Below are 56,702 nucleotides of genomic sequence, written 5' to 3'. Positions count from 1 at the left end.
ATGCATCGCCTGTTGAAATATGAGGAATACCGAATTCATTCACGATGTTTTCTGCTTGCGTCCCTTTTCCTGCCCCAGGAGGACCCATGAATAAGATGTTCACCTTACGTCACTCCCTCCCCTTGATTGACTAGCAAGAACAACACAATAGGCGCCGGGAAGCGATACAGACCACTCGCCGGAACCTATCGCCTATTTATTGATAAAACCTTTGTAATGACGTTTGATCAGTTGGCTTTCGATCTGCTTCATCGTATCCAGTGCAACACCGACCACGATCAAGAGGGACGTACCACCAATCTGAACCGTACGCGGAAGACCTGCAAGTGATCCAAAGAACACCGGAAGTACGGAGATCACGGCCAGGAACAGAGCTCCTGTCATGGTCAGACGGGTCATAACCCGGGTCAGATACTTCTCGGTAGCTTTACCAGGACGAATGCCCGGTACATAGCCGCCGTTCTTCTTCATATTATCAGCCATTTGGTTCGGATTCATCTGCACGAAAGTGTAGAAGAACGTGAAACCAATGATCATGAGTACATACAGTACCATTCCAAGCGGGCTGTCATAAGCCAGATTCGCCGTAACCCATTTCGCCCAATTCTGGTGTCCCCAGAAGCTAGCGAGGATAACCGGGAACTGCAGCAGTGACATCGCAAAGATTACCGGAATAACGCCTGCTCCGTTAATCTTGAGTGGAATGTGTGTATTCTGTCCGCCGTACATTTTGTTTCCTACAACACGCTTCGCGTATTGAACCGGAATTTTACGGATACCTTGCTGAATGAATACAACACCGGTAATGATCAAAACCAAAATCAGTAGGATGATGACACCCTTCAGAATGTTCATGAACACTTGACCATCCTGAATGAAGTTCGATTCGATCGTAGTCCGAATGTGCATCGGGATACCAGCAGCGATACCTGCAAAGATAATGATCGAAATACCGTTACCGATTCCGCGTTCCGTAATCTGTTCGCCGAGCCACATCAGGAATGATGTACCTGCGGTAAGCACGATCGCAATAACAACAAAATCGATAAACGTTGCTCCAGGAACCATATCCATGCCATACATACGGTTAAACCCGATGGACATTGCGAATGCCTGGATCAAACCCAATATTACCGTACCATAACGAGTAATTTGAGCCAACTGTTTCTTCCCGTGTTCCCCTTGTTTGTTCCATTCCGCAAACTTTGGAATGACGTCCATCGACAACAACTGTACGATAATGGACGCAGTAATATATGGAAATATCGAAAGGGCGAAGATCGAAAACTGCGATAATGCGCCCCCCGAGAACGTGTTAAGAAGACCGAACAACTCATTGCCTGCCTGATTCGTCTGGGTAAAAACATCTTTGTTAACACCGGGAACCGGAACAAAGGATCCAATACGGAAGATGATCAGAACGAATAAGGTGAACAAAATACGCTTGCGAAGGTCATCCACACGCCATATATTTTTCAGGGTCTTAAACATTAGATCACCTCGGTTTTACCGCCGGCAGCCTCGATCTTCTCTACCGCAGATTGAGAAAACTTATTAGCTTTTACAGTCAAAGAAACGGTAACTTCACCGTTGCCAAGAATTTTGATTCCGCTCTTTGTATTGTTAACAATACCGCTCTCAACCAAAACTTCTGGAGTCACTTCAGTACCTGCTGCAAAGCTGTTAAGTTCTTCGATGTTCACAATCGCGTACTCTTTCCGAGTTGGGTTTACGAAACCGCGCTTCGGAAGACGACGATACAATGGGTTCTGTCCACCTTCGAAGCCTGGACGTACACCACCGCCGGAACGAGAGTTTTGTCCTTTGTGACCGCGACCCGACGTTTTACCCGTACCGCTACTAGTACCGCGTCCAACGCGCTTGCGCTCTTTGCGGGATCCAGGTGCTGGGCTCAGCTCATGTAACTTCATCGTTCGTTGCACCTCCTTAATATGTCCGGGAATAAACTGCCCGGGATTAACCTTCGATTTCTTTAACAGAAACCAGGTGATTTACTTTCTTAATCATTCCGCGAATTGCAGCATTGTCGCTTTGAACCACGGAATGGTTGATTTTGCGAAGTCCGAGTGTTTTCACGGTTGCACGCTGATCCTCTGGACGACCAATCACGCTGCGTACGAGGGTGATTTCAAGTTTAGCCATGAGATTCCCTCCTTAACCCAACAGCTCTTCGACGGATTTGCCGCGAAGCTTGGCAACATCTTCAACACGCTTCAGGCGGGACAACCCTTCCAAAGTCGCATTGACCATGTTCATGGAGTTCGAAGAACCTAGAGATTTTGTCAAAATGTCGCCTACGCCAGCCAGTTCAAGTACTGCACGAACCGGTCCGCCAGCGATAACCCCAGTACCTTCAGATGCCGGCTTCAACAATACTCGGCCTGCTCCGAAGTGACCTGTTACGAGGTGAGGAATAGTTGTTCCAACAAGTGGAATGTGAATCAGGTTTTTCTTAGCATCTTCAATACCTTTGCGGATTGCATCCGGTACTTCGCCTGCTTTACCGATACCTGCTCCTACCCAACCTTTGCCATCACCGACAACTACCAGTGCACTAAAGCTAAAGCGACGTCCGCCTTTTACAACTTTAGCAACGCGGTTAATGTTTACTACTCTTTCAGTCAGTTCTAAAGTGTTAGGATCTACACGCAAGTCGTTTACCTCCTTTTGAAAATATCTTAGAATTCAAGGCCTGCCTCGCGAGCTGCCTCTGCAAGTGCTTGAATACGTCCATGATACAAGTATCCACCACGATCGAATACGATCACTTTGTAACCTTTGTCTGCAGCACGTTTTGCAACGAGTTCGCCGACTTTACGAGCGGATTCAACGCTTCCGCCGTTCTTGATGTCGTTAGCCAGTTCTTTATCCAGCGTAGAAGCTGATGCCAAAGTCACGCCAGCCACGTCGTCGATCAATTGAGCATAGATGTGTTTCGAAGAACGGAACACGTTCAGACGTGGACGTTCTGCTGTGCCTTGGATTTTCTTGCGGACACGCAGGTGTCTTTTCAGACGAGCTTTGTTCTTGTCTTGTTTCGTGATCATGCTTCCATTTCCTCCCTTCAGTTTTGCCTTAAGAGCTTCACTTTTAGACGCATCGGGTAAGTATGGGAGAAGAAGTAAGTTATCCACCAGGTGAATCCCCGGTCAGCTAACTTATTTCTTCTTACCAGCTTTACCTTCCTTACGGATAATGCGTTCACCTTCGTATTTAATACCTTTACCTTTGTATGGCTCAGGCTCACGTACGGAACGAATCTTAGCAGCGTATGCACCTACGCGCTCTTTATCGATACCGCGAACCGTGATTTTTGTGTTTGCCGGTACGTCGAACTCGATACCTGGCTCCGGTGTAATTTCAACTGGGTGGGAGTAACCCACGTTCAGAACGATTTTATCTCCGGATTTGCTTGCACGGTATCCGACACCTACCAACTCAAGGTTTTTCGAGAATCCTTCAGTTACACCGTTGACCATATTCGAGACAACGCTGCGGGTCGTGCCGTGAAGAGAGCGATGTGTTTTGTTGTCGGAAGGACGAACAACATTGATCTCGTTGTTTTCTACTGTAATTTGCATGTCTTTATGCAGTTCACGAGTCAAGGTACCTTTAGGTCCTTTAACAGTGATTACAGTGTTATCCAGTGTGACTTCCACACCGTTTGGAATAGCAATTGGTTTACGACCAATACGGGACATTCATTACACCTCCTATCTTGTGACGTTGATTACCATACGTAGCAGAGAACTTCTCCGCCAGCTTTGGATTGACGAGCTTCTTTGTCGGTCATAACTCCCTTAGACGTGGAGATGATCGCAATACCCAAACCACCAAGTACGCGAGGTACTTCGTTGCTCTTCGTGTAAACGCGAAGACCTGGTTTGCTGATTCTTTTCAGACCTGTGATTACACGTTCGTTGTTGGAACCATATTTCAGGAATACACGAATGATCCCTTGTTTATTGTCTTCCACAAACTCTGCATCACGGATGAAGCCTTCACGCTTCAAAATGTCAGCGATTTGTTTTTTAATCGTCGAAGCAGGCATTTCTACTGTTTCGTGGCGAACCGTGTTCGCGTTACGAATACGAGTTAGCATATCTGCAATTGGATCGGACATAGTCATGTAGGATAAACCTCCTTCCCGTTTATAAACTTCTTACCAGCTTGCTTTTTTCACGCCAGGAATCTGGCCTTTATAAGCTAATTCACGGAAACAAATTCTGCAAATTTTAAACTTCTGCAGTACCGAATGTGGGCGACCACAACGTTCACAACGGGTATATGCCCGTACTTTGTATTTCGGTGTACGTTGTTGTTTAACTTTCATCGAAGTTTTTGCCACTTAGCCTGACACCTCCTAAATAGTTTCGGAGAAAAGGACAACCGTCTTATTTCGCGAAAGGCATGCCCAGTTGAGCAAGCAGTTCACGGGATTCTTCGTCGGTTTTAGCAGTCGTTACGATAACGATGTCCATACCGCGAACTTTATCCACTTTGTCATACTCAATTTCAGGGAAAATGAGTTGCTCTTTCAGACCGAGCGTATAGTTACCGCGTCCGTCAAATGCTTTGGTGGACACGCCTTGAAAGTCACGTACACGTGGAAGTGTAACGTTGAACAGCTTGTCGAGGAAGTAGTACATACGCTCACCGCGCAGTGTTACCTTCACACCGATAGGCATGTTCTCACGCAGTTTGAATCCCGCGATGGATTTCTTCGCACGGGTGATAACCGGTTTTTGACCAGCAATCAGCTGCATGTCGTTCACAGCGGAATCAAGCACCTTCGAGTTAGCTACAGCGTCACCTACACCCATGTTGATGACAACCTTCTCGATTTTTGGTACCTGCATTACTGTCTTATAGCTAAACTTCTGCATCAGAGCAGGAGTTACTTCGTTCAAAAAACGTTCTTTCATTCTTGCTGCCATGATTCAAGGACCTCCTTTCTAAACTGTCTTATTTATCGATAACTTCTCCGGATCTTTTAGCTACGCGAACTTTTTTACCGTTGTCCAGTACTTTGTAACCGATACGGGTTACTTTTCCGCTCTTCGGATCAACGTGCATAACGTTCGATACATGGATCGGAGCTTCCTTCTCGATGATACCGCCTTGTGGGTTCATTTGGTTTGGCTTCTGGTGCTTCTTGATCATGTTCACACCTTCAACCAAAACACGATTTTCACGAGGGTACGCTGCGATGACACGGCCTTTTTTGCCTTTGTCTTTACCGCTGATGACGATAACTGTATCATCTTTTTTCACGTGCAGTTTGTTGCTATGGGATTCCAGAACTTTTTTCACTTTAGGCATTCGTTACACCTCCTATGACTAGCCAGTTCAACTATTTATCGGGTTCCCGAAAAGTTACGTCACTTTTTGGGGTGTTATTAGATTACTTCCGGAGCCAAGGAAACGATTTTCATGTAGTCTCTTTCGCGAAGTTCGCGAGCAACTGGTCCGAAAATACGAGTTCCGCGTGGGCTTCTGTCGTCCTTAACAACAACAGCTGCATTCTCGTCAAATGAGATGTAAGATCCGTCTTTACGACGTACAGAACGTTTCGTACGAACGACTACCGCTCTTACTACATCACCCTTTTTGACAACGCCGCCTGGTGTTGCTTGTTTGACGGAACATACGATCAAATCACCGATTTGAGCTGTACGACGACCAGTACCACCCAATACGCGGATACACATCAGTTCCTTCGCACCGGAGTTGTCAGCAACAGCTAAACGTGTAAATGGTTGAATCATTTAAATTTCCTCCTTCCATCAAAAACTGATCATATCTTAGATGATTACCGCTTTTTCAACCACTTCTACCAATCTCCAGCGCTTGTCTTTGGAGAGAGGGCGAGTTTCCATGATTTTAACGGTATCTCCGATTTGAGCTTGATTGTTCTCATCATGCGCTTTAAATTTTTTCGTGTATTTAATGCGTTTGTGATACAAGTCATGCTTCTTATAAGTTTCAACAGCTACAACAATGGTTTTATCCATTTTATCGCTGACAACTTTACCAATTTGCACTTTACGAGCATTGCGTTCTTCGCTCATTTGTTAGCCTCCTTCCTGAATACAGAACGTCGAGTTTCTGTTTCATTAACTAATCCCAAGTTCTCTTTCACGGATAACGGTTTTAGCACGAGCTATTTCTTTGCGAACGTCACGGATCCGAGTCGGGTTGTCAAGCTGGCCTGTGGCCAATTGAAAACGGAGGTTAAAGAGTTCCTCTTTAAATCCGGCGATTTTTTGCTCGATTTCTGCAGTGGTTAAGTTGCGCAGTTCATTAGCTTTCATTTGCTTCACCACCCACTTCTTCTCGTTTCACAAACTTCGTTTTAACAGGCAGCTTGTGAGCGGCGAGACGCATCGCTTCGCGGGCGATTTCCTCGGACACGCCTCCAAGTTCAAACATGATCTTGCCTGGTTTTACAACGGCAACCCATTTCTCAACGTTACCTTTACCGCTACCCATCCGCACTTCGAGAGGCTTTTGAGTAATCGGCTTATCTGGGAAAATCTTAATCCATACTTTACCGCCACGACGAATGTAACGAGTCATCGCGATACGAGCAGCCTCGATCTGACGGTTCGTGATCCAGCCTGGTTCTGTTGCTTGCAGACCGAATTCGCCGAAGTTCAGTTCAGTACCGCCTTTAGCTTGACCTCTCATATGGCCGCGCTGTTGTTTGCGGTGTTTTACACGTTTTGGTACCAACATGATTAGTTGCCTCCTTCCTGAGCAGCTTGTTTCTTAGCCGTAGGAAGAACCTCTCCACGATAGATCCATACTTTCACGCCGATACGGCCGTAAGTCGTATGCGCTTCTGCTGTACCATAGTCGATGTCTGCACGAAGCGTATGAAGTGGAACAGTTCCTTCACTGTAGCCTTCCGTACGAGCAATCTCGGCTCCGCCAAGACGTCCGCTGACCGATGTTTTAATCCCTTTTGCTCCAGAGCGCATAGTTCTTTGAATCGCTTGTTTCAGTGCACGACGGAAAGATACACGACGTTCCAGCTGTTGTGCAATGCTTTCAGCAACAAGAATAGCGTCCAGTTCAGGGTTTTTGATTTCAGAAATGTTGATGTGAACTTTTTTACCGCCGGCAATTTTAGTCACTTGTCCGCGCAGTACTTCTACTTCGGAACCACCTTTACCGATAACCATACCTGGCTTCGCAGTGTGGATCGTCACGTTCACACGATTAGCCGCTCTCTCGATTTCGATACGGGATACAGCGGAGTCTTTCAATTTATTTTTCAGGTATTCACGGATTTTCACGTCTTCCAGCAAAAGATCACCGAAGTCTTTGCCTGCATACCATTTGGATTCCCAATCACGGATAATACCGATACGGAGTCCTACTGGATTTACCTTTTGGCCCACACGTTTTCCCTCCTTATTTTTCAGCTACCACCAAAGTAATGTGGCTGGTGCGTTTATTGATCCGGCTTGCACGTCCCATCGCACGCGGGCGGAAACGTTTCATAGTCGGTCCCTGGTTGACATAAGCTTGCGTCACAACCAATTTAGTTACATCCAAAGAGTAGTTATGCTCAGCGTTAGCGATAGCCGAGTTCAAAAGCTTCTCAACAACCGGAGATGCAGCTTTCGGAGTGTGACGAAGAATTGCGATCGCTTCGCCGACTTGCTTACCGCGGATCAAGTCAACAACGAGTTGAGCTTTACGAGGAGCAATACGAATCGATCTAGCATGTGCTTTTGCTTCCATATGTTTAACCTCCTCTCAAACAAAGAGCTTCATTAATTATCTTCTTGTTTTCTTATCATCTTCATGACCTTTGTAAGTACGAGTTGGAGCGAACTCACCCAACTTGTGTCCTACCATGTCCTCTGTTACATATACAGGTACATGTTTACGGCCATCGTATACTCCGAACGTGTGACCGATAAATTGCGGGAAAATAGTGGAGCGGCGGGACCAGGTTTTGATCACAGCCTTTTTACTTGCGGCGTTCATGTCCTCCACTTTTTTGAGCAGATATCCGTCAATAAAAGGTCCTTTTTTCAAACTACGGCTCATATTGAAATCCTCCCTTCACCAAATTGTCTCGTTACCTTCGAGCCTGTCACGAAGTTATGCACAATCGGCATTACTTCGTGCGGCGGCGAACGATATATTTGTCAGAAGCTTTACCTTTTTTACGTGTTTTGTAACCAAGGGTTGGTTTACCCCATGGAGACATAGGCGATTTACGTCCGATTGGAGCGCGGCCTTCACCACCACCGTGAGGGTGATCGTTAGGGTTCATGACGACACCACGTACTTCAGGACGTTGTCCAAGCCAGCGGCTACGACCAGCTTTACCGATTTTGATCAACTCATGGTCTTGGTTACCCACAGAACCGATAGTTGCACGGCAAACTTTCAGGATGCGACGAACTTCACCGGAAGAAAGACGAACAGTTACGTACTTATCTTCTTTACCGAGAAGTTGAGCTTCTGTACCAGCAGCACGAACCAATTGTCCGCCTTTACCTGGTTTCAACTCGATGTTGTGGATAACGGTACCTACCGGAATGTTTTCCAGTGGAAGTGAGTTACCGATCTTGATGTCAGCACCTACTCCAGATACTACTTGGTCTCCAACTTTCAGACCTTTAGGAGCGATGATATAACGTTTTTCACCATCTACATAGTGAATCAGAGCGATGTTGGAAGTACGGTTCGGGTCGTATTCGATTGTAGCAACGCGACCTGGAATGCCGTCTTTATTCCGTTTGAAGTCGATGATACGGTATTTACGCTTGTGTCCGCCGCCATGGTGACGAACCGTAATTTTACCTTGGTTGTTACGGCCAGCTGTTTTGCTCAGCGGAGCCAAGAGCGATTTCTCCGGCTGATTCGTGGTGATTTCTTCGAAAGTCGACACGGACATGTTGCGTCGAGCCGGGGATGTCGGTTTATACTTTTTAATAGGCACTGAATTTTCCCTCCTTACTTAAGAAATTCTTATTCAACCGATTCAAAGAACTCGAGCGGTTTGCTATCTGGAGCCAAAGTCACGATTGCCTTTTTCCATTCGGTTGTGTAACCGGAATAACGGCCATAACGCTTTGGTTTAGCAGGAACACGCATCGTATTCACGTTCGATACTTTAACTTTAAAAATAGATTCGACAGCTTGCTTGATCTCGGTCTTGTTAGCACGGATATCCACTTCAAAAGCATATTTCAGCTCTGCCATGTAGTCAGCCGTACGTTCCGTGATCACCGGGCGCTTGATTATATCGCGTGGGTCTTTCATTACGCGAGCACCTCCTCTACCTTCTGAACTGCTTCCTTCGTAATGATCAGTTGATCGTACGACAGTACGTCAAGAACATTAATGCCGTCAGCCGCTACGAATTTCACACCAGGAATATTACGAGCGGAAAGGGCTACATTATCATCATAGCTTGGAGCAACGATCAGAGCTTTACGGCCTACTTTCAGGTTGCTAAGAATTTTAGCAAACTCTTTCGTTTTCGGCGCATTCAGCGTCAATTGATCCAATACGATAATCGCGTTGTCAATCACTTTGGAAGACAATGCGGATTTGATAGCCAAACGACGAACTTTCTTAGGAAGTTTAAATGTGTAGCTGCGCGGAGTTGGTCCAAATACCACACCGCCGCCTTTCCATTGTGGAGAACGGATCGAACCTTGACGAGCACGGCCAGTACCTTTTTGTTTCCAAGGCTTACGTCCGCCGCCGCGTACTTCAGAACGTCCTTTTACTTTGTGGGTACCACGACGAAGCGAAGCGCGCTGCAACAATACTGCACTGTGCAATACGTGTGCGTTCGGCTCGATGCCGAATACAGCTTCATTCAATTCTACTTCGCCAACTTGGCTACCGCTGACATTATAAAGTGCTACTTTAGGCATTGTTTGTTCCTCCTTTCTTTAGGCGATTATTTCTTCACCGTTTCTTTGATTTGAACGAAACCTTTTTTAGGTCCAGGAATAGAACCTTTTACAAGGATTACGTTACGCTCTGCATCGACTTTAACAACTTCGAGCTTTTGAATCGTAACTGTCTCATTGCCCATGTGACCTGGCAGGCGTTTTCCTTTAGGAACACGGTTTGCCTGGATCGAACCCATGGAACCTGGTCTACGGTGATAACGGGAACCGTGAGACATTGGTCCGCGGCTTTGGCCCCAACGCTTGATTACACCTTGGAAACCTTTACCTTTGGAAATACCCGTTACGTCAACAAATTCGCCTTCTGCGAAGACATCAGCCTTCAGCTCTTGTCCAACCTCGACACTCGCGAGGTCAACACCGCGAATTTCGCGAACGTAGCGCTTAGGCGCAGTGTTTGCTTTTTTCGCATGGCCTGCTTCTGGTTTGTTAGATCTGTTCTCTTTCTTATCAGAGAAACCGACTTGAATCGCTTCGTATCCGTCGTTTTCCAGATCTTTCTTTTGAAGAACAACACAAGGACCTGCTTCGATAACCGTTACAGGAATTACAACACCCTCAGGGGTAAACACTTGAGTCATTCCGAGCTTTCTACCTAAGATACCTTTCATGTTGACACCTCTTTTCTCTTCTCTAATTCATTATGCAATGCTTACAGTTTGATTTCGATATCTACACCGGACGGCAGGTCCAAGCGCATCAAGGCATCCACAGTTTGTGGAGTCGGGTTCACGATGTCGATCAAGCGTTTATGTGTACGCATTTCGAACTGTTCCCGAGAATCCTTATACTTGTGCACCGCACGGAGAATGGTAATTACTTGTTTCTCAGTTGGCAGCGGGATCGGACCGGATACACCAGCACCCGAACGTTTTGCTGTCTCAACAATTTTCTCAGCGGATTGATCAAGAACTCTGTGGTCGTATGCTTTCAAGCGAATACGAATTTTTTGCTTTGCCATTTTATTCCCTCCTTCTATCGCCCAATTTGGTATCGGACATACTCCGCGAAAATTTTCCAACCACCCACCTCATGGCAAAGGGGCCGGGTGTGTCGGTAACCTCTCACATCATCGCAACGTCGCAGAACAACATTCACTATTATATATAAAAGATAGGCGTATTGCAAGCACTAATTCATAATTAATATGTATTTGCATCATTAACCGAAAGTTGCAGGACTTGGTTAATAGACTTCATCGCTCACGCATATCATATTGTATGTGATCTCTTCTATATAATAGATAGTTTCGAATCTAAACCGCTAATATCCTTCGGAGCTTGTAATCAGGTTACTCGAACCGATCTCAAATAGGAAAAGAGCCTGATCCAAAGGATCAGACTCTTTTATCAGGACATCACATTGTTACTCGTTACAATACACTGTTGCTATATTCAAGGCTGTTCGTAAGCCTTAATTATTTAATGATGCTTGCAACGGAACCAGCACCTACGGTACGGCCGCCTTCACGAATGGAGAACTTAGTTCCTTCTTCAATCGCGATTGGGTTGATCAGGCTAACCGTTACAGTGATGTTATCACCAGGCATAACCATTTCAGAACCCTCTGGCAAGTTGATCACGCCAGTTACGTCCGTAGTACGGAAGTAGAACTGTGGACGGTAGCCAGTGAAGAAAGGCTTATGACGTCCGCCTTCTTCTTTGCTCAGTACGTATACTTGAGCTGTGAACTCTGTGTGTGGTTTAACGGAAGCAGGCTTAGCAAGTACTTGACCGCGCTCGATTTGAGTACGCTCAACACCACGAAGCAATGCACCGATGTTGTCACCAGCTTGTGCGGAATCCAGCAATTTACGGAACATCTCAACGCCCGTAACAACGGATTTCTTAGTTTCTTCAGCGATACCAACGATTTCGATCTCGTCACCAACTTTGATCGTACCACGCTCTACACGACCTGTAGCAACGGTACCACGACCAGTGATGGAGAATACGTCCTCGACAGGCATCAAGAAAGGCTTGTCAGTGTCGCGCTCAGGCAATGGGATGTACTCGTCGATTGTTTTGAACATTTCAACGATTTTTTGTGCCCATTCGCCTTCTGGGTTTTGCAGAGCTTCACGAGCGGAACCACGAGTGATCGGAGTGTCGTCGCCTGGGAAGTCATACTCGCTCAGCAGGTCGCGAACTTCCATCTCAACCAATTCCAAGAGCTCTTCGTCTTCAACCATGTCGCATTTGTTCAAGAATACAACGATGTAAGGAACGCCTACTTGGCGGGACAACAGGATGTGCTCACGAGTTTGCGGCATTGGGCCGTCAGCTGCGGATACAACCAGGATTGCTCCGTCCATTTGAGCAGCACCAGTGATCATGTTTTTAACATAGTCAGCGTGACCTGGGCAGTCAACGTGTGCATAGTGACGAGTATCAGTTTCGTATTCAACGTGGGAAGTTGAAATTGTGATACCGCGCTCGCGCTCTTCTGGAGCCTTGTCGATTTGGTCGAAAGACATTGCAGCACCACCGTAAGTTTTGGACAATACAGATGTGATTGCAGCTGTCAAAGTTGTTTTACCATGGTCAACGTGACCGATAGTACCGATGTTAACATGGGGTTTCGTACGTTCGTATTTAGCCTTTGCCATTTGAACAATTCCTCCTTAAGGGGATATATATGTTAGGCCGGAAGCGGAGTTAACGGGATGTTGGTCCCGCCTCCTATCCAGCAGGTAAAACGTTATTACTCTCCGCCTTTGATCTTGGACACAATTTCATCGGAGATATTCTTAGGAACTTCTTCGTAGTGGGAGAGTTCCATGGAGAACACACCGCGTCCTTGTGTACCGGAGCGAAGGGTAGTGGAGTAACCGAACATTTCGGAAAGAGGTACTTTCGCACGGATAATTTGAGTACCACCACGGGAGTCCATACCTTCGATACGTCCACGGCGGGAGTTCAGCATACCCATTACGTCGCCCATGTATTCCTCAGGCACGGTAACTTCAACTTTCATGATTGGCTCAAGCAGGACAGGCTTACACTTGTCTTTAGCTGCTTTCAGAGCCATGGAACCGGCGATTTTAAACGCCATTTCATTGGAGTCAACATCATGGTAAGAACCGTCAACGATTGTTGCTTTAACGTCAACAAGCGGGAAGCCGGCGAGTACACCGTTCTTCATTTGCTCTTCAATACCTTGTTGTGCTGGACCAATGTATTCTCTTGGTACCGAACCACCGACAACTTTGCTGTCGAATTGGTTACCGCTACCTGGTTCCAGAGGTTCGAACTCAACCCATACGTGACCGTATTGTCCACGACCACCGGACTGACGAACGAATTTACCTTCAACGCGAGCTGGTGCACGGAATGTTTCGCGGTAAGCTACTTGTGGTTTACCCACGTTAGTTTCTACCTTGAACTCACGACGCATACGGTCGATGATGATGTCCAAGTGAAGCTCACCCATACCTGCCAGGATCGTTTGGCCTGTTTCTTCATCAGTATGTGCACGAAGAGTTGGATCCTCTTCCGTCAACTTACCGAGAGCCACACCCATTTTATCTTGGTCAGCTTTTGTCTTAGGTTCTACTGCGATTTCGATAACCGGATCAGGGAAGTTCATGGACTCCAGGATAACCGGGTTTTTCTCATCACATAGTGTATCACCTGTACCCGTATCTTTCAAACCTACGGCAGCTGCGATATCTCCGGCGAATACTTCGGAAATTTCTTGACGGCTGTTCGCATGCATTTGAAGGATACGACCGATGCGCTCACGCTTACCTTTAGTTGCATTCAGTACGTAAGAGCCGGATTGCAGTACACCGGAGTATACGCGGAAGAATGTCAGCTTACCAACATAAGGGTCCGTAGCGATTTTGAATGCCAAAGCCGAGAACGGCTCTTCATCGGAAGAATGACGGATAGCTTCAGTTCCGTCTTCAAGGGTACCCTTGATGTCTGGAACGTCAGTTGGAGCCGGCAAATAATCGATTACAGCATCAAGCATCAGCTGAACACCTTTGTTACGGTAAGAAGATCCACAGATAACCGGGAAGATCTTAACTTCGACAACACCTTTACGCAGAGCAGCTTTCAACTCAGCGATGGTGATTTCTTCACCTTCAAGATATTTCATTGTCAAGTCTTCGTCAAGTTCTGCTACCTTCTCAACAAGCTCGTTGCGAAGCTCTTCCACTTGATCCTTGAATTCTGCTGGAATTTCGGTTTCTTCGATATTTTGACCGAGGTCATCCTTATACATATAAGCTTTTTCCTCGATAATATCGATGATGCCAATGAAATCATTCTCTGCACCGATCGGAAGCTGAATCGCTACCGCATTCGCTTGCAGACGCTCTCTCATATCTTTAACTACGTTCAAGTAGTCGGCACCGATAATATCCATTTTGTTTACGTATGCGATCCGCGGAACTCCATAACGGTCTGCTTGTCTCCAAACAGTCTCCGACTGAGGTTCAACGCCCTCTTTCGCACTGAATACACCTACTGCCCCATCCAATACACGAAGGGAACGTTCAACTTCTACTGTGAAGTCAACGTGCCCCGGGGTGTCGATAATATTAACGCGATGACCCTTCCAAGAAGCGGTAGTCGCAGCGGATGTAATCGTGATACCGCGCTCCTGCTCCTGCTCCATCCAGTCCATTGTAGCTGCACCCTCGTGAACTTCCCCGATTTTGTGCGTACGGCCTGTATAGAACAAAATCCGCTCTGTAGTGGTCGTTTTACCAGCGTCAATATGCGCCATGATCCCGATATTACGTGTATTTTTCAAGGAGAACTCTCTTGTCGCCATGCGAATAGTCTCCCTTCAAAATTAGAAGTATTAATTAGTTGCTGAATCCTACCAACGGTAGTGAGCAAACGCTTTGTTCGCTTCAGCCATTTTGTGTGTATCTTCGCGTTTCTTAACGGAAGCGCCTGTGTTGTTGGAAGCATCGATGATCTCAGCCGCCAAACGCTCTTCCATGGTTTTCTCGCCGCGGTTGCGGGAGTAGTTTACGAGCCAACGTAATCCAAGGGATGTACGTCTCTCTGGTTTAACTTCGATCGGAACCTGGTAGTTAGCACCGCCGACACGACGAGCTTTAACTTCCAATACTGGCATGATGTTCTTGATAGCTGCTTCAAACACTTCCATCGGATCATTACCAGTACGTTCCTTGATGATGTTGAACGAATTGTAAAGGATGCTTTGAGCAACACCTCTTTTACCATCCAACATGATGCGGTTGATCAGACGAGTTACCAGCTTGCTGTTATACACTGGATCTGGCAGCACGTCTCTTTTAGTTACTGGACCTTTGCGTGGCATGGATATCCCCCTTTCTTCAGTCATGAGTCATGTTACGAAAACATGAGCATCAATTAGCTTTTTGCTTTAGGACGCTTCGTGCCGTATTTGGAACGAGCTTGCATCCGGTTGTTTACACCAGCGGTATCAAGTGCGCCGCGAACGATATGGTAACGTACACCCGGAAGGTCTTTTACCCGTCCACCGCGAACCAATACAACACTGTGCTCTTGCAAGTTATGTCCGATACCCGGAATGTAAGCCGTCACCTCAATGCGGTTCGTCAAGCGAACACGAGCATATTTACGAAGTGCGGAGTTCGGTTTTTTCGGCGTCATTGTGCCTACACGAGTGCATACACCGCGTTTTTGCGGAGCGCTCAAGTCGGTCTCCTCACGTTTCAAAGCGTTAAAACCTTTTTGAAGAGCTGGAGATTTCGATTTGTAAACTTTAGCTTGACGGCCCTTGCGAACCAGTTGGTTAATTGTTGGCATGCTAGCCACCCCCTTCCCGTATTTATCATTCGATTACAAACCCCGTTTAAGTCCACAGACCCAGGCGGTTCATAAAAGAACAAATGAAAAGTTTTTGCCGAGAGAAGTAACGCCTTCTCCAACAAAAACGATTTCTCAAATCATGATTTCAAGACAGCTACCATAGCTGCACCAACTTCAATACCGCATGCTTCTCCAAGCTCTATCATCGTGGGTACATAGTTGATATGCACGCCATTCTTATCACACTCGGATACGACTTTTGAAATCAAACGTTGGTCGCAATCTTCAGCCACATATACCTCTGTAGCCAAACCGGATTCAACGGCCTTCATCGTTTGTTTGGTGCCAATCTTGATGTGTGCATCCTGTAATCCTTTATCATTAGACATAAGTCATTCCTCCAAAAGAACAGGGAACAAAGAAACTATTCACGCACCTTTGCTATATTAGCATCTGCCCTAATCGATGTCAAGCTATTAAATCAGGAAAAAAGAAACTTTGGGACGAGGAGGCTTCCGCATCTTAAGATACGGAAATCTCCTCATCGCCTGACTGTTTCTTAATCTATAGAAGCTGTTTCGAGTTCCTGACTTTCGTCATTCACATCGTTTTGCCCCTCGAACTTCACGCTGCGATAACGGTTCATACCGGTACCTGCAGGGATCAGTTTACCAATGATAACATTCTCTTTCAGACCAAGCAGCTGATCGACTTTACCTTTGATGGCAGCGTCAGTCAACACGCGAGTCGTCTCTTGGAAGGAGGCTGCTGACAAGAACGAATCCGTTTCGAGAGATGCTTTTGTAATCCCGAGGAGAACCGGTTTAGCAACCGCTGGTTCTTTCCCGGAGAGAATAGCGTCTTTATTAGCTGTCTCGTATTCATGCATATCCACGAAGGAGCCTGGCAGCAGGGTCGTATCTCCCGCATCAACGATACGGAATTTACGCAGCATCTGTCTGATCATAACCTCAACGTGTTTATCATTAATTTCTACGCCTTGGTTACGGTATACGCGTTGAACTTCCTGAAGGATGTAGTTCTGCACGCCACGGATACCTTTGATACGAAGCATTTCCTTCGGATCAATGGAACCATCGGTCAGTTCATCCCCGGCTTCAATTTGCTTGCCTTCGCTTACGCGCAGACGGGAGCCATAGGTAACAGCGTAAACCTTAGTCTCAGCTTCACCTTGTACTTCGATTTCACGACGGTCCTTCGTTTCGCGAATCTCTTTAACCACACCGTCGATCTCACTAATGGTCGCTTGACCTTTAGGATTACGGGCTTCAAAGAGCTCCTGGATACGCGGAAGACCTTGTGTAATATCATCGCCGGCAACGCCGCCTGTGTGGAACGTACGCATCGTGAGCTGTGTTCCCGGCTCGCCGATGGATTGAGCTGCGATAATACCAACCGCTTCACCAATCTCAACATGCTTACCAGTAGCCAGGTTACGGCCGTAACATTTTTTGCAGACGCCATAACGCGCACGGCAGCTCAAGATGGAACGAATTTGAAGCTTCTCAACGCCAGCTGCTACGATTTCCTCAGCTTTGTCGGAGTCAATCAATTCGTTACGGTTCACGATGATCTCTTTCGTTTCCGGATGACGGACAGTTTCAAATGCATAACGTCCCTCAATACGGTCGTAGAGATCCTCGATAACTTCTTTACCGTCCTGAATACGGCTAACGGTAAAGCCTTTATCCGTGCTGCACTCATCTTCGCGAACGATAACATCCTGGGCTACGTCAACAAGTCGACGAGTCAAGTAACCGGAGTCAGCGGTACGAAGCGCCGTATCGGCAAGACCTTTACGCGCACCGTGCGTGGACAGGAAGTACTCGAGTACCGTCAGTCCTTCACGGAAGTTCGATTTGATTGGGAGTTCGATGATACGACCCGACGGGTTCGCCATCAGACCCCGCATACCGCCGAGCTGAGTGATCTGCGATTTGTTACCCCGTGCTTTGGAATCTACCATGAGCATGATGGAGTTAAAGCGGTCCATCGATTTCATGAGTACATCCGTGATATCGTCCTTGGTCTTGGACCAGATATCGATAACACGATCATAACGTTCTTCATTCGTAATCAAGCCGCGGCGATATTGGTTCGTTACCACTTTAACCTTCTCGTCGGACTCTTTCAGAATTTCATTTTTCTCGTCAGGGACGATAACGTCGGATACCGCAACCGTTACGCCTGCTCGAGTGGAATAGGTGAAACCGAGCTGCTTGATTTTATCCAAAATCACAGAGGTTTCCGTTGTATGGTACGTTTCGAAGCAGCGTGCAATGATGGAACCCAGATATTCCTTACCAACAGCACCGCTGATTGGCAGTTCCTGAATCACTTTTTGAATATCTGCACCCTTCTCGTATACGAAATACTTCTCAGGCGTGCCTTGCAGCAGGTTCGTACGAGTCGCTTCATTGATGTACGGGAAGCTGGCAGGGAAAATCTCGTTAAAGATAATCCGGCCGATCGTCGTAATCAAAATCGCATCCTGCTGTTTTTCCGTGAAGCTGGTTTTGCCAAGAGCTTTCACCGGAATCGCTACGCGTGCATGCAGACCAGCTGCTTCACGCTGATAAGCGGAAACCGCTTCGTTCACGCTGCCCAGAATCATGCCGGTACCTTTTTCTTCCTTGTTATCCATAGTCAGATAGAAGGAACCCAGTACCATATCCTGAGAAGGCGTAACAACCGGCTTACCGTCTTTCGGGTTCAAAATGTTACCCGATGCCAGCATCAAAAGACGTGCTTCAGCTTGAGCTTCAGCTGACAAAGGAACGTGAACCGCCATTTGGTCACCGTCAAAGTCAGCGTTATACGCTGTACATACGAGCGGGTGAAGACGGATCGCATGGCCCTCAACCAGAATCGGTTCAAATGCTTGAATACCGAGTCTGTGAAGCGTCGGTGCACGGTTCAGAAGAACCGGATGCTCTTTAATAACCTCTTCGAGCACATCCCATACTTCTGGACTTACACGTTCTACTTTGCGCTTCGCACTCTTGATATTATGTGCAAGGCCTTTGTTGACCAGTTCTTTCATAACAAACGGCTTGAAGAGCTCAAGCGCCATTTTCTTAGGCAGACCGCATTGATACATTTTCAGGTAAGGACCTACAACGATAACGGAACGACCGGAATAGTCAACCCGTTTACCGAGCAAGTTCTGACGGAAACGTCCTTGTTTACCTTTCAGCATGTGGCTGAGGGATTTAAGCGGACGGTTACCAGGACCTGTGACCGGACGACCGCGGCGGCCGTTATCGATCAGTGCATCGACAGCTTCCTGCAGCATGCGCTTCTCGTTCTGAACGATAATATCCGGCGCGCCGAGATCCAGCAGTCTTTTCAGACGGTTGTTCCGGTTAATAACACGACGGTACAGATCGTTCAAGTCGGAGGTCGCAAAGCGTCCACCATCAAGTTGAACCATCGGGCGAAGCTCCGGCGGAATGACCGGCAGCACATCCATGATCATCCACTCCGGATTGTTGCCGGAGTTACGGAACGCCTCAATTACTTCCAGGCGTTTGATGGCCCGGTTGCGGCGCTGACCCTGTGCAGTGCGCAATTCTTCCTTAAGGAACTCAAGCTCTTTGTCAATGTCGATGTCTTGAAGAAGTTTCTTAACCGCTTCAGCACCCATGCCTGCCTGGAATCCGTAACCGTACTTCTCACGGTAGCTGCGATATTCCTTCTCGGACAACAGTTGCTTCTTCTCCAGCGGTGTATCTCCCGGATCGGTTACAACATAAGATGCGAAGTAAATGATCTCCTCCAGAGATCGTGGGGACATATCCAGAGCCAGACCCATACGGCTTGGAATGCCTTTGAAATACCAAATATGCGATACAGGAGCCGCAAGTTCGATATGACCCATCCGTTCACGACGGACTTTAGCGCGTGTTACTTCAACGCCACAGCGATCGCAGACTACTCCTTTATAACGGACACGCTTATACTTACCGCAATGACATTCCCAGTCCTTCTGCGGACCAAAAATCCGCTCACAGAACAAGCCTTCTTTCTCCGGCTTCAATGTACGGTAGTTAATCGTTTCCGGCTTCTTCACCTCTCCGCGAGACCAAGAGCGAATTTTTTCCGGTGAAGCAAGACCGATTTTCATGTACTCAAAATTGTTAACGTCCAACAAGGAGCAACCCTCCTCAACCTAGTCCTATTTATGTGCTATACGACCATAACACCACCGCCGACTTATAAGCCGACGGGGGTGAATGATTGACCGTTATTCCACTCCGACTTCAGTGCCTTCCAAGTTAAGGCTCAGTTTATCACCTTGAGCATCGTCTTCGTCATCGAGTTCTTTCATCTCGATTTCCTCTTCATTCTCGCTCAGGATTTTGACATCCATACCGAGAGACTGAAGCTCTTTGATCAATACCTTGAACGATTCAGGAACACCCGGTTCCGGAACGTTCTCGCCTTTGACGATGGATTCGTAGGTTTTCACCCGGCCGACCACGTCATCCGACTTGACGGTAAGAATTTCTTGCAGCGTATAAGCAGCACCGTAAGCTTCAAGTGCCCACACTTCCATCTCACCGAAGCGCTGTCCACCGAACTGAGCTTTACCACCCAGCGGCTGCTGCGTAACGAGAGAGTATGGTCCCGTAGAACGGGCGTGAATTTTATCATCAACCATGTGCGCGAGCTTGATCATGTGCATGACGCCGACGGTAACTTCACGTTCAAAACGTTCACCCGTCCGTCCGTCGTACAATACGGTCTTACCATTGCGCTGCATGCCTGCTTCTTCCATCGTATCAAACACGTCATACTCGCTTGCACCGTCAAATACCGGTGAAGCCACGTGAATGCCGAGCTGGAGCGCAGCCATACCCAAGTGAACCTCGAGCACCTGACCGATGTTCATCCGTGATGGAACCCCTAGAGGGTTCAACACAACTTGAACCGGCGTGCCATCTGGCAGGAACGGCATATCTTCTTCAGGCAAAATACGGGCAACGACACCTTTGTTACCGTGACGTCCGGCCATTTTGTCACCTTCGGAGATTTTACGTTTCTGTGCGATGTAAACACGAACCAGTTGGTTAACGCCCGGCGGCAATTCGTCACCGTTCTCACGTGTAAACACCTTCACGTCTACGATGATTCCGTCACTACCGTGAGGAACGCGCAGCGAGGTATCGCGCACTTCGCGAGCCTTCTCACCGAAGATCGCATGCAGGAGACGCTCTTCAGCCGTCAGCTCGGTTACACCCTTAGGCGTTACCTTACCTACGAGAATATCTCCGGCGCTGATTTCGGCACCGATGCGGATAATTCCGCGCTCGTCAAGGTTCTTCAGCGCTTCTTCACCTACGTTAGGAATATCACGCGTAATTTCTTCCGGTCCGAGCTTCGTGTCACGAGCTTCGGATTCGTACTCCTCGATATGAATCGAAGTGTACACATCCTCTTTGACCAGTTTCTCGGAGAGAAGAATCGCATCCTCGTAGTTGTAACCTTCCCAAGTCATGAACGCAACAACGACGTTGCGGCCCAGTGCCAATTCGCCCATCTCCGTGGATGGACCGTCTGCGAGAATGTCACCTTTTTTGATGACATCGCCGCGTTTAACGATTGGACGCTGATTGATGCATGTTCCTTGGTTCGAACGCATAAATTTGTGTAATTTATGTTTAATAAGATCGCCTTTGACTTCTTGTCCGTCGACATTTTCCACACGGCGGACCCAGATTTCATTAGCGGATGAACGTTCAATAATCCCGTCATGTTTGGATACAATACATACACCGGAGTCTTTCGCAGACTTGTGTTCCATTCCGGTTCCGACGAGCGGAGCTTTAGGAATAAGAAGCGGAACAGCCTGCCGCTGCATGTTGGATCCCATCAGCGCGCGGTTGGAGTCATCGTTCTCAAGGAACGGAATGAGCGCCGTCGCTACCGACACGACCTGCTTAGGCGATACGTCCATGTAGTCTACACGGTCGCTCGGCATAGGAAGGATGTTATCGGACTGCTTGTTATAACGGACGATAACCATTTCGTCAGCGAAGGTACCATCTTCGTTGAGCTCGGCGTTCGCCTGGGCAACGATGTAGTTATCCTCTTCGTCTGCAGTCAGGTAATCGATTTGGTCCGTTACTTTACCGGTCTTCGGATCCACCCAACGATACGGAGCTTCAATGAAGCCATATTCGTTGATGCGAGCAAACGTCGACAAGGAGTTGATCAGACCGATGTTCGGTCCCTCCGGGGTCTCAATCGGACACATACGGCCATAGTGACTGTGGTGAACGTCCCGCACTTCAAAGCCCGCACGCTCACGAGTCAAACCGCCGGGTCCGAGAGCAGACAGACGACGTTTATGCGTCAGTTCAGCAAGCGGGTTGGTCTGATCCATGAACTGGGACAGCTGGGAGCTACCGAAGAACTCTTTAATCGATGCGATAACCGGACGTATGTTGATAAGCGCCTGCGGCGTAATCACGTTTGCATCCTGAATCGACATTCTTTCACGAACGACACGTTCCATCCGGGACAAACCGATACGGAACTGATTTTGAAGCAATTCGCCTACGGAACGCAGACGACGGTTACCCAGGTGGTCAATATCATCCGTATTGCCAATCCCATGCAGCAGGTTGATGAAATAGCTGATGGAAGAAATGATATCTGCCTGTGTAATATGCTTCACCGATTTATCAATGTTTGCGTTCGCGATGACCTTCACGACTTTGGCATCCTCAATCGGAGAGAATACATCGATCGTTTGCAGCGGGATATCCTCGCTGTCCATCACACCGCCGGTAACATGATAATTCTTGAAGCCTACGCTCTTCTCAAGGTAAGGCATGATCTCGTCCAAAAGACGGCGGTCTACGGTTTGACCAGCTTCTGCAATGATCTCACCCGTATCGATGTCTATCAAACTCTCTGCCAAACGCTGATTAAAGAGACGGTTCTTAATATGAAGCTTCTTGTTGATCTTGTAGCGACCAACATTAGCCAAATCATAACGCTTCGGATCGAAGAAACGGGCAACGAGAAGGCTCTTCGCATTCTCCAGTGTTGGCGGCTCGCCCGGACGAAGACGTTCATAGATTTCGATGAGCGCTTTTTCCGTGGAGTCGGTGTTGTCTTTATCCAGCGTATTTTGAATATATTCATCATTGCCCAGAAGATCCAGAATCTCGGCATCTGTACCAAAACCAAGTGCACGTAAAAGTACCGTTACAGGGATTTTACGGGTACGGTCGATCCGGACATAGATAATGTCCTTCGCGTCCATCTCCAGTTCAAGCCAAGCGCCGCGGTTAGGGATAACTGTTGCAGTGTACGTCGTCTTACCGTTTTTATCCACTTTTGTGCTGAAATAGACGCTGGGAGAGCGAACCAACTGGCTGACAATAACCCGTTCGGCACCATTGATAATGAATGTTCCGGTTTCCGTCATTAACGGGAAGTCTCCCATGAACACTTCCTGCTCCTTGACCTCTCCGGTCTCCTTGTTAATGAGCCGGACTTTCACGCGGAGCGGCGCCGCATAAGTAACGTCGCGTTCTTTCGCGTCATCGACGGTGTATTTCGGTTCTCCAAGGCTGTAGTCAATGAACTCTAGCACCAAATTACCTGTGAAATCCTGAATCGGCGAGATGTCCTGGAACATTTCGCGGAGTCCTTCCTCCAAAAACCATTCATAAGATTTTTGTTGGATTTCAATCAGGTTCGGAACTTCGAGTACCTCGTTAATACGAGCATAACTTCGCCGAGTGCGTCGACCATATTGAACAAGATGTCCTGCCAACTTAAACTCACCCCTCATGTCTACTCACTTTAAAAATTTCATTGCGAACCTCTGTTTGTAACACTATAATGGAACATACAGAGGACACTCCCATAAATAGAGAAAAGCCCTTATCGAATACCTTTTCGAAAAAAGAGCAGCTTATCCATGGTTATGATAATCATCTCATATCCTGTAGATTTGCCCAAAATGTACATATTATACGTCAATATGATCGACTTTATGCATCTTTCCACACATTAAGTCTTGACATTTCAGCCAACTAAAGACAAAGAGACCATCCTAATACTGACATTTTATAATAATACCATACCAGCATACCCAAGTCAACAGCCTAGTCGAACTATTTTAAGAAGATTTCGTCGCTTTGAATATCCGGTATCCTTTATCCTTCGTTACTTCCTCGACCTGATGAAATAGACTCTCCAGCTTCGCTTTCGCTGAAGGCGCGCCTTGCTTCTTCTGAATCACAACCCACAGCTGCCCATCCTCACGCAGATGCTTCCACGCTTCTTCGAATATGGCATGAACCGTCTCTTTCCCGGCACGAATCGGCGGATTGGTGAGAACCACGTCGAATTGCTGACCCTGCACCGCAGCAAACAAATCGCTCTCCAAGATGGTCACATTGGATATACCATTACGTTTCGCATTCTCCTTGGCTAATTCGACAGCACGGCTATTAATGTCGATCATCGTCACATGGCCCTGCGCAGCCATTTTTGCCGCTGACAGACCGATCGGACCATATCCGCAGCCTACATCCAATACTTCAGCATGCTGGTTAAAGTTCATAACCTCTATTAAAACCTTGCTGCCATAATCCACGCCGCTCTTAGAGAATACGCCCGCGTCACTGATAAAGTTGAAAGTCTGCCCCCGAAGCTCCGTCTTTAACTCCTTACGGTCATGAGCAATTTCCGGCTGATTCGAGTAATAATGTTGATTCGGCATCATTTCCTCCGTCTTGAATCAAAGTCTGCCCGCCTAAGATATTTCGCTCTTAAGCGCTCTTATCCCAGTATAACCTTTCTTGCGGAGAATCAGTACCTTGTGATCTCCCCGCCACAATAACAAACCCCTTGAACAAATATTCAAGGGGTTTGATTCTTGCTGACGTGAATCTCAAGAAGTTAATTACTTAACTTCTACGGATGCGCCTGCTTCTTCCAATTTAGCTTTAACAGCTTCTGCTTCTTCTTTAGCTACTTTTTCTTTCAATGGTTTTGGAGCGTTGTCAACCAGTTCTTTTGCTTCTTTCAAGCCAAGACCTGTGATTTCGCGAACCACTTTGATTACGTTGATTTTGGACGCGCCTGCGCTAGTCAGGATTACGTCAAATTCGGATTGCTCAGCAGCTTCAGCTGCACCAGCGCCACCTACAACAGCTACTGGAGCTGCAGCAGTTACACCAAATTCTTCTTCGATTGCTTTTACGAGATCGTTCAGTTCCAGAACGGACATACCTTTAATTGCTTCCAAGATTTGCTCTTTGCTCATTGGGTTGAACCTCCATTTATTATTAAGATTTTATAGTTGTTATTACACAGCTTCAGCAAGACAAAGCTTATGCGCCTTGTTCTTCCTTCTCAGCAACAGCCTTAACTGCAAGCGCGAAGTTGCGCACTGGAGCTTGAAGCACGCTGAGGAGCATGGAGAGGAGACCTTCGCGGGACGGAAGTTCTGCCAGAGCTTTGATTTCGCTCTCTCCGATTACACGGCCTTCTACTACGCCGCCTTTCAATTTCAACGCGTCGTTTTTCTTAGCAAAATCGTTAAGGATTTTTGCTGGAGCGACAGCGTCATTGGTACCAAATGCAACAGCTGTTGGACCAGTCAAGACTTCGTCCAGATCAGTCAGCTCTGCTGCCGCAGTTGCACGGCGAAGCAGCGTGTTTTTCAGTACTTGGAACTCGACGCCAGCTTCACGAAGCTGTTTACGAAGTTCAGTTACTTGCGCAACGTTCAGTCCGCGATAGTCAGCAACTACTGTCGATACGCTCTCGCGCAGCTTAGCAGCAACGACATCAACCGCTTCTTGTTTCGCTTGAATCACTTTTGCGTTTGCCAATGATTACACCTCCTGGTTGTATTAGTAGCGTAAGAGCACCAAGCTCTCCGCTCTTCCTACGGGCACTAAAAAAGCCTCCGTAGAATCACGAAGGCCTGATGAATCATCATTTGGCCGGAGTAACCGGACAAATTGTTGACGTTCTATCATAACACCTCGGTAGGAAATTAAGCCTGCTTAGGGCACCTACTGTCTACGGTAAGCATATTCAACTTTAAGGGTCAGTCTCGAAGACTCACAACTGTTACATAATATCAAACCTCATTGACCAAAGTCAATGGTAATATTATCTGTAGACGGTTGTGTTCACGCGAGCGCTTGGTCCCATTGTCGAGGAAACAGCGATGCCTTTCAGGTATACACCTTTAGCAGCAGCTGGTTTCGCACGATTCAATGCATCGATGAGAGCTTTGAGGTTCTCATTCAATTGAGCTGCATCGAAAGACACTTTACCGATCGGCGCGTGAATTTGACCTGCTTTGTCCAGACGGTACTCGATTTTACCGGCTTTGATTTCTTGAACAGCCTTAGCAACATCGAATGTAACCGTACCAGCTTTAGGGTTAGGCATCAGGCCTTTACCACCGAGCAGACGGCCAAGTTTACCGACTTCACTCATCATATCAGGTGTAGCTACGCAGACATCGAACTCGAACCAGCCTTGTTGGATTTTGTTGATCATGTCTTGATCGCCAACAAAATCAGCGCCAGCAGCTTCTGCCTCTTTCGCTTTTTCACCTTTTGCAAATACCAGAACGCGTTGTGTTTTACCTGTGCCGTGAGGCAAGACAACAACACCACGAACAGCCTGGTCTTGTTTACGTGGGTCTACACCCAAACGTACAGCCGCTTCAACAGTTTCGTCGAATTTGGCAGTTGCAGCCTTCTTCACAAGCTCTACAGCTTCCAAAGGCTCATAAGTTGCTTCGCTGTCAATCAGCTTCGCAGCTTCAACGTATTTCTTACCGTGTTTAGCCATGTTTGTTTTCCTCCTTTGTGGTGTTAGCGGAAATTCCTCCCACATAATCCGAACCTAGTTCGGTTTCAATCAAAAGACAATTAGTCTTCGATTGTGATACCCATACTACGGGCAGTACCTTCTACCATCTTCATTGCAGCTTCAACAGATGCAGCGTTCAGGTCAGGCATTTTTGTTTCAGCGATTTGACGAACAGCGTCACGCTTAACAGTAGCAACTTTCTTCTTGTTAGGCTCGCCGGATCCTTTTTCGATCTTAGCAGCCACACGAAGCAGAACAGCAGCCGGTGGAGTTTTAGTGATGAACGTAAAGGAACGATCTTCAAACACCGAAATTTCAACCGGAATGATCAGACCAGCTTGATCAGCAGTACGTGCGTTGAACTCTTTACAGAATGCCATGATGTTGACACCCGCTTGACCCAATGCAGGACCTACTGGAGGAGCCGGATTCGCTTTACCTGCAGGAATTTGCAGTTTCACAATCTTGATAACTTTCTTAGCCATGGTTGACACCTCCTTGCATCAATAGTGGTAGCGGACGCTTTGACACGCCCTCCCACAAGAAACCTGAAGAATTAAATCTTCTCCACTTGAGTATAATCCAACTCCAGCGGGGTTTCCCGTCCAAACATGTTGACGTGAACTTTCAACTTGCTCTTTTCAGCCAAAATCTCTTCCACGGAGCCCACAAAATTCGCAAAAGGACCAACCTTGATACGAACGGATTCCTTGATGTCGAATTCGATCTTCGGTTTCGGCTCTTCCATGCCCATATGCTTCAGAATCTGTTCTACTTCTTCTGGAAGCAAAGGCGTCGGTTTAGAACCGGACCCTGTCGAACCAACAAAACCGGTCACTCCTGGTGTATTGCGGACAACATACCAAGAATCATCGGTCTGAATCATTTCGACCAAGACATATCCCGGGTAAACTTTACGCATGACGGTTTTTTTCTTGCCGTCTTTGTTTACGATTTCTTCTTCCATCGGAACAAGAACGCGGAATATTTTGTCCTCCATGCCCATGGACTCGACACGTTTTTCCAAATTGGCTTTGACTTTATTCTCATACCCAGAGTAGGTATGAACTACGTACCATCTTTTTTCCATATCAAGCCACCTGGGACCCTTCTAAATTATCGCTTCGATCACAGCGGAAATACCGATGTCTACAACCCAAAAATAAATCGTGACAAACACAATGGTGCCGAGAACAATTAAAGTATAGTTCGTCAGTTCTTTACGATTGGGCCAGCGAACTTTTTTAAGTTCCGCCCAGCTTTCAGAGAAAAAGGAAAACAGAGACTTGAAACCACGTTTCACGCCGACTACACCTCCAAAAGAAAACTATCTGGTTTCGCGATGAGGAGTTTGCTCGTTACAGAACTTGCAAAATTTCTTCATCTCCATGCGGTCGGGGTGATTTCGCTTGTTTTTGGTGGTTGTGTAGTTTCTTTGTTTGCAGCTTGTACAAGCCAAAGTGATAATTACCCGCATGATGTGCACCTCCCGAAGACGTCCTTCTTTGTCAGAAGAATCGATATTGATCCTAGTAGAAACAACCTTGTTCTCATCGAAACCCGGTTATTTCTGCGAGATGAATAAAACCGTTGTTCCAAAAGCTGTAACAACGATCCATTCATAAAACACGCGAATTTAGGCCTACCTAAAACACTTTATCACAAGGATAGCGCCATTTCAAGCCTTTTTCTCTCTGATTGCGGGCTGCAATAAATGCCATTGCCAGCTAAACCAGGGAATGAGTCCCCGGAATATTGTAAACATCTCGCTGTAAAAAACTGTGGCGTTTCACAGTCTTTGTCCATCCTGCATAGCATTTAGTCTATATCCAGTATGTTCAATCTTCCAAGAGATGAAACACCAAATATTACACATTTTGCGTTTTGCGAAAATGGACATCTTGGAATTTCGTCCTATCATATCTGCCAGCTAAAAATAAATGGCGACAAAGTATAAAAAAGATCCTTCGCCGGCCATCCTGATTCAATAACGATCAGGCAATTAAAAAAAGGCTCTGATTGAGCCTTCTGCTTCTTATCCGACACTTGCTATTAATTATCCCTGACTTCCAGATAACGTTCAAGCTTTCGCTTTACTCGCTGGAGTGCATTGTCAATCGATTTTACATGACGCCTTAAATCTACCGCAATCTCTTGATAGGATCGACCGTCCAAATAGAGCATCAGGACTTTCCGTTCCAGCTCGCTTAAGATCTCTGACATCTTGTCTTCCAGGCCGACAAATTCCTCTTGATTGATGATCAGTTCCTCCGGATCGCTTACCGCAGTACCGCAAATGACATCCAGCAGCGTACGGTCCGAATCCTCATCATAAATCGGCTTGTCCAATGAGACATACGAATTGAGCGGAATATGCTTCTGTCTCGTAGCGGTCTTAATTGCCGTAATGATCTGCCTGGTAATGCAGAGCTCGGCAAAGGCCTTGAACGAGGACAGCTTATCCCCTTTAAAATCACGAATTGCCTTGTACAGCCCGATCATGCCTTCCTGGACAATATCTTCCCGGTCAGCGCCAATCAGAAAATAGGAGCGGGCTTTAGCACGTACAAAATTCCGGTATTTATTGATCAAATACTCCAGCGCCCCGCTATCACCCTCGCGGACCGCCTCGACAATGTCTTCATCGCTTATCACATCATACCCTGACAACATGACTTCCTTGAGGTCCACACTCAATAGAATCCCTCCGGCCCGGAACGCACGGTAGCCCGTCACTCGCTTGAAATATATGACAAGTATATATGATGTCTACTAGACCGTCAACTACGTTCTACCTAAAATAGACCGATAATAACATTTAATGTAAACTTTTTCATAGATTCATATACCGTTTTCATTCTCCAAATGAGCCGACCTCTCGTCCCTATTGTGTAAAACAGTTCTATTCTCTTCGCCAGCGCTCGAACGCCTGTCTCACATCCGGCGGCAGCTTCCCGTCAAGTGTATTCCTGCTCTTAGTCTGCTCTTTCGTTATTTTTTGCTTCACTTCGCGCTCACTTTGCTCCACCTCGTTAAGCAATTCCCGGGCGGACAGCCGGAGTGCTCCCCGAGCAAAAATCACGTGCTGCTCAATTAAATCGCTGGTCGCCACATAAATTTTACGCCGACGGTGGCTAAACTCCCCGACTAGCCGTTCAATGCACTCATCGGCGGTTTCTTTCTCCTTCGTAAAAAACACCTGAACCTTGCCTTGCGTGTAGGATTTCCCCAGTCCAGGAACACGGTATGCGTCAAAAATCACCACGACTCTGAGGCCTGAGAACGCCTGGTAATCCGCTAATTTCTCCAGCAGCATGTCTCGCGCTTCATGCATGCTGCTATTGGCGAGCTTCGCAAGATATGGCCAGCCGCCGATCATATTATAACCGTCGACCAGCAGCACATCCCGCCAATCGGCCATCATTGCTAACCTTGAAGGCGGCGACGGCGAAGCACTTCGTACATAACGACACCTGCGGCTACCGAGGCATTAAGCGAGTTGATCTTTCCGGCCATCGGCAGTTTCACAAGCACATCGCATTTCTCACGGATCAGACGCCCCATCCCTTTATTCTCATTACCGATAACGATAGCAACCGGCCCGTCAAAAACCTCGGTGTCATACAATTCCTGAACGGCATCAACAACGGTCCCGACAACCCACACACCCATTTCCTTCAGCTGATCGATGGTTTGGCCCAGATTGGTCACCCTAGCTACGGGCACATACTCCACTGCGCCGGCGGATGTTTTGGATACCGTTGCCGTTACTTGGGCGGATCTGCGCTTAGGCAGTACGACGCCATGAGCACCCGTGCAGTCTGCCGTCCGGAGAATCGAGCCCAGATTGTGCGGATCCTCGATCTCGTCGAGAAGCAGCAAGAAAGGCGGTTCGCCTTTTTCCTCTGCAACTTTCAGCAAATCCTCCACTTCCACATAAGCATAGGGTGCCGCTTGGGCAACCACGCCTTGATGCTGAACTCCCGGAACCATCTGATCCAGCTTGCGTTTGTCCACATGCTGAATGACAATACCCAGTTTCTTCGCTTCCGCGATGATCGGCAGGGTCAGGTGCTTTTGCGCATTTTCGGCAATCCATATTTTGTTGATCGTACGTCCTGATTTGAGCGCTTCCGTTACGGAGTGCTTACCAGCTACTACTTCCTCTTCTTGCAACATGTAGTTCTCCTCCTGCATATCAGCCGGCGTCCCCTCGCGGAAACACCGGCTGTATCGTTTCAATGTGATGCGATATTGTCTAACGGTCTATTTAATAGACCCCTCAATATACTCGATGCTCTTCCCTATGAGCTCACGGAGCCGGTCCTGCTCACCCGTATAATATAAATACCCAACCAGCGTCTCAAATGCCGTTGCATGCCGGTATTCGAGGACGTCGGCATTTTTGGGGATGCTGCCAGATTTGGCGTTGCGTCCCTGACGCACAATATCGCGCTCTTCTTCCGTCAACTCCGGATCCAGATAAGCCAATATTCGGCTCTGTGCCTTCGCCGACACAAATCCTGTTGCCGAACGGTGCAAGTGATGGGGGCGGAGATTCGCTCTCGATATCAAAAACTGCCGCACCGCCACCTCATAAATGGCATCTCCGATATAGGCAAGCACGATGGGCGGGATTAACCGGGCCGGCTTCGACGGCGGAAAATCGAACCAGCCTACTGCGGGATCATGAAACTCAGGCCCGCTCATTTACGCCGCCAGCGCATACCCTGCGCCGTATCCTCAAGCACGATGCCTTCATCCGCCAGCTTGTCGCGGATTTCATCCGCTCGGGCCCAGTTTTTATTCTTCCGGGCTTCGACACGTTCGGTAATCAGAGCTTCAATCTCTTCGTCCAGCAATTCATCCGTGCCTGTATTTACGATGCGCAGCACGCCGTTCATTTCGTTGAAAGCGCGCAGCACTTCATGCAGGTCCGCCGCAGGTATCGAGGCTTCCTTCAGCAGCTGATTCGCCTCGCTGGCCCATTGGAACATGGCGGTGATGGCGTCCGGCGTGTTGAAATCATCCTGCATCTTCTGATGAAATTCGACAAGGACGGCCGATATTTTATCCGAAACTTCCTGGCTTACGTTATCGTCCTTCGAACCGATCGCGGTACTCAATCGATGCTCGATATTAGCCGCCGCATTCGCCAGACGTTCCACGCTGTTCTGCGCCTGCTCCATCACCTCATCGCTATAATTCAGCGGGTTGCGGTAATGGGTGGACAACATGAAATAGCGGATAGCTTCTTTTGTATATTGTTCACGAAGTTCCTTAACCAATACACCATTGCCTAACGATTTCGACATTTTCTCGTTATTGATGCGGATATATCCATTGTGCATCCAATAGTTCGCCAGCGGTTTACCTGTCAGTGCCTCCGACTGCGCAACTTCGCATTCATGGTGCGGGAACTGCAGGTCCTGGCCGCCGCCATGGATATCCAGCGTATCCCCTAGATAACGACGGGCCATGGCGGAACACTCAATATGCCAGCCTGGACGGCCGTCGCCCCAAGGACTGCTCCAGTAGATCTCTCCAGGCTTCGCGGCTTTCCATAGAACAAAGTCTTCCGGATTTTCTTTCCGCTTATCCACCTCAATCCGGATACCGAATTGCAGCTCGTCGAGATTTTGCTGGGACAGCTTCCCGTAATCGTCAAACTTGCGGGTCCGGTAGAATACATCTCCCCCGTTCTCATAAGCAAAGTCGCGGTCAATGAGTTCCTGGATGAATTCGATAATGCTCTCCATATTGTCCGTTACCCGTGGATTCAATGTCGCTCTTGGTATGCCAAGACCGTCCAGATCCTCGTAATAGGCGTTAATAAACTTATCCGCGACCTCCGGAACGGTCGTCCCGGTTTGCTCCGCTTTCCGGATCATTTTGTCATCCACATCCGTAAAATTCACCACGTAATTCACATCATTACCCTGGTTCTCAAAGTAAGCTCGAACCACGTCGAAAAAGATCATCGGCCGAGCATTCCCGATATGGATATAATCGTACACGGTAGGACCGCACACGTAGATCTTTACCTTCCCGGGTTCCTGAGCAACAAACGTTTCTTTCATGCGGGTTAGCGTGTTATAGATTTGCAGTGCCATAGGGTATCATCTCAATCCTTTCATTCCATCGCTTATTGTTCCTTCACGGCTTACGGGCTTACTCTTCTTTGGCCGAAGACACAACGACCTCGGATACCATGCCTTTAGACTGGTTTCGTTTGCTCTCATGAAGCTCCGCCCGGAGCTGATCGATCTCCTTCTGCATCGAACGGAGCATATCAACAATCGGATCGGGCAGATTCGTGTGATCCAGCCGGTCGCGCACCCGCTCTCCGTTCTGTTTCACGATTTTTCCCGGATTGCCAACAACGGTGCTGTTTTGGGGAACAGGTCTTAATACGACTGCATTGGAACCAATGTTACAGTTATCCCCAATCGTAAAGGAACCTAGCACTTTCGCACCCGATCCGATGACCACGTTGTTGCCGATGGTCGGGTGCCGCTTGCCTTTTTCCTTGCCGGTTCCTCCAAGCGTTACCCCCTGGTAGATCACCACGTCATCCCCAATCTCACAGGTCTCTCCAATGACAACCCCCATCCCGTGGTCAATGAACAGCCGCTGCCCGATACGGGCTCCCGGATGAATCTCGATCCCTGTCATAAACCGGCTGAACTGGGATATCAACCTGGCCAGCGTATACCATCGCCGCTTAAATAATGCATGAGCTACCCGGTGCGCCCACAGTGCGTGAAGCCCCGAGTAGGTGAATACCACTTCAAAAAGTCCCCGGGCAGCCGGGTCATTCTCGAACACTGTCCGAATATCCGATTTCATCTGTTTAAACATGAACGCTCCCTCTTTCCCCTCTTCCAATCGCGCATGCAACTTGCTATCCATCGTTATTCCTGTAAATAAAAAACGCCCCTGCAGCTTATCGCTGCAGAGGCGCTAGACCGCGGTTCCACTCTGCTTAGAACCGGCACAAGTCTCCTCCCTTCGTCAGGGACGGATTCTACCGATTCTCTTCATGTCATTAACGGCAGACGACCGGCATGATCTAACGATTATGTTCGCTTCAACCATGCAGCTCACAGGTGCATTTCCGCTGCAGGCGACGGGACAACTCTCAGCCGGCAAATTCAAGTGGTCCTTGTCTTCTGCCGATTGTCCTCTCTGGAACGTGCCTGTTTTACGCGTACTTCTCCTGATCGTAGCTTTTATACGTTTATATTTGTTGATCTAGGTCAGTAGTGATTAATGACCGCGTTGCTCACTAGAGACGCTACGCTGACGGATCGTGCTTTCGATCGCTGTTGTTTTCAGATTTCTTGAACGTAAATCAACATAGTTGAAATCCGAAAACAAAGGCGAACGCTTCGCTTCTACAACACGATTCCGTCCTCTCCGCTACTTCCCTGTATGAGTAAATGCTCCATTTAATAAAACCCTAGATCAAAGAATACTTCACTTATAGTTTGGTGTAATTATAACTGATGATATACGGGCTGACAAGGAACGTTTATCGAGGAAGCCGCCCGAATTATGCGCCTTTGATCTGAGAACGCAAACGGTCAAGCACGCGATCCCTGCCAAGCAGCCAGATCGTCTGGTTCAGGTCGCGGCCATGGGTTTGTCCCGTCAAGGCTACGCGGATCGGCATAAAGAGCTGTTTGCCCTTAAATCCGGTCTCCTTCTGAACTTCCTTGATCAACGCCGCAATCTTCGGAGCGTTAAACTCATCCGTCTGCTCGATCTTCGCAAGGAATGCCGACAATACGGCAGGCACCTGCTCGCCGCCCATCACTTCAATCCCTTCGGCATCCAGCTCCAGATGCGTACGGAAGAACACTTCCGACAGATCCACGATGTCCGAAGCAGCGGTCATCTGCTCCTGATAGAGCGCCACAAGCGCGCGTGCCCACTCCTCTTGCTCGGCCGTAAGCTCGGACGGCAAGCGGCTGGCTTTTTGCAGATGCGGAATGGCTAAATCGGCAATTCGGTCCGGATCCGCGTTCTTAATGTACGTGTTATTCATATGAGCCAGCTTGTTCGTATCGAATACCGCCGGGCTCTTGGACAGACGATGCTCGTCAAAGATCGAGATCAGCTGCTCTTGGGAGAACACTTCCTCTTCCCCTTCCGGAGACCAGCCAAGCAGCGAGATGAAGTTGAACAGCGCTTCAGGCAAATAGCCAAGCTGGTCATACTGCTCGATGAACTGGATGATCGATTCATTACGCTTGCTCAGCTTCTTATGATCCTCGCCCACGATCAGGGTCATATGTCCGAACTGAGGCGGCTCCCACCCGAAGGCTTCATAGATCATCAGCTGGCGCGGCGTATTGGAGATATGATCCTCCCCGCGGAGCACATGGCTGATCTTCATCAGATGATCGTCTAAGGCTACCGCGAAATTGTAGGTAGGAATGCCGTCTTTTTTGACGATAACAAAGTCGCCCGTCTCTTTGCTGTTAAACGAAATCGTACCCTTCACCATATCATCGAATGTGTAGATACGATCTTCCGGAACGCGGAAGCGGATGCTGGCCACACGGCCTTCAGCCTCAAGCGCCTGCCGCTGCTCTTCCGTCAAATCCCGGTGCTTCCCGGAATAGCGCGGCGTTTCGCCGCGAGCCATCTGCTCTTCCCGCTCCTGCTCCAGCTCTTCTTCCGTGCAGTAGCAGCGGTAAGCAAGCCCGCGATCCAGAAGGTCCTGCCAATATTGTTTATAAATATCAAGACGCTCGGTCTGGCGGTAAGGCCCGTACTCGCCCCCGACATCCACGCTTTCATCCCAGTCCATGCCCAGCCACTTCAAGTATTTCAGCTGGCTTTGCTCTCCGCCTTCTACGTTGCGTTTTACATCCGTATCCTCGATACGAATAATGAATTTCCCGTTGTTTTTGCGGGCGAATAAATAATTGAATAATGCCGTTCTGGCATTGCCGATATGTAAATGTCCCGTTGGACTCGGTGCATAGCGCACGCGGACTTCTCCGGTCATTGTAAACCCCTCCGCTTCCCTTATTCTTTCAAGATTCCTAGCTCAAAATATTCCCTTATTGAACACATACTTCAAGATGATAGCACACCTTTTACGAGGCAGACAACCGATTGCGCGGCGATTCCTTCGCCCCTGCCGGTAAACCCGAGCTGCTCGGTAGTGGTCGCCTTCACGTTCACCTGATCCACCTCAGCATCCAGCGCTTTGGCGATCACTTCCGCCATCTGCGGAATATAGGGTGCCATCTTTGGCTTCTGCGCAATAATCGTGGAATCGATATTACCTAGTGTATACCCGCGTTCCTTGGCCATGACCCATACCTGCTCCAAAAGCTTCAGGCTGTCGGCGTCTTTAAAGGCAGGATCGTTATCGGGAAAGTGGCGCCCGATGTCGCCGAGCCCAAGCGCCCCCAGGATCGCGTCCGTTACGGCGTGCAGCAGCACGTCGGCGTCGGAGTGCCCGAGAAGCCCTTTCTCATAAGGAATCGTGACGCCTCCGATGATGCACTGCCTTCCTTCTACAAGCTGATGTACGTCAAACCCCTGTCCTACTCGAATCATTCCATGTCCTCTCCCTTACGTTTCTGTAAAAAAGCCGCATATTCCAGATCCTCCGGCGTGGTGATTTTGATATTGCTGTATTTCCCCTCCACCACGGTTACCGGATGTCCTGCCCGCTCCATCAGCATGGCATCGTCGGTGCCTGTAAACCCATCCTTCGCCGCTGCCTCATGGGCGGACAGCAGGTCGGAAAGACGAAAAGCCTGTGGGGTCTGAACGGCCCACAGACTTTGACGGTCCGGGGTGCCTGTAATCTGCCCCTTACCGTTCACCTGTTTAATCGTATCCTTCACGGGAACCCCAAGTACCGAGGCGCCCTCGCGGATTGCCGCATCGCGGCAGGCTTCAATCTCCTCTTGCGTTACAAACGGCCTTACGCCGTCATGTATCATTACCCATTCTGAAGAAATTTGCTTGATGCCTTGGTATACGGACTGCTGCCTCTCGCTTCCCCCCGGGATTACAGCGGACACCTTGTCCAAACCGTATTCCTGTATCCAGGATTCGCAGCGAGGGACATCCTCCATCCCCGTCACAAGCACAATTTCCTGCAGCCATGGTATCCGGCTGAATGCTTCAAGCGTATGAACGATAATGGGCTTTCCGTTCAGAGCCAGGTACTGCTTGCTCTCCCGGGTGCCCATCCTCGTTCCTTTTCCCGCCGCTACAATGACAGCGCCAAAGTTACTCATCAAGCACCAAACTCCTGTCTCACCCAACACGCCCCATACGGACGAATGCGGATATATATATCCCCATCATACCCCTTTACTGGGCTTTTTCCAACAGTTTTGGTTTTGCGAAGATCATTCGGCCCGCCGAGGTTTGCAGTACGCTGGTAACGAGCACTTCCATCATCGTGCCGATGTACTCGCGGCCGCCCTCCACGACGATCATCGTGCCGTCATCCAGATACGCAACGCCTTGACCATGCTCCTTGCCGTCCTTGATAATCTGTACCAGAATTTCTTCCCCTGGCAGGACCACCGGTTTGACCGCGTTAGCGAGATCATTAATGTTCAGGACCGACACGCCCTGCAGCTCGCAAACCTTATTCAAGTTAAAATCATTGGTGACCACTTTGCCTTGAAGCACTTTGGCCAGTTTCACCAGCTTGCTGTCGACCTCGGATATTTCCTCAAAGTCTCCTTCATAAATGAGTACCTTGACGTCCAGCTCTTTCTGGATTTTGTTCAAAATATCAAGGCCGCGCCGGCCGCGATTTCGCTTAAGAAGGTCTGAGGAATCCGCAATATGCTGAAGTTCCTCCAGAACAAACTCAGGAATGACTATCGTTCCTTCGATAAATCCGGTCTTGCATATATCCGCAATTCTCCCGTCAATAATGACACTCGTATCCAAAATCTTATGTTCCTCTATGCGCCGGCCCTCAGGCTCAGCGGCTTGGCTCCACTTGCCCGACATCCACAAGGACGCCAATTCATCCTTCTTCTCCAGTCCAATGCGAAACCCGATGTAACCGCCGAGCAGCGTAATGCCAACCTGCAGCAGCTGCCCTGCTTGTCCAAGCAAGGACAACCCCGGTGACAGCAATAGCGACAGCAGCAGGCCGCTCAACAGTCCCGCTGTACCCGCAGCCAGCTCATTCATCGGAATCCGGGAGAACGAAGTGATCAGGCTGTGCAGCCATCTCGTGACCCGATCCGCTGACAGCACGCCGATCATGCCAAACAATAATCCTCCAAGCACCGCGAAGGCTCCGCTTCCCGCTGCAAATAAACCTTGTCCAAAAATAGGCGAGAGCCCTGAGAAAGACCGTTCCATTGTATGATATAACGTATACCCGCCCCATGCTCCGCATAATACTGTAAATGCTAAAATAGCTTTTTTTAACATGAGCTTCCGCACACCTCCTTTTTATACCTGAATATCTTTGCTTCTATTTTCCAGTATGGTCCAATTTATAAAGTCGTAATCGTGCCGACCCATCTTTTTTTAAGATTATCGAATGTAAAGTTTTTCGGTGGAACCCAATAAATTGGATCATCGCAGGATAAACATCCCCAAAAACGCGGTGTCTCTTCTGTTGAAGTGCATCGATTGACGTTTTTTTTATAATATTTCCATATCCCCATATTCTACCGGTTTCGCCTACCCCCATCAGGCTTTGACGTGTACTGACATCAACCTCACAAATGGAATTGACCGCCTGCTGACACCTGAAATTGGTTGAAATCGCCTGAAGTAGTGGAATATAATGAACTCAATTCATAATATCGAGGTGGATGTATAAATGAGCGCTCCTAGTTTACAGGCTTTTCAGGACCAAGTTTCCGAATTGTTGCTCCGTCACCGCAGTCTCTTGGATGTTCTGTCTAAAAATGGTCAAAGCAATGCTTCAGTCAACCGGGCCGTAACCAAGGCCATCACAGAATGCGGATGCATCGAGCTCCACGCTACGAAGCAAACCTTCGATATCGGTGCTGATCTCGAATCAGCCCGGGAATTAGCCGGCACGCACGTCGAAGGCCATCTGTGCGAGAATTGCCGTGAAGCGGTAAGCACCGAACTTGGCCGCAACCTATTTTATATGTCTGCCCTTGCGAATCTTCTGGACATTCAACTGGATGAGGTTGTTGTCAAGGAGTCGCAGAAATGCTCCACATTGGGTATTTTCAACCTGTCGTAAGACCGTTAACATGATGACGGTTCGTAACGGCAAGGCACTCCATGCATACAAAAAAAAGCATTTATCTCGCTGCGCTAGCAGGGAAATAAATGCTTTTTATTTGGAGATATGTCCGAATCCGGCTTATCGGTCAGAGGATTGATAGGCCTCATCTGAATTGGGATCATCCTTTTTGCGACGTTTTTTGCGGTTCAGCCTGCGGAAATTCTGCTGCAAGCCATAACCTGCGTAAAGGACCAATGGCAAGAATATCAGCTTGGAGGTCTGCTCTGGTAAGAACACGGCAACCATAACTGCGCCAATGATGACGAGCGGCGTAAATTTAATCGCTGTTTTGGGAATGCCAATCTTCTTGAAGTTCGGGTACTTGACTGCGCTAACCATGAGATAAGAAAGCAGAAGTACGGCAATAATCATATAAGTTGCTGTAATCTCTTCATGGAATAACGCCAAGGTTGCCAGCACGCCTCCCGCAGCGGGGATCGGCAGGCCGATAAAATATCCCGGTATGCCCGGACGAACATTAAATCTTGCAAGACGCAGTGCGCCGCACATCGGAAATATGGCGGTCACTGTCCAAGCCAGTGCTGTATTAATATCCGTAAACGCTACGGTATACATAATGAGTGCCGGTGCTACGCCAAATGAAATTACATCGGATAATGAGTCAAGTTCCTTACCGAGCTCGCTTTGGGCATTTAACGCCCGAGCTACCCGACCGTCCAGTCCGTCAAGGAGCATGGCAATGATAATCATAATAGCCGCCATACTCGTTCGACCTTCCGTCGCCAAGATGATACCAATCATTCCGAGAAACAGATTACCTAAAGTAAACATGTTCGGAATTGATTTCGTCATTTTTTATTCACCTCATTAATGTTACGTACGAACATCGATTGTAGGTCTTTTAGATTTGTCTGTCAATGAATACTTGTTCTTGCAATCGTTTCAGACCTTCTTTAATGGTGCGTGCGCGAACTTCGCCAATCCCGTCCACTTCATCAAGTTCATGGATGGAAGCGGTCATAATGCTGGATAAATCATGGAACTGATCTACCAGATTACGAACGATCACATTCGGCAGGCGCGGGATTTTGTTCAAAATTCGGTAACCACGCGGCAGTATTTCTTCCTCCGATGCAGCGGCGGAAGCCGGATAACCAAGAAGCCTTACAATATGATGAATGTCCAGCAGCTCCTCATCCGTTGAACGCTTCAGCGCGAGAATGATCTCGCGGATCTTCTCCTCGCTGTACTCCCGGGCGTAGTCCGCATACAACAGCCAAGCCTCTTCCTCCATATTGCTCACAAGCTCATCCATCTGCATGCTGATCAAGCGGCCTTCGTTACCGAGCTCGTTGATATAACGCTTGATCTCCTTCTTGATGCGGAGCACCATCTCGACGCGCTGTATCACATTCACGACTTCTGGAATGGTAACCAGTTCTTCAAATTCAGACGCCGAGAGGTTGGTGAGTGATTGATTAAGCACCACGCGGTATCGCTCCAAGGTCTGTATAGCCTGATTGGCCTTGGTTAGGATAACGCCGATTTCCTTCAATGCATACCGCAGCGATCCTTGATACAGCGTAATGATGTTTCGGCGCTGCGAGATGGACACAACCAGCTTACCTGTCTGTTTCGCTACCCGCTCCGCTGTTCTGTGCCGTATCCCTGTCTCGATGGAAGAGATCGAGGAATCCGGAATCAGCTGGGTATTCGCATATAAGATTCGTTTCAAGTCTTCACTAAGGATGATGGCGCCGTCCATCTTGGCCAGCTCGTATAAATAGTTTGGCGAAAAATCGCAGTTAATGGAGAAGCCGCCGTCGACAACTTCCATTACCTCCGGGCTGTAGCCTACAACGATCAGGGCGCCCGTCTTCGCCCGCAGCACGTTCTCCAGTCCGTCGCGAAACGGCGTTCCCGGTGCTACCAGCTTTAGCAAATCATTCATTTTGTCCAGTTGGCTCGTTTCTTTCACCTTCGTATGCCCCCTAATCTAACGCAACCGCTAATGCATCTGCAACGGTGTTTACTCCTATTATTTGTATTCCTTTCGGATGCTTCCATCCCTTCAAACTCTTCTCCGGCATGAGTACGCGCTTAAAACCCAGCTTCTCGGCTTCTCTTACCCTCTGCTCCGCTCTTGAAACGGCCCGAACCTCACCGGTCAGACCCACCTCGCCAAAAATAACGTCATACGGCTTGGTCGGAATGTCGCGGAAGCTGGACGCTATGCTGACCGCTATGGCCAGATCCACCGCAGGTTCGTCGAGCTTCACGCCGCCCGCAACGTTCAGATAGGCGTCTTGGGTTTGCAGGTACATGCCCATCCGTTTCTCCAGCACGGCAATGATTAGATTCATGCGGTGGTGGTCCACCCCTGTGCCCATCCGGCGCGGTGACGGGAAGTGGGTTGTGGAGATGAGCGCCTGCAGCTCGACCAGAACTGGGCGAGTTCCCTCCATGCTTGCAACAACGGTTGAACCTGCTACACCTAAAGGCCGTTCAGATAAAAACAGTTCGGACGGATTCCCAACTTCCCGAAGTCCATCCTCACCCATCTCAAAAATGCCAATCTCATTCGTCGAACCGAAACGGTTCTTTACCGCACGAAGCAAACGGTAAGTATGGTGACGCTCTCCTTCAAAATAAAGCACACAGTCCACCATGTGCTCCAGCATCCTTGGGCCTGCAATAGCGCCTTCCTTGGTCACATGACCGACCAGGACGGTCGCTATGCCCTTCACCTTCGCCAATCGCATAAAGCGTGCCGTACACTCCCGTACCTGGGAAACGCTGCCCGGCGCACTGGTTACCTCCGGCAAATACACCGTCTGAATGGAGTCAATGACAACAAAGCCAGGCTTTACGTTCTCAATGGCTTCCTCAATCGATTCGAGATTGGTTTCACATAGGACAAACAGCTCCGGGGACAGCGCCCCGAGCCGATCTGCACGCAGTTTGGTCTGGCGTACGGATTCCTCACCGGAAATGTACAGAACGCGTATACCGTTCTGGGCCAATCGATTGGAGGCTTGCAGCAGCAGCGTGGATTTGCCGATGCCAGGATCACCGCCAACTAACACGAGTGAACCTGGAACAAGCCCGCCGCCGAGCACACGGTTCAATTCCGCAATGCCCGTCTGGATTCTGGGTTCTTTACCGCTTTCTATATTTATGATCGAAAGGGGTTTTTCTTTACTATGAAAAAGAGGGGAATTCATCCCCTGCGTCTTGATTACCGTCTCGGTCTCCTCTACCATGGAATTCCATGATTGGCAGCCCGGACATTTTCCGAACCATTTGGGCGCTTCATAGCCGCACTCGGTACAGAAAAATTTCGTTTTAGTTTTTGCCATGTGAGTCTCCTTTATGTCGCACATCATTTGTCGGATTGCGTAAAACCCTGCAAAATCAGGCATTAATCAAAGTTTACCATTTCTTATAATTCAACGTAAAGGTTAATTGGAAACTTTACGCGGGATGAGAAGGATTTGTTTCAAATTTGAAGGGGCGAGTGGGATACAAGGCTTTAATTGCTGGAGAATATAAACTAAAAACCGTGTCCGCTTCGCTGCCGGATCGTTCTTACGATCGCTGTTAAACCCAGGAAACTGGAATTGATATCAAAAGTGGTTTCCCGGTTTTAAAGGCGACCGCTATCGCTTCTTCAGAACGATTCCGTCCTCTCCGCTCGGTTGAACTGTAGGAATTTCAAACTAATCACAAGCAGCTCATACCGAGTACCCTTCAAAAGATATCCCCATCATGCAGTACCGGAATCTGACTTCACACCAACAAAACAAAACCCCGCTGGGTTTAATTCCAGCGGGGGTTGAAGTTACACTTATTCAGTTTCGGCTGATGCGGCAGTGACGCTCTCGTTCTTGTGTACAACCAGCTCGCCGTTTGCTTCATCAATGGTGAGCGAATCACCCTTGGCCACAGTACCTTTCAGCAGCTCCTCCGAGAGACGATCCTCGATGTGCTTCTGGATAGCCCGGCGCAGCGGGCGGGCACCGAAGGCCGGATCGTATCCTTCCTTCGCAATGAAGGCCTTCGCTTTGTCTGTGAGCTCGAAATGCACCTCGAATTCCTTCAGACGCTTGCGCAGCTCGTCGGACATCAAAGTCACGATTTCGGCAATGTGTTTCTCTTCCAAAGAGTGGAATACGATGATCTCGTCAATCCGGTTCAAGAACTCCGGACGGAAGCTCTTCTTGAGCTCATCCATCACTTTGCCTTTCATGTTGTTATAATCGCGACCTGCATCCGTCACCGCAGTAAATCCAAGCGTAGAATTTTTCTTGATCGCTTCCGCTCCCACGTTGGAGGTCAGGATGATCAGGGTGTTCCGGAAGTCCACCACGCGGCCCTTGGAATCGGTCAAGCGTCCGTCTTCCAGCACTTGAAGCAGGATGTTGAATACCTCAGGATGCGCCTTCTCGATTTCATCGAGCAGGACTACGGAATATGGCTTGCGGCGTACTTTCTCGGTCAGCTGACCGCCTTCTTCGTAACCTACATATCCCGGAGGCGCTCCGACGAGACGTGACGTGGAATGCTTCTCCATGTACTCGGACATATCGATCCGCACAACCGCATTCTCATCTCCGAACATCGCTTCAGCAAGAGCGCGTGCCAGCTCGGTTTTACCTACCCCTGTAGGACCCAGGAAGATGAAGGAGCCCATTGGACGCTTCGGATCTTTCAAGCCTGCACGTGCACGGCGAACCGCACGGCTGACCGCTTTGACCGCTTCCTCTTGACCGATCACGCGGCTGTGGAGGATTTCTTCCAGATTCAGAAGACGCTCGGTCTCTTCTTCTTTCAGTTTATTTACAGGAATACCAGTCCAGTTGGCGACAACGTCGGCGATATCCTCCGGCGTTACCTCGGAATCGGTACGTCCTTGTTTTTCTTTCCATTGATTCTTCGTGATTTCTAGTTCTTCGCGGAGCTTCTGCTCCGTATCGCGCAGCGCTGCAGCCTTCTCGAATTCCTGGCTTTGGACAGCTGCGTCTTTCTCTTTGCGGATGTCCTCCAGATGCGCTTCCTGATCTTTCAGATTTGGCGGTATGGTATACGTATGAAGGCGAACTTTTGAACCAGCCTCGTCAATCAGATCAATCGCTTTATCCGGCAGGAAGCGGTCCGTAATGTAGCGGTCGGACAATTTCACAGCCTGCTCGATCGCTTCATCCGTAATTTTCACGCGGTGATGCGCTTCATAACGGTCACGCAGTCCATACAGAATCTGAATGGCTTCCTCAGGCGACGGTTGGTCCACCGTAATCGGTTGGAAACGGCGCTCGAGGGCAGCATCCTTTTCAATATATTTGCGGTATTCATCCAGTGTGGTTGCTCCGATGCACTGAAGTTCTCCGCGTGCCAATGATGGCTTAAGAATGTTGGAAGCGTCAATGGCGCCTTCTGCACCGCCTGCACCGATCAAGGTATGCAGCTCATCGATGAACAGAACGATGTTGCCCGCTTGACGAATCTCATCCATGATTTTTTTCAGGCGATCCTCAAACTCGCCGCGGTATGCGTCATGACGCGTTTGTCACGCAGTGTCTCCGGAATTTCATTGTTAATGATGCGTTGTGCCAGGCCTTCCGCAATCGCCGTCTTACCTACCCCTGGTTCACCAATCAACACCGGGTTGTTCTTCGTACGGCGGCTCAACACCTGAATCACGCGCTCGATTTCTTTGCTGCGTCCAATGACCGGATCCAGGTTGCCTTCTTTGGCAATGGCGGTCAGATCGCGAGCGAGACTGTCAAGTGTAGGCGTGCTTACGTTTTGCGGCGTGCCATGATGGCTCGATACCGCTTCGCTGCTGCCGAGCAGCTGCAGCACTTGCTGGCGGGCTTTGTTCAGGCTAATGCCCAGGTTGTTCAGCACGCGTGCTGCAACCCCTTCACCTTCGCGAATCAGCCCCAGCAGAATATGCTCCGTGCCTACGTAGGTATGACCAAGCTTACGTGCTTCGTCCATGGAGAGCTCAATCACCTTTTTCGCTCTTGGCGTATAGGCAATGTTGGTAGGCTGCTCCTGTCCGCGTCCGATTAATGTTTCGACTTCATCCTGAATTTTCTCAAGACCAAGTCCAAGTCCGATCAGCGCTTTGGCTGCAATGCCGTCTCCTTCACGAATAAGTCCTAGCAGGATATGTTCTGTGCCGATATTGTTGTGCCCCAGTCGTACCGCTTCTTCCTGAGCCAATGCAAGCACCTTTTGTGCACGTTCCGTAAATCTGCCAAACATCATAGTATTGCACCTCCACGTTTCAATTAATATATTGAACCTCGCGGATTTCGGTGTATCGTCAGCAATAGGACGCTTAAACCGTCATCCAACAGTAAAACGAGTATAAATCCTTAATGGTTACCCAATGTTTCTCTAATGAGCTTAGCCCTGTACATGTCGCGTTCGGAAGGAGTCATGCCCTCTCCATAGGTCTTCTGCAGAAATCCAGGCTGCGTCTTCACATTCAGTTCATTCATGACTGGGATTTCCGGACCTTCCAGGAGGCCGAGATCCACACCAAGCCGAACATCGGACAAACGCTGGGCCGCTTCCTTGGAATCCATCACCGCCGCATAGGACAGTATGCCATAGGAGCGCATAACCCGATCCGTAATCCGGAGCTTGGATTCACCCAAGAGCCGGGCTCTGGCATTCTTCTCATGCTCGATGATTTGCAGGGCGACGCTGTGCAGATTCTCAATGATCTCCGACTCGGTTTGACCGAGCGTAATCTGATTCGAGATTTGAAACAGGTTGCCTAAAGCTTCGCTGCCTTCGCCGTAAATCCCTCTTACAGTCAAGCCTACCTGCGATACAGCCGAGAGAATCCGGTTAATCTGCTGTGTCATAACCAGAGCGGGCAGATGCATCATGACCGATGCGCGAAGGCCGGTTCCAACATTGGTCGGACAGCTGGTAAGATAACCTCGCTTATCATCAAATGCATAATCGATCTCGGATTCAAAAACATCATCCAACGCCGTCGCACGTGCCCATGCTTCACGAACCTGAAATCCGGGATATAAGCACTGTATGCGCAGGTGATCCTCTTCATTGATCATAATGCTGACGGATTCATCTTCTGTAAGGATGACTGCACCGTTTCGGGATTCATTCGCCAGATTGGGACTGATCAGATGCTTCTCAACAAGAACCTTCTTATCCAGCTCATCAATCTCACTTAATTTAATTACATGTAAATCCCCGAAATCCTGCAAATCGTCCTTATTCTTCAGCACATTCGTCAGGCGCTCTAGCACTTCTCCTGACTGCTGATCCGTTGCCAGCAGCGGGAAAGGAAGATGCTGCAGATTGCGCGCCACCCTGACACGGGTGCTGATGACAATGTCGGAATCCTGACCGTTCCCGCGCATCCACTCGCTTAGCGCCGAATCGGTAAACCGGAGATTAGACATCACGCATTCCTCCTACTAAAGTGCAAAATCTTACAATCTTATCCCTGAGCCATATTTCGCTCCAGCTCACGGATTTGGTCCCGGATCTCGGCAGCCGTTTCAAACTCCTCCTGCACGATCCGAATTTGAAGCTCCTTCTTAAGCTCATCGATCTGGCGTTTGATCTGAATCCGGCCACCCGTACGCTTCGGCACTTTGCCGACATGGGATGTTCCCCCATGGACTCGCTTAAACAATGGATCCAATCGATCCGAGAAATATTTATAACACGAGCTGCAGCCGAACCGGCCAAGCTTGCTGAACTGGGAATACGTCATACCGCATTCTTCGCACTGCAGCGTCTGGGCCATTTTTGCGCCGGGGCTCTGGCCCTTGCCTGAAGGATCCAGATCCAGAAGACCTGACAGCAAACTGTGTATAGAAAAACCATTCGACGTGCCGGGGATCAATTCCCCTTTTTCGCGGGCACAGGTTTCACAAAAATGAAACTCCGTTTTCTCCCCGTTCACAATTTTGGTGAAATGAAGTGTCGCCGGCCGTTTACCGCATTCTTGGCATATCATAATCCGATGCCCCCTTACACAGACTCACTTACCTAATAAAGAAATAAGCATCGCCTTCATAATCCTTGCACGCAGCTCATCCCGATAAGGAAGCTTCACATTCAGGCACTCCCTTGAAATGGCGGCCCGCATCAGGCTGGCCTCCCGCTTCGTTAAAAAACGGGACTCCTCCAGCTGGTAAATCAATCCTTCAGCCACCGTCTGGTCAATCATGCTGCCAATGGTATGATGAAGATGCTGCTGGAGTGCAGTATGCTGGGGAAGCTCGATACGTTGGATGCGTATGTACCCGCCCCCGCCGCGCTTGCTCTCGACAAGAAAGCCCTTCTCCAGCGTGAACCGTGTACTGATCACGTAGTTAATCTGGGAAGGAACGCAAGAAAATTGCTCCGCCAGATCGTTGCGTTGAATTTCAACGGTACCCTCCGGACTTTCCTGCAGTATGCTCTTCAGGTATTGTTCGATAATATCAGAGATATTACGCATTGGTCTGTTCATCCTCCACTGTTTGAAACGTTAAGACGGATAGTGATCTTACACGTCCGCACAGAGCCTTGCTTATACGTTTTTAACCATAATCAAAACCAGCGAACCCTCTCGTTGACTTTGACTTTCTTTGACTTTGATCTCATTATAGCACATTTTTTCATTTTGCCAAGAGGTACTTCTCAATTTATCGCGCTTTGCCTTTATTCTTATTGTACCCAGTTCTTTGATCGCTTATAGCCTCTTCTTCAAGAACAATTCATACAAAGGGCAACAAAAAAGAAGCAGCCTCTCTACCGGTGAAAACCGGTTACAAGGCCACTTCTCCATATCATAATCCTATATCGTGTCAAGCTTTAAGCGTCATAACTGATCAAGTAGTGCTGCAGCTCCGTATTGTAATAACCGATGCTGTATTCAATGATGCTCCCAGTCCCGTCATAAGAGGTTCTGAGCCGCTTCAGTAACGGAGAGCCTACACTTACTTCAAGCAATGAGGCAGTCTCTTCATTTGCCACGGTTGCCAGGAAACGGTCGCGAAAATTCTCAAGCGTAATTTGACTTTCCTCGATGCGGTCATAGAGAGACGGTAGTTCGGTGGAACCGAACTCTTCACCCATATCCACTTGGGATGACACGTAGTGAGTGTAGTAAATAAAAGGACTCCCGTCCAGTAAATACAATCGTTCAATAAGCAGGCACCGCTCCCCGAATTTTAAGAACAGTTCGCTATCCGGCTCATTAAGCACCCATTCCGTCTTCAGGTGACGCTTCCGAATCTGGTGTCCTTCTTCGACCAGAATCTCGGTAAACAGCTTGCCTTTGGAAAGCTTGGAGAAGGAAGTATTCCGGGTCACAATCGTTCCTACCCCGCTCCGCTTCTCTACATATCCTTCCTGATACAACTCCTGGATCGCATTGCGGACCGTCATTTTGCTAACGTTAAATTCCTGCTCCAGCTGCGGCTCGGAAGGAATATGGGAGCCAAGTGGATATTCCCCATGCAGAATCCGATCTTTTATGATCTTCTTGATTTGCAAGTATAACGGACCGTTCTTCCGCGTGATCGACATGATTCTCCTACCTTTCCACGTCAGACATATGATGGCTCATTGCCTGAAGCACTTCGCGTTCGTTCGCCGTCGGCGTATCCCCTGTTACGGTATGGGCAAGCATCGCCGCAGCTGCGGCAAAATCAACCGTCCGATTCGGTTCATAACCCTCCGAGATCCCGTGAATCACCCCGCTGGCGTAAGCATCACCCGCGCCGATACGATCATGAACGGAAAACGTCAACGTTTGGGAAAAATGAAACGCTCCATCCGTGTAGAGATAGCCTTGCAGGGAATGGGTGTTATCCCCGTTGATCTTGCGGTGGGTACCCGACGCAACCGTAATATTATACTTCGCTGCCACCTTCGGAATCAACTCCTGCAGCTGTTCGTTCCGATCCTCCCTGGTCGTCTCCATGCCAAGGATATAGATAGCATCCTTCTCATTCATAAAGACGATATCCGCCAATGTCAGCATTTCCTCATAGTGCGGCTTGGCAAACTCATAGCGGTCTGTCCCCCATAAAGAGGGACGATAATTGCAATCGAACACAACGGTTCCCCCGTTAGCCTTAACTTCACGAGCCAGTGTCTTCATTTGACCTCGTACCGTGTCATTCATGGAAAGAGTTATGCCGCAAAAATGGACCATGTCTATCTTTTGGGCAATCGCACCGAAATCGTACATGGCATCCTCTGCCGTGTTAAAGCTGCTGCCCAGCCGGTCCGTATAGGTCACGCGTCCGGGCCTGACACCAAAGCCATTCTCCAAAAAGTACATGCCAACATATTTGCCTCCGCGGCTTATGAGGGAAGTATCGATGCCAAGCTTGCGCAAGTAGGAAACCGCCGCTTCGCCAAGCGGGTTATCCGGCAGCGTGCTGACCAGATAACCGTTATGACCGAACCTTGCCACAGCCGAGGCGATGTTTACCCCCGTGCCGGAAAAGGAATAATTCAGATGGCTCTCTTGAGCCAAGGAAGCATATCCCGGTACTTGAAGACGCATCATCACTTCGCCATATGCGGCAATCGTCTTAGGCATATTGATCAACCAGCGCTTTTAGCTTACGATGCAGCTCTTGAACATCGCTAATGATTGTATCTCCGCATGCCGAGTCGATAATCGAGGAGTACACGTGCGGGATGACCTGCTGCACTCCCGCTTCGAATGCGATGCGCACGATGGCTTCAAAATTCTCTTTATCAATCCCGCCTGTTGGTTCAAGCGCAAATCCTTCCTCCGCACACGCCTTCGCTACCGCGCGGTACTCATCCTCCAGCTTCAAGCCCTGCATCGGGAAGTACTTCAGTGCGTTACCGCCCATATCGCGCACCAGCGCGATGGCTGCTTTTACAGGTACGATGGCTTTGTCCGATCCGGCAGCGCTCACCGGTCCGGTTGAGATATTCACGTAGCCCACTTGACCCGAAGGGGACACGAGGCTGTTGATCCAGCTTTCTTTGCCATCCAGATTGGCACGTGTAGCACCGACCGCCGGGAACACCTGATTGATATGCGTGCCTGGGTAGCTTTTTACAATCTCGGCTACCACCGCAGCTTGGCGGTTATCACCGGCACCCAATCCGATCGATACCGCATCTTCGATAACGGCGCCGTACTCCTTCATCGCAATAACGGCCTCTTGTGCGTTCGGATAATTTTTGGACAATACGCCGACCAGCACATGCCCTTCCGAAGCTTCAAAAATTTCCTTCGCGTTCTGAATGCTGCCTGCAAGTACGTTCAGTGCCGCGCGATTTCTGTAAAGACGTTTCTCCATGTTTGCCATCTTAGTTTCCCCCTGCAATCTGCTGTATTCTCGTTATAATGACCTGCAAATCATCCCCGGAGAGCGAGCGAGGATCAATATCAAAATATCCCTGGCGAACGCCGTAATCCCTGGTGTACACAGCAATATCGCCTTCGCGAAGCTGATCGTTCATGGACTTGGCACTGACCCCGGCCGCATTTTCATCGACTTTCACGCGCCCCCTATAGATCGCCCTTCCCGCTTCGTCCTGAACAATGGTCACCTCAATGCCCGGCAATTTCGATAAGGATTTCATTTCCTCCAGTGCCGCTTTCTCCTGCTCACTCTTATCTTCCTTCACCATATACTCATCCAGCGCCTGAAGCAGTCCAAACGTCGTCTCCTTGCCAACCTTCATGCTGCGCCCAATACCATGCAGCTGCGCTTTTACCCACTCGACGTATTGACGTTTGCCGCCGACAATGCCGGAGGTCGGGCCTTCAATTGCCTTGGATCCGCTGTATATGGCCAGGTCCCCGTATTTCACATACTTCTGGATATCCTCTTCGGCAGCAGCATCAATAATCAGCGGAAGTCCATGTGCCTGGGCCACTTCTGCCGCTTCTTCCACCGAAATCATATTTTTCTGTACGCAGTGATGGGATTTCACATACAAAATGGCGGCTGTACGCTCATTAATTGCTTCTGCGATATGCTCCTTGCGCCCTTCGTTGGCATACCCAACTTCAACGACCTTGCCGCCCCCGAGATAAACCATCGTTTCAACAGGTGCACCATACTGCACATTATGTCCCTTAAACATGATAATCTCGTTCTTCGCGATGGGCTCCTGGTGCAGTCGGTCACTGCGTCTGCGATTGCCTTCGGTGACGATTCCAGCCACGGAAAGCGCGATTCCGCTGGAAGCGGAATTGACAACGACCGCAGCCTCGGAACCAAGGATGCGCGCCATGTAATCGCCCGCCTTATCTACCAGATCCGCGATTTCCACGTAACTCTGCCCGCCGATCCGCATCGCTTCCATGACGGTATCCGTCGGCGCCGATACGCCAAGAATACTCATGCGCCCGCTGGCATTAACCACGCGTTTCAATCCGTATTTAGCATGTAATGAATGATCCATTGACTACCACTCCTCTGGCTTCGATATATCGATCAGCGATTCGGGTCTCCCCTTCGGAATCCGTTAAACTCATAGCGCCCTGCTGCAGGGCAAACAGCGTCAGGTGAGCGGCATCGCCGGCTTGAATTCGGCCAAGCTCCGGACGGCGCAACCATCCTGCTGCATGGTCCGTTACCGCTGAGACCACCTCCTGCAGGCTGTACCCCAAATACAGAAACTTCGTCATGACATTAGCCAGGCTGTACACCGGGCCATGGATGCGATTCCCGCGATAAATATCGGTGCTGATCGTGTCCGGCTTAATCCCTTGGGACTTGGCATATTCCGCCACCAAGAACGAGAAGCTTGCCGTTCCATGGCCCACATCCAGATGAACCCCGCGAGCTATCGCTTCCACCAGGGCAGGGATCGGCTTCCCGTCCGTATCAAATAAATTGTTGGCTTTCCCGTTCAAATAATGAGTAATAATGTCGTCTTTCTGAAGCAGCTCCAATACTTGCTCAATCGGAGGTGGCCCTGACCCGATATGTACCATCAGCGGCAGTGACGTTTTCTCCGACAATTTTCTTGCGAGTCGAAGCGGTTCTACCCCATTGTCCTTGACGACGCTTTTGCTGATTCTGGCCTTAAGTCCAATGATCAGATCCGGATACGTGTTTATCGCCTTTGTAGCCTTCTCGGCATCGATCCATTCCAGACTGGACAACTCGTCGACCCGCTGCAGACCGATATGCGAAATATTCAGAAAAGCAAATACATTCGTCTTGGACCTTGCAACCTCGGCTGCCAGTTCTCCAATCGTATCCGCGCCGCAGCTCCCTGCGTCGATTATGGTGGCAACCCCTTGCTTAACGCCGATTTCGTCGATGGCATCTCCGTAAGGCTCCAGCTTAGCGACCGCATGGACATGCATATCGATCCAGCCGCTGGACACATATAGACCTGTACCATCAAAACTGTTGGCACCCTGTGCCGTGTTCGCATGCGTTATTTCGGTTATGAACCCGTTCTCCATGACAATGTCAAAAGGTTCATCCTCATGGACCGTCTTTACATTGCGTATAATAAAACGCTGTTCCAATATCTTCATAGCTTCACTCCTTCAGCCTTGCCGGACCAGCCTTGGATCCTCTTATCCCGTCGGTTTACATTGTGTAAGTTGAGTGTCGTGGTTATAGCATAGCACAGAACGAGCGCTACGTGAATATAACGTTATAATGTTTAAGTCACAGTTACGTATTTATCCCTATTTCACATGATCTAATGGAGGGTTCCATTCTTGCTCAGAAAGGCTAGGGTTTGATTCTAGTTCTGTCTCATCCCTATGATCTCCTTCCATACGCAAAAAAACTGCCCTCGATAGGCAGTCTCTTTGTTCGTTCTATAGTCTAGACCTTGTTCATTCGTTTTCCTGATTTCCAAGTATCTTTTTTTGGTTAAACCTCAACCTTCCGGTCGATGAGGTAAACCGTTGCATACAAGATCAACGCGGCCAATATCACTTCAAAAGCAAGCGCCCCCCATGCTAATGTATATGGCACGGTCGATACCGTAAGGTCTGCCTCTTTCTCATAAAACGAAATGCTAGCCATAGGTCCAACCCACGCGGCCTCTTCTCCGAAAAGCATTTGGCTAAGCCAGCCAAGCACGTATTGCAATACGAAGAACACCAAAATGCCGATCCATGTACTGCCCTTCTTCGAAATGCTCCTAGCCACGGTAATTGCAAAAAATATCGTTATCATCAAATAGATGAATTTCCATACCATCAGCAGGGCAAGCCCAACATAATACGAAACGGAAACATCAGCGAAATTGATATATTCCCAAATGTCCGCTGCGTTCAAGTAGTACCATAAATGCAGAGCCATCAATATCCCAAGTACCAGCAAGCTTACACATGCCAGTAAAAGTGATGAACCCACATTCCACACGGAATGTACGGGGAGTAAACGCCGGTGATATGCCTTTATGTTATAGCCGAAGTTCTTGCCAGTGACCACAAGAAGCAATACACTCACGGAGCCATAAGCCAGCATGCTTAGACCCAGCATTATTCCAAGCTCCCAATCTCTTATCGAGCCTGCTACCGTGATCGCAATCTGAACGATGAGAAGGATCGCGAAGGCGCCGAGCAGCGTCGTCGAATTTCTCTTCCAGTCGTATTTGAACAGTTTTATCATTCCGCATACACCTCTTTAAACATCTCATCCACACTTTTTCCGTGTTTTAGGCGGATGTTCTCAACTTCGTCATGCATAACGACTTCGCCGCCCTGAATAAAGATCACTTCATCAAATATCCGCTCAATATCCCGGACCAAATGGGTTGAAATGATAATGCTGCTGTCTTCGTTGTAGAACTCCACAATCGCATCCAAAATTTTGCCCCGGGCTACCGGATCCACTCCGCCAATCGGCTCATCCAGCATATACAGCTGCGCTTCACGGGACAGAGCCAGTGATAACTGCAGGCGCTCATTCATTCCTTTGGATAAGGAACTGATGCGGTCATGGGTCTTTAAATTCATGAAATCCAGCATGTTGCGTGCCTTCTCCATATTAAAGTCCTGTAAGCGCCGCCCGTTGTGGGCTGAATCAACCCAGCGGCAATTTTCATTAGCGTACTCTTTCCGCTGCCGTTGGTGCCCAGCAAACCAATGATTTTTCCTCCGTTGATATCCAGATTAACATCATGTAACGCTCTGCGGCCACCGGCATACGTTTTGGTCACGTTCTTTACCTGTAACAGATTCTCCACCGTGATTTCACCTCCGCTATGGATCATGGCTGCTTCACAGCATCTTCCACGATCGATATGATATCCTGATCTTTAAAGCCAAGCTCCTGCATGCCGCGAATAAAGCGTTCCAGCAGATCGCCTGCCATTTCTTTTTTGATTTCCATAATTTTGGATTCCTCGCTTGTCACGTATCGCCCCAATCCCCGCCGCGTCTCCACAATACCCTCACGCTCCAATTCCTGAAAAGTTCGCTGCACCGTGTTTGGATTTATTTGAAGCTCACTCGCTAATTCTCGAACCGATGGGATTTTATCACCGGGCTGCAGTTTGCCGATGATGATTTCTTTCTTTAAATACGTCATGATCTGTAAATAGATCGGCAGATTATTGTCGAATTCTATACTCACTGTCGGGTTGCTCCTTTCCGCCGCTCTACCTCGAACTCAGTGTTCCTTATGCGACATCCCGTTTTTTAAACGTAACAAAGCCTATCGCAAGAAACAAGAGGAGATATACAGCGAGCATCATCATTGAGAATGTTAAACTCATGCCTGGAATCGGAGAGCTTGCGCCTCCGCTGTACATGGAAAGATCCACGTTCAGGAACAGAAGGTATTTAGACCAGGAGTAACGCGCAAGCAGTTGTACCACCATACTTTCCATAATGACCATGAACATGCCGATGCCGATTGCAGGACCGGTAGATCTCGTTAGAATGCCTACCATAAAGGTTAGCGTTACATAAACGATTGTATACACCAGGTTGTTCACGGCTCCAATGAGCACGTCGCCAAGCGTAACGGAGCCGACATCCATGCCAAACGTAATTTGACCTGTCAGCACGGCTACAGCAAACATGAAGGCCACCAGTGTTAAGATGTAAATCAATACGGCCACATATTTCGATGCCAAAATTTTGGTGCGGCTCTGTGCACGTATAAGCAGCAATTTGATGGTTCCCATGCTGTGTTCCTTCGCTACGGCTCCTGCCGTCACGACAATGGCGAGCAGGGTCAGCACTTGCCCCATTCCCTTGGTTGTAACAGCTATCTCGGCAAATTCATAACCGGTACTGCTCCCACCGGAAAACTTATAGAGCAAGAACGCCGTGAAGACCACCATTCCGGCCAAAAGCGCATAGGGCAGGAAGAAGCTGCGTTTCTTGAACATTTTGAGCCATTCATTCCAGACGAGATTTCCAAAGCTACGCAATGCGGTTGCCTCCTGTCCATTTTAAGAATTCTTCTTCAAGTGACGATTTGATCTCTTCCACGCGGTAAATCCGTACCCGTGCATCACACAGTGTCTGGATCAGCGAAGGAATATCTTCTTCCTGAAGTTGAAGGGTAATGATTCCCTCCTCCAGTTGGGTGCTCCGCAATGTGATGTTTTGCAAATGTCTAATCGTTTGTTCAGCCATGGACGCGTCATTCACGCGGAAGCTTACCGTAGTAAATTCTTCATTAACGACTGTCCCCCCGATAGAACGCTCGGTTACGAATTTCCCCTCTTGGATAACGACCACACGGCTGCACATCAGTTCCATCTCCGACAGCAGATGGCTGGATACGAGAATGGCAATTCCCTCATCTTTGGCGATTTGCTTCAAGTAATCCCGCATCTCGCGGATACCCGCTGGATCCAGGCCGTTCGTCGGCTCGTCAAGAATGAGGATGGATGGATTATGCAGCAAGGCCTGCGCTATTCCAAGCCGTTGGCGCATTCCCAGGGAATAAGCGCGCACCTTCTTGTGGATGGCATCCTGGAGCCCAACAAGCTTAACAACCTCCATGATTCTCGCGATGGTCACTCCCTCAGACATCCGCTGATACTGTCTCAGGTTGTCATAACCGCTCATGTACGGATAGAATTCCGGATTCTCGATGATGCCCCCGATATGCCGGACGGCTTGAACGAAGTCCTTTTTGATGCTGTGCCCTTTTACCTGTACATCGCCATGGGACATCTCGATTAACCCTACAATCATCCGAATGGTTGTTGTTTTGCCCGCGCCGTTCGGTCCAAGCAAACCAACGATTTCACCGCGATGAATGTCAAAGGATAGCCCATCGACGATGTTCTTCTTGCCAATCGTCTTGGTGACCTGTTCGACCGTTAGAACGACTGGACCTTTCTTGGCATCTTTCCTATTGGTGGAGGCCGATCCACTGATTCCATCAACCCATTCCCCTGAGGAATTCTCTATATTCGTTGTCCCTTTATTTGAATCGTTTCCGCTCATGTATTAGTTCCACTCCTTTTTGTATCGGTGTTATAGTTAAATAGTACACTAGTGGTTTGGTTCTGTAAAGCCTAATTTTTCAGTGTGGAAATTTTGCTTGTGCGCTCAGGGAACTGCTGCCTCATTATGGTGATTTAGAGGATTGCGAAAAAGCGTGAGGATGAATCTTTGGCGAAACGAAAAAAGACGATCTTTTAGGATCGTCTTTTGGGGCTAGTATAGAAACATCACACTCTTTAGGAGCAATAGGAAAAGACCGTTATCGATGACTCGATAACGGTCTTTATGGTTGTTCGCTTGGCGACGTCCTACTCTCCCGGGACCCTTCGGTCCAAGTACCATCGGCGCTGGAAGGCTTAACGGTCGTGTTCGGTATGGGAACGCGTGGAACCCTGAACCCT

The 56,702-nt window shown here is 48.7% G+C and carries 65 protein-coding genes, 1 rRNA gene, 2 pseudogenes and 1 other annotated feature (1 of these 69 running past the window's edge); of the genes and pseudogenes, 2 read left to right on the top strand and 66 right to left on the bottom strand.

What is annotated here, in order from left to right:
• From ACPV3A_RS21905 to cysE, 44 genes are all read right to left on the bottom strand, one after another.
• A protein-coding gene (locus ACPV3A_RS21905; RefSeq protein WP_194544702.1) for an adenylate kinase crosses the window boundary here: on the bottom strand, positions 1-103 show its 5' portion. Its footprint begins 542 nt before the window's first position; the window shows 103 of its 645 coding nt (coding positions 1-103); its start codon is at positions 101-103; its stop codon lies beyond the left edge, outside the window.
• An 89-nt stretch (positions 104-192) separates the two neighbouring features.
• Positions 193-1,491 carry a preprotein translocase subunit SecY gene (gene secY, locus ACPV3A_RS21900; protein ID WP_194544703.1) on the bottom strand — a complete coding sequence of 433 codons (1,299 nt, stop codon included), beginning with the start codon at positions 1,489-1,491 and terminating at the stop codon, positions 193-195.
• The gene (gene rplO, locus ACPV3A_RS21895) at positions 1,491-1,931 is read right to left on the bottom strand and encodes a 50S ribosomal protein L15 (RefSeq protein WP_006212903.1); all 441 of its coding nucleotides are present in this window, start codon (positions 1,929-1,931) and stop codon (positions 1,491-1,493) included. The genes secY and rplO overlap by 1 nt, the downstream gene beginning before the upstream one ends.
• 46 nt (positions 1,932-1,977) lie before the next feature.
• A complete protein-coding gene (gene rpmD, locus ACPV3A_RS21890; protein WP_006212904.1) occupies positions 1,978-2,163 on the bottom strand; it encodes a 50S ribosomal protein L30 in 186 nt (61 codons plus the stop codon).
• A 12-nt stretch (positions 2,164-2,175) separates the two neighbouring features.
• Positions 2,176-2,673, bottom strand: coding sequence for a 30S ribosomal protein S5 (gene rpsE / locus ACPV3A_RS21885; protein ID WP_009589212.1), 498 nt, complete (start codon positions 2,671-2,673; stop codon positions 2,176-2,178).
• Positions 2,674-2,699: 26 nt separating this feature from the next.
• The gene (gene rplR / locus ACPV3A_RS21880) at positions 2,700-3,068 is read right to left on the bottom strand and encodes a 50S ribosomal protein L18 (RefSeq protein ID WP_071221017.1); all 369 of its coding nucleotides are present in this window, start codon (positions 3,066-3,068) and stop codon (positions 2,700-2,702) included.
• 111 nt (positions 3,069-3,179) lie between these two features.
• Complete coding sequence (gene rplF / locus ACPV3A_RS21875; RefSeq protein ID WP_071221018.1) at positions 3,180-3,722, bottom strand: 50S ribosomal protein L6; 543 nt, start codon at positions 3,720-3,722, stop codon at positions 3,180-3,182.
• 29 nt (positions 3,723-3,751) lie between these two features.
• Positions 3,752-4,150 carry a 30S ribosomal protein S8 gene (gene rpsH / locus ACPV3A_RS21870; RefSeq protein ID WP_006212908.1) on the bottom strand — a complete coding sequence of 133 codons (399 nt, stop codon included), beginning with the start codon at positions 4,148-4,150 and terminating at the stop codon, positions 3,752-3,754.
• Positions 4,151-4,183: 33 nt separating this feature from the next.
• On the bottom strand, positions 4,184-4,369 hold the full coding sequence (locus ACPV3A_RS21865) for a type Z 30S ribosomal protein S14 (RefSeq protein ID WP_074961883.1): 186 nt from the start codon (positions 4,367-4,369) through the stop codon (positions 4,184-4,186).
• Between the two features lie 46 nt (positions 4,370-4,415).
• The gene (gene rplE, locus ACPV3A_RS21860; RefSeq protein WP_007132558.1) at positions 4,416-4,958 is read right to left on the bottom strand and encodes a 50S ribosomal protein L5; all 543 of its coding nucleotides are present in this window, start codon (positions 4,956-4,958) and stop codon (positions 4,416-4,418) included.
• A gap of 28 nt (positions 4,959-4,986) precedes the next feature.
• Positions 4,987-5,343, bottom strand: coding sequence for a 50S ribosomal protein L24 (gene rplX, locus ACPV3A_RS21855; RefSeq protein ID WP_006212910.1), 357 nt, complete (start codon positions 5,341-5,343; stop codon positions 4,987-4,989).
• A gap of 77 nt (positions 5,344-5,420) precedes the next feature.
• The gene (gene rplN / locus ACPV3A_RS21850; protein ID WP_006212911.1) at positions 5,421-5,789 is read right to left on the bottom strand and encodes a 50S ribosomal protein L14; all 369 of its coding nucleotides are present in this window, start codon (positions 5,787-5,789) and stop codon (positions 5,421-5,423) included.
• 36 nt (positions 5,790-5,825) lie between these two features.
• Positions 5,826-6,092 carry a 30S ribosomal protein S17 gene (rpsQ, locus tag ACPV3A_RS21845; RefSeq protein ID WP_009589223.1) on the bottom strand — a complete coding sequence of 89 codons (267 nt, stop codon included), beginning with the start codon at positions 6,090-6,092 and terminating at the stop codon, positions 5,826-5,828.
• Between the two features lie 45 nt (positions 6,093-6,137).
• Positions 6,138-6,335: a 50S ribosomal protein L29 gene (gene rpmC, locus ACPV3A_RS21840; RefSeq protein ID WP_007132561.1), complete on the bottom strand. Its 198-nt coding sequence runs from the start codon at positions 6,333-6,335 to the stop codon at positions 6,138-6,140.
• On the bottom strand, positions 6,325-6,759 hold the full coding sequence (gene rplP, locus ACPV3A_RS21835) for a 50S ribosomal protein L16 (protein ID WP_009589221.1): 435 nt from the start codon (positions 6,757-6,759) through the stop codon (positions 6,325-6,327). Before rplP ends, rpmC begins: the two co-directional genes overlap by 11 nt.
• Before the next feature lie 2 nt (positions 6,760-6,761).
• Positions 6,762-7,427, bottom strand: coding sequence for a 30S ribosomal protein S3 (gene rpsC, locus ACPV3A_RS21830; protein WP_006212915.1), 666 nt, complete (start codon positions 7,425-7,427; stop codon positions 6,762-6,764).
• Positions 7,428-7,440: 13 nt separating this feature from the next.
• Positions 7,441-7,773, bottom strand: a complete 333-nt coding sequence (rplV, locus tag ACPV3A_RS21825) for a 50S ribosomal protein L22 (protein WP_015737624.1) — start codon at positions 7,771-7,773, stop codon at positions 7,441-7,443.
• A gap of 36 nt (positions 7,774-7,809) precedes the next feature.
• Positions 7,810-8,085 (bottom strand): 30S ribosomal protein S19, encoded by a 276-nt coding sequence (gene rpsS, locus ACPV3A_RS21820; RefSeq protein ID WP_006212917.1) that lies wholly within the window; start codon positions 8,083-8,085, stop codon positions 7,810-7,812.
• A gap of 70 nt (positions 8,086-8,155) precedes the next feature.
• Positions 8,156-8,986: a 50S ribosomal protein L2 gene (gene rplB, locus ACPV3A_RS21815; protein WP_076326223.1), complete on the bottom strand. Its 831-nt coding sequence runs from the start codon at positions 8,984-8,986 to the stop codon at positions 8,156-8,158.
• Between the two features lie 29 nt (positions 8,987-9,015).
• The gene (gene rplW, locus ACPV3A_RS21810; protein ID WP_006212919.1) at positions 9,016-9,309 is read right to left on the bottom strand and encodes a 50S ribosomal protein L23; all 294 of its coding nucleotides are present in this window, start codon (positions 9,307-9,309) and stop codon (positions 9,016-9,018) included.
• Positions 9,309-9,932 (bottom strand): 50S ribosomal protein L4, encoded by a 624-nt coding sequence (gene rplD, locus ACPV3A_RS21805; protein WP_426201091.1) that lies wholly within the window; start codon positions 9,930-9,932, stop codon positions 9,309-9,311. The genes rplW and rplD overlap by 1 nt, the downstream gene beginning before the upstream one ends.
• Positions 9,933-9,958: 26 nt before the next feature.
• Positions 9,959-10,582 (bottom strand): 50S ribosomal protein L3, encoded by a 624-nt coding sequence (gene rplC / locus ACPV3A_RS21800; protein WP_009589211.1) that lies wholly within the window; start codon positions 10,580-10,582, stop codon positions 9,959-9,961.
• 41 nt (positions 10,583-10,623) lie between these two features.
• Positions 10,624-10,932: a 30S ribosomal protein S10 gene (gene rpsJ / locus ACPV3A_RS21795; protein ID WP_009589214.1), complete on the bottom strand. Its 309-nt coding sequence runs from the start codon at positions 10,930-10,932 to the stop codon at positions 10,624-10,626.
• Between the two features lie 456 nt (positions 10,933-11,388).
• Positions 11,389-12,579, bottom strand: a complete 1,191-nt coding sequence (gene tuf, locus ACPV3A_RS21790) for an elongation factor Tu (protein ID WP_194544704.1) — start codon at positions 12,577-12,579, stop codon at positions 11,389-11,391.
• 95 nt (positions 12,580-12,674) lie between these two features.
• Complete coding sequence (gene fusA / locus ACPV3A_RS21785) at positions 12,675-14,756, bottom strand: elongation factor G (protein ID WP_090914106.1); 2,082 nt, start codon at positions 14,754-14,756, stop codon at positions 12,675-12,677.
• 48 nt (positions 14,757-14,804) lie between these two features.
• Entirely contained in the window at positions 14,805-15,275 is a 471-nt protein-coding gene (gene rpsG / locus ACPV3A_RS21780) for a 30S ribosomal protein S7 (protein WP_006212929.1), read from the bottom strand.
• Between the two features lie 53 nt (positions 15,276-15,328).
• Entirely contained in the window at positions 15,329-15,748 is a 420-nt protein-coding gene (rpsL, locus tag ACPV3A_RS21775; RefSeq protein WP_006212930.1) for a 30S ribosomal protein S12, read from the bottom strand.
• Positions 15,749-15,888: 140 nt separating this feature from the next.
• Positions 15,889-16,140: a ribosomal L7Ae/L30e/S12e/Gadd45 family protein gene (locus ACPV3A_RS21770; protein ID WP_015737626.1), complete on the bottom strand. Its 252-nt coding sequence runs from the start codon at positions 16,138-16,140 to the stop codon at positions 15,889-15,891.
• Between the two features lie 170 nt (positions 16,141-16,310).
• Positions 16,311-19,925 carry a DNA-directed RNA polymerase subunit beta' gene (gene rpoC / locus ACPV3A_RS21765; RefSeq protein WP_194544705.1) on the bottom strand — a complete coding sequence of 1,205 codons (3,615 nt, stop codon included), beginning with the start codon at positions 19,923-19,925 and terminating at the stop codon, positions 16,311-16,313.
• A gap of 93 nt (positions 19,926-20,018) precedes the next feature.
• Positions 20,019-23,564: a DNA-directed RNA polymerase subunit beta gene (rpoB, locus tag ACPV3A_RS21760; RefSeq protein WP_071221023.1), complete on the bottom strand. Its 3,546-nt coding sequence runs from the start codon at positions 23,562-23,564 to the stop codon at positions 20,019-20,021.
• A gap of 348 nt (positions 23,565-23,912) precedes the next feature.
• Positions 23,913-24,518: a class I SAM-dependent methyltransferase gene (locus ACPV3A_RS21755; protein WP_339224615.1), complete on the bottom strand. Its 606-nt coding sequence runs from the start codon at positions 24,516-24,518 to the stop codon at positions 23,913-23,915.
• A gap of 183 nt (positions 24,519-24,701) precedes the next feature.
• Positions 24,702-25,064, bottom strand: coding sequence for a 50S ribosomal protein L7/L12 (gene rplL / locus ACPV3A_RS21750; protein WP_076326231.1), 363 nt, complete (start codon positions 25,062-25,064; stop codon positions 24,702-24,704).
• A gap of 67 nt (positions 25,065-25,131) precedes the next feature.
• Positions 25,132-25,635 (bottom strand): 50S ribosomal protein L10, encoded by a 504-nt coding sequence (gene rplJ, locus ACPV3A_RS21745; protein WP_009591975.1) that lies wholly within the window; start codon positions 25,633-25,635, stop codon positions 25,132-25,134.
• 58 nt (positions 25,636-25,693) lie between these two features.
• Positions 25,694-25,852 (bottom strand) — a sequence feature (ribosomal protein L10 leader region).
• A gap of 69 nt (positions 25,853-25,921) precedes the next feature.
• Positions 25,922-26,614, bottom strand: coding sequence for a 50S ribosomal protein L1 (gene rplA, locus ACPV3A_RS21740; protein WP_009591966.1), 693 nt, complete (start codon positions 26,612-26,614; stop codon positions 25,922-25,924).
• Between the two features lie 80 nt (positions 26,615-26,694).
• Entirely contained in the window at positions 26,695-27,120 is a 426-nt protein-coding gene (gene rplK, locus ACPV3A_RS21735; RefSeq protein WP_076326233.1) for a 50S ribosomal protein L11, read from the bottom strand.
• A 71-nt stretch (positions 27,121-27,191) separates the two neighbouring features.
• A complete protein-coding gene (gene nusG, locus ACPV3A_RS21730) occupies positions 27,192-27,725 on the bottom strand; it encodes a transcription termination/antitermination protein NusG (protein ID WP_006212939.1) in 534 nt (177 codons plus the stop codon).
• A gap of 21 nt (positions 27,726-27,746) precedes the next feature.
• Positions 27,747-27,938, bottom strand: coding sequence for a preprotein translocase subunit SecE (secE, locus tag ACPV3A_RS21725; RefSeq protein WP_006212940.1), 192 nt, complete (start codon positions 27,936-27,938; stop codon positions 27,747-27,749).
• 24 nt (positions 27,939-27,962) lie between these two features.
• Complete coding sequence (gene rpmG, locus ACPV3A_RS21720; protein ID WP_006212941.1) at positions 27,963-28,112, bottom strand: 50S ribosomal protein L33; 150 nt, start codon at positions 28,110-28,112, stop codon at positions 27,963-27,965.
• A gap of 575 nt (positions 28,113-28,687) precedes the next feature.
• Positions 28,688-29,332 (bottom strand): RNA polymerase sporulation sigma factor SigH, encoded by a 645-nt coding sequence (sigH, locus tag ACPV3A_RS21715; protein WP_194544959.1) that lies wholly within the window; start codon positions 29,330-29,332, stop codon positions 28,688-28,690.
• A 205-nt stretch (positions 29,333-29,537) separates the two neighbouring features.
• Positions 29,538-30,056: an NYN domain-containing protein gene (locus tag ACPV3A_RS21710; protein ID WP_071221026.1), complete on the bottom strand. Its 519-nt coding sequence runs from the start codon at positions 30,054-30,056 to the stop codon at positions 29,538-29,540.
• Positions 30,057-30,061: 5 nt separating this feature from the next.
• Positions 30,062-30,814 (bottom strand): 23S rRNA (guanosine(2251)-2'-O)-methyltransferase RlmB, encoded by a 753-nt coding sequence (rlmB, locus tag ACPV3A_RS21705; RefSeq protein ID WP_426201082.1) that lies wholly within the window; start codon positions 30,812-30,814, stop codon positions 30,062-30,064.
• Between the two features lie 87 nt (positions 30,815-30,901).
• Positions 30,902-31,345 carry a Mini-ribonuclease 3 gene (locus tag ACPV3A_RS21700; RefSeq protein WP_339220160.1) on the bottom strand — a complete coding sequence of 148 codons (444 nt, stop codon included), beginning with the start codon at positions 31,343-31,345 and terminating at the stop codon, positions 30,902-30,904.
• Positions 31,342-32,748 carry a cysteine--tRNA ligase gene (gene cysS / locus ACPV3A_RS21695; RefSeq protein WP_426201079.1) on the bottom strand — a complete coding sequence of 469 codons (1,407 nt, stop codon included), beginning with the start codon at positions 32,746-32,748 and terminating at the stop codon, positions 31,342-31,344. The genes ACPV3A_RS21700 and cysS overlap by 4 nt, the downstream gene beginning before the upstream one ends.
• 58 nt (positions 32,749-32,806) lie before the next feature.
• Positions 32,807-33,496 (bottom strand): serine O-acetyltransferase, encoded by a 690-nt coding sequence (gene cysE, locus ACPV3A_RS21690; protein WP_426201077.1) that lies wholly within the window; start codon positions 33,494-33,496, stop codon positions 32,807-32,809.
• Between the two features lie 181 nt (positions 33,497-33,677).
• On the opposite strand from cysE, the gene ACPV3A_RS21685 reads away from it, so the two are divergent.
• Positions 33,678-33,893 carry a hypothetical protein gene (locus ACPV3A_RS21685; protein WP_426201075.1) on the top strand — a complete coding sequence of 72 codons (216 nt, stop codon included), beginning with the start codon at positions 33,678-33,680 and terminating at the stop codon, positions 33,891-33,893.
• Between the two features lie 297 nt (positions 33,894-34,190).
• Here ACPV3A_RS21685 and gltX read toward each other — a convergent pair whose 3' ends face one another.
• From gltX to ACPV3A_RS21665, 4 genes are all read right to left on the bottom strand, one after another.
• Positions 34,191-35,654, bottom strand: a complete 1,464-nt coding sequence (gltX, locus tag ACPV3A_RS21680) for a glutamate--tRNA ligase (protein WP_426201073.1) — start codon at positions 35,652-35,654, stop codon at positions 34,191-34,193.
• Between the two features lie 71 nt (positions 35,655-35,725).
• The gene (gene ispF / locus ACPV3A_RS21675; protein WP_426201071.1) at positions 35,726-36,214 is read right to left on the bottom strand and encodes a 2-C-methyl-D-erythritol 2,4-cyclodiphosphate synthase; all 489 of its coding nucleotides are present in this window, start codon (positions 36,212-36,214) and stop codon (positions 35,726-35,728) included.
• Entirely contained in the window at positions 36,211-36,906 is a 696-nt protein-coding gene (gene ispD / locus ACPV3A_RS21670) for a 2-C-methyl-D-erythritol 4-phosphate cytidylyltransferase (RefSeq protein WP_426201069.1), read from the bottom strand. Before ispD ends, ispF begins: the two co-directional genes overlap by 4 nt.
• A gap of 76 nt (positions 36,907-36,982) precedes the next feature.
• The gene (locus tag ACPV3A_RS21665) at positions 36,983-38,071 is read right to left on the bottom strand and encodes a PIN/TRAM domain-containing protein (protein WP_071221034.1); all 1,089 of its coding nucleotides are present in this window, start codon (positions 38,069-38,071) and stop codon (positions 36,983-36,985) included.
• Positions 38,072-38,468: 397 nt separating this feature from the next.
• Between ACPV3A_RS21665 and ACPV3A_RS21660 the strand changes: the two genes are divergently transcribed.
• The gene (locus tag ACPV3A_RS21660; RefSeq protein ID WP_071221035.1) at positions 38,469-38,864 is read left to right on the top strand and encodes a DUF1573 domain-containing protein; all 396 of its coding nucleotides are present in this window, start codon (positions 38,469-38,471) and stop codon (positions 38,862-38,864) included.
• Between the two features lie 123 nt (positions 38,865-38,987).
• Here ACPV3A_RS21660 and pssA read toward each other — a convergent pair whose 3' ends face one another.
• The 18 genes and pseudogenes from pssA to rrf form a co-directional block, all read right to left on the bottom strand.
• On the bottom strand, positions 38,988-39,722 hold the full coding sequence (gene pssA, locus ACPV3A_RS21655) for a CDP-diacylglycerol--serine O-phosphatidyltransferase (RefSeq protein WP_071221036.1): 735 nt from the start codon (positions 39,720-39,722) through the stop codon (positions 38,988-38,990).
• Positions 39,723-39,771: 49 nt separating this feature from the next.
• On the bottom strand, positions 39,772-40,848 hold the full coding sequence (disA, locus tag ACPV3A_RS21650; protein ID WP_071221037.1) for a DNA integrity scanning diadenylate cyclase DisA: 1,077 nt from the start codon (positions 40,846-40,848) through the stop codon (positions 39,772-39,774).
• 13 nt (positions 40,849-40,861) lie between these two features.
• Positions 40,862-42,229, bottom strand: a complete 1,368-nt coding sequence (gene radA, locus ACPV3A_RS21645; RefSeq protein ID WP_098749113.1) for a DNA repair protein RadA — start codon at positions 42,227-42,229, stop codon at positions 40,862-40,864.
• Between the two features lie 488 nt (positions 42,230-42,717).
• Positions 42,718-45,143 (bottom strand): annotated as a pseudogene (locus tag ACPV3A_RS21640) (ATP-dependent Clp protease ATP-binding subunit).
• Positions 45,144-45,253: 110 nt separating this feature from the next.
• Entirely contained in the window at positions 45,254-46,318 is a 1,065-nt protein-coding gene (locus ACPV3A_RS21635; RefSeq protein ID WP_071221040.1) for a protein arginine kinase, read from the bottom strand.
• Between the two features lie 38 nt (positions 46,319-46,356).
• Complete coding sequence (locus tag ACPV3A_RS21630) at positions 46,357-46,881, bottom strand: UvrB/UvrC motif-containing protein (RefSeq protein ID WP_194544713.1); 525 nt, start codon at positions 46,879-46,881, stop codon at positions 46,357-46,359.
• A 24-nt stretch (positions 46,882-46,905) separates the two neighbouring features.
• Positions 46,906-47,367 (bottom strand): CtsR family transcriptional regulator, encoded by a 462-nt coding sequence (locus ACPV3A_RS21625; protein ID WP_071221042.1) that lies wholly within the window; start codon positions 47,365-47,367, stop codon positions 46,906-46,908.
• Between the two features lie 356 nt (positions 47,368-47,723).
• Positions 47,724-48,440, bottom strand: coding sequence for a GntR family transcriptional regulator (locus ACPV3A_RS21620; protein WP_194544715.1), 717 nt, complete (start codon positions 48,438-48,440; stop codon positions 47,724-47,726).
• Positions 48,441-48,447: 7 nt separating this feature from the next.
• Complete coding sequence (locus tag ACPV3A_RS21615; protein ID WP_426201063.1) at positions 48,448-49,464, bottom strand: sugar kinase; 1,017 nt, start codon at positions 49,462-49,464, stop codon at positions 48,448-48,450.
• Entirely contained in the window at positions 49,457-50,212 is a 756-nt protein-coding gene (gene dagF, locus ACPV3A_RS21610) for a 2-dehydro-3-deoxy-phosphogluconate aldolase (protein ID WP_426201061.1), read from the bottom strand. The genes ACPV3A_RS21615 and dagF overlap by 8 nt, the downstream gene beginning before the upstream one ends.
• A 1-nt stretch (position 50,213) precedes the next feature.
• Positions 50,214-51,317 (bottom strand): DgaE family pyridoxal phosphate-dependent ammonia lyase, encoded by a 1,104-nt coding sequence (locus tag ACPV3A_RS21605; RefSeq protein WP_326114810.1) that lies wholly within the window; start codon positions 51,315-51,317, stop codon positions 50,214-50,216.
• Positions 51,295-52,398, bottom strand: coding sequence for an amidohydrolase/deacetylase family metallohydrolase (locus tag ACPV3A_RS21600; protein WP_426201110.1), 1,104 nt, complete (start codon positions 52,396-52,398; stop codon positions 51,295-51,297). Before ACPV3A_RS21600 ends, ACPV3A_RS21605 begins: the two co-directional genes overlap by 23 nt.
• A 355-nt stretch (positions 52,399-52,753) precedes the next feature.
• Entirely contained in the window at positions 52,754-53,500 is a 747-nt protein-coding gene (locus tag ACPV3A_RS21595) for a hypothetical protein (protein ID WP_426201058.1), read from the bottom strand.
• Positions 53,497-54,104: pseudogene (locus ACPV3A_RS21590) on the bottom strand (ATP-binding cassette domain-containing protein). Before ACPV3A_RS21590 ends, ACPV3A_RS21595 begins: the two are co-directional and overlap by 4 nt.
• Complete coding sequence (locus tag ACPV3A_RS21585) at positions 54,101-54,466, bottom strand: GntR family transcriptional regulator (protein WP_076326254.1); 366 nt, start codon at positions 54,464-54,466, stop codon at positions 54,101-54,103. The pseudogene ACPV3A_RS21590 and the gene ACPV3A_RS21585 overlap by 4 nt, the downstream one beginning before the upstream one ends.
• A 46-nt stretch (positions 54,467-54,512) precedes the next feature.
• Complete coding sequence (locus ACPV3A_RS21580) at positions 54,513-55,271, bottom strand: ABC transporter permease (protein WP_220683753.1); 759 nt, start codon at positions 55,269-55,271, stop codon at positions 54,513-54,515.
• A complete protein-coding gene (locus ACPV3A_RS21575; RefSeq protein ID WP_426201055.1) occupies positions 55,264-56,301 on the bottom strand; it encodes an ABC transporter ATP-binding protein in 1,038 nt (345 codons plus the stop codon). Before ACPV3A_RS21575 ends, ACPV3A_RS21580 begins: the two co-directional genes overlap by 8 nt.
• A gap of 295 nt (positions 56,302-56,596) precedes the next feature.
• A 5S ribosomal RNA gene (gene rrf, locus ACPV3A_RS21570) occupies positions 56,597-56,702 on the bottom strand; the annotation flags it as partial.

This window comes from Paenibacillus sp. Dod16 (genome assembly GCF_049893405.1).
Taxonomy (GTDB): domain Bacteria; phylum Bacillota; class Bacilli; order Paenibacillales; family Paenibacillaceae; genus Paenibacillus_AQ.
This window is presented reverse-complemented; position numbering and strand designations above follow the sequence as displayed.

Bases quoted from the DNA above. Each gene is read 5' to 3' on its own strand.
- rpsL (WP_006212930.1), bottom strand. From the start codon at position 15,748: ATGCCAACAATTAACCAACTGGTTCGCAAGGGCCGTCAAGCTAAAGTT.
- ACPV3A_RS21755 (WP_339224615.1), bottom strand. From the start codon at position 24,518: ATGCCGAATCAACATTATTACTCGAATCAGCCGGAAATTGCTCATGAC.
- rplO (WP_006212903.1), bottom strand. From the start codon at position 1,931: ATGAAGTTACATGAGCTGAGCCCAGCACCTGGATCCCGCAAAGAGCGC.
- ispF (WP_426201071.1), bottom strand. From the start codon at position 36,214: ATGATTCGAGTAGGACAGGGGTTTGACGTACATCAGCTTGTAGAAGGA.
- rpsQ (WP_009589223.1), bottom strand. From the start codon at position 6,092: ATGAGCGAAGAACGCAATGCTCGTAAAGTGCAAATTGGTAAAGTTGTC.
- rpmG (WP_006212941.1), bottom strand. From the start codon at position 28,112: ATGCGGGTAATTATCACTTTGGCTTGTACAAGCTGCAAACAAAGAAAC.
- ACPV3A_RS21635 (WP_071221040.1), bottom strand. From the start codon at position 46,318: ATGTCTAATCTCCGGTTTACCGATTCGGCGCTAAGCGAGTGGATGCGC.
- ACPV3A_RS21700 (WP_339220160.1), bottom strand. From the start codon at position 31,345: ATGAGCGGGCCTGAGTTTCATGATCCCGCAGTAGGCTGGTTCGATTTT.
- rlmB (WP_426201082.1), bottom strand. From the start codon at position 30,814: ATGTTGCAAGAAGAGGAAGTAGTAGCTGGTAAGCACTCCGTAACGGAA.
- ACPV3A_RS21625 (WP_071221042.1), bottom strand. From the start codon at position 47,367: ATGCGTAATATCTCTGATATTATCGAACAATACCTGAAGAGCATACTG.
- rpsS (WP_006212917.1), bottom strand. From the start codon at position 8,085: ATGAGCCGTAGTTTGAAAAAAGGACCTTTTATTGACGGATATCTGCTC.
- nusG (WP_006212939.1), bottom strand. From the start codon at position 27,725: ATGGAAAAAAGATGGTACGTAGTTCATACCTACTCTGGGTATGAGAAT.
- radA (WP_098749113.1), bottom strand. From the start codon at position 42,229: ATGGCAAAAACTAAAACGAAATTTTTCTGTACCGAGTGCGGCTATGAA.
- ACPV3A_RS21615 (WP_426201063.1), bottom strand. From the start codon at position 49,464: ATGCCTAAGACGATTGCCGCATATGGCGAAGTGATGATGCGTCTTCAA.
- rpsH (WP_006212908.1), bottom strand. From the start codon at position 4,150: ATGACTATGTCCGATCCAATTGCAGATATGCTAACTCGTATTCGTAAC.
- ACPV3A_RS21770 (WP_015737626.1), bottom strand. From the start codon at position 16,140: ATGTCTAATGATAAAGGATTACAGGATGCACACATCAAGATTGGCACC.
- fusA (WP_090914106.1), bottom strand. From the start codon at position 14,756: ATGGCGACAAGAGAGTTCTCCTTGAAAAATACACGTAATATCGGGATC.
- rplC (WP_009589211.1), bottom strand. From the start codon at position 10,582: ATGAAAGGTATCTTAGGTAGAAAGCTCGGAATGACTCAAGTGTTTACC.
- gltX (WP_426201073.1), bottom strand. From the start codon at position 35,654: ATGACCGGAGAAGTCCGCGTGCGCTATGCACCGAGTCCAACGGGACAT.
- dagF (WP_426201061.1), bottom strand. From the start codon at position 50,212: ATGGCAAACATGGAGAAACGTCTTTACAGAAATCGCGCGGCACTGAAC.
- rpsG (WP_006212929.1), bottom strand. From the start codon at position 15,275: ATGCCACGCAAAGGTCCAGTAACTAAAAGAGACGTGCTGCCAGATCCA.
- ACPV3A_RS21595 (WP_426201058.1), bottom strand. From the start codon at position 53,500: ATGATAAAACTGTTCAAATACGACTGGAAGAGAAATTCGACGACGCTG.
- rplN (WP_006212911.1), bottom strand. From the start codon at position 5,789: ATGATTCAACCATTTACACGTTTAGCTGTTGCTGACAACTCCGGTGCG.
- secY (WP_194544703.1), bottom strand. From the start codon at position 1,491: ATGTTTAAGACCCTGAAAAATATATGGCGTGTGGATGACCTTCGCAAG.
- cysE (WP_426201077.1), bottom strand. From the start codon at position 33,496: ATGTTTAAACAGATGAAATCGGATATTCGGACAGTGTTCGAGAATGAC.
- ACPV3A_RS21660 (WP_071221035.1), top strand. From the start codon at position 38,469: ATGAGCGCTCCTAGTTTACAGGCTTTTCAGGACCAAGTTTCCGAATTG.
- ACPV3A_RS21665 (WP_071221034.1), bottom strand. From the start codon at position 38,071: ATGTTAAAAAAAGCTATTTTAGCATTTACAGTATTATGCGGAGCATGG.
- rplA (WP_009591966.1), bottom strand. From the start codon at position 26,614: ATGGCTAAACACGGTAAGAAATACGTTGAAGCTGCGAAGCTGATTGAC.
- ACPV3A_RS21685 (WP_426201075.1), top strand. From the start codon at position 33,678: ATGTCATTAACGGCAGACGACCGGCATGATCTAACGATTATGTTCGCT.
- rplE (WP_007132558.1), bottom strand. From the start codon at position 4,958: ATGGCAGCAAGAATGAAAGAACGTTTTTTGAACGAAGTAACTCCTGCT.
- ACPV3A_RS21605 (WP_326114810.1), bottom strand. From the start codon at position 51,317: ATGGATCATTCATTACATGCTAAATACGGATTGAAACGCGTGGTTAAT.
- rpmD (WP_006212904.1), bottom strand. From the start codon at position 2,163: ATGGCTAAACTTGAAATCACCCTCGTACGCAGCGTGATTGGTCGTCCA.
- rplK (WP_076326233.1), bottom strand. From the start codon at position 27,120: ATGGCTAAGAAAGTTATCAAGATTGTGAAACTGCAAATTCCTGCAGGT.
- ACPV3A_RS21620 (WP_194544715.1), bottom strand. From the start codon at position 48,440: ATGTCGATCACGCGGAAGAACGGTCCGTTATACTTGCAAATCAAGAAG.
- rpsJ (WP_009589214.1), bottom strand. From the start codon at position 10,932: ATGGCAAAGCAAAAAATTCGTATTCGCTTGAAAGCATACGACCACAGA.
- ACPV3A_RS21710 (WP_071221026.1), bottom strand. From the start codon at position 30,056: ATGGCCGATTGGCGGGATGTGCTGCTGGTCGACGGTTATAATATGATC.
- ACPV3A_RS21575 (WP_426201055.1), bottom strand. From the start codon at position 56,301: ATGAGCGGAAACGATTCAAATAAAGGGACAACGAATATAGAGAATTCC.
- cysS (WP_426201079.1), bottom strand. From the start codon at position 32,748: ATGGCACTGCAAATCTATAACACGCTAACCCGCATGAAAGAAACGTTT.
- pssA (WP_071221036.1), bottom strand. From the start codon at position 39,722: ATGACGAAATCAATTCCGAACATGTTTACTTTAGGTAATCTGTTTCTC.
- rplX (WP_006212910.1), bottom strand. From the start codon at position 5,343: ATGCCTAAAGTGAAAAAAGTTCTGGAATCCCATAGCAACAAACTGCAC.
- rplP (WP_009589221.1), bottom strand. From the start codon at position 6,759: ATGTTGGTACCAAAACGTGTAAAACACCGCAAACAACAGCGCGGCCAT.
- rpmC (WP_007132561.1), bottom strand. From the start codon at position 6,335: ATGAAAGCTAATGAACTGCGCAACTTAACCACTGCAGAAATCGAGCAA.
- rplD (WP_426201091.1), bottom strand. From the start codon at position 9,932: ATGCCTAAAGTAGCACTTTATAATGTCAGCGGTAGCCAAGTTGGCGAA.
- tuf (WP_194544704.1), bottom strand. From the start codon at position 12,579: ATGGCAAAGGCTAAATACGAACGTACGAAACCCCATGTTAACATCGGT.
- rplL (WP_076326231.1), bottom strand. From the start codon at position 25,064: ATGAGCAAAGAGCAAATCTTGGAAGCAATTAAAGGTATGTCCGTTCTG.
- rplW (WP_006212919.1), bottom strand. From the start codon at position 9,309: ATGAAAGACCCACGCGATATAATCAAGCGCCCGGTGATCACGGAACGT.
- rplV (WP_015737624.1), bottom strand. From the start codon at position 7,773: ATGGAAGCAAAAGCACATGCTAGATCGATTCGTATTGCTCCTCGTAAA.
- ispD (WP_426201069.1), bottom strand. From the start codon at position 36,906: ATGAGTAACTTTGGCGCTGTCATTGTAGCGGCGGGAAAAGGAACGAGG.
- rplF (WP_071221018.1), bottom strand. From the start codon at position 3,722: ATGTCCCGTATTGGTCGTAAACCAATTGCTATTCCAAACGGTGTGGAA.
- ACPV3A_RS21630 (WP_194544713.1), bottom strand. From the start codon at position 46,881: ATGATATGCCAAGAATGCGGTAAACGGCCGGCGACACTTCATTTCACC.
- rplR (WP_071221017.1), bottom strand. From the start codon at position 3,068: ATGATCACGAAACAAGACAAGAACAAAGCTCGTCTGAAAAGACACCTG.